The organism is Pseudobutyrivibrio ruminis AD2017 (assembly GCF_000424305.1).
Classification (GTDB): Bacteria; Bacillota; Clostridia; order Lachnospirales; family Lachnospiraceae; genus Pseudobutyrivibrio; species Pseudobutyrivibrio ruminis_B.
Map to the genome: position 1 here is coordinate 1 of NZ_AUJQ01000009.1, position 57,671 is coordinate 57,671.

The following is a 57,671-nucleotide window of genomic DNA, read 5'->3' on the forward strand; positions in this document are numbered from 1 at the left end:
AGCAGTCGTTTCCAACTGTTGTCCCCCTGTACAAGGCAGGTTACCCACGCGTTACTCACCCGTCCGCCACTCAGTCAACAAATCGTCACCCCGAAGGGATCGTGATAAGTTGCTTCGTTCGACTTGCATGTGTTAAGCACGCCGCCAGCGTTCATCCTGAGCCAGGATCAAACTCTCATGTTAAAAAGTTTAATTCCGAATCAGTATAAAACTGACTTGTTTACTATAAAGGTTTCGTTTCATTAAGAAACTAAATGAATTTCAAGGATACATGTTTTAAAAACTTGTATTAATTCAAGGTTTGTTTCACTGTTCAGTTATCAATCTTCTCTTTGTTGTTGCCCTTAGCAGCAACTCGTTTATAGTATCACGATTGAAGCTTTTTGTCAACAACTTTTTTGATTTATTTTTCAAATCTTTTCTGATGAATCATTTGATTTCATCAGGTGTTCTGCACTTGCGGAACGAATAGTATATTATCATCCCATCCCCACAAAGTCAACAGGTTTTTTTAAATTAATTAATGTCTTTATATTCCGATAATTCTTTCAATTATGTTGTTTTGATAAATAAAATACAACATCTGGTCATTTTCTATATTTCCTATAATAAATGTGCCAAAAGCAGATGCTGGGAAACAGTCTGCTATAAACATAATAAGCCATATAAATAGAATACCCTCGGCAAATCCTGCTAACATTCCAAGCAATCTATTAACATCTCTTACTCCAGGAACAAAGCCTATTAACTTAATAAGCTTATCTAATAGAAATATAACGATTACCCCTGCAGCAAAACAGGCTATAGTTGATATACCTTTTATAGCTGCACTAGTCAGCTCTTGCGAAATGACATTTATTGTGGCATCTATAGAGCTTTGAACTGATTCTTCTACTTTGTCTTTAATTGCTGGTGGCACTATGCCCATTATACTGTCTTCACCAGTTCCTGCTTCCTTCTCTTCTGATGCATTATACCTTTCATGTAGGTGAGTGTTTAAATTATCCTGAAATACTGTTGTTAATTCGGTATTAGTTGATAAGTACCCGGATAGGTATTCAGATCCAAAATTCACCATACAAATTAAGAATATCCATGCAAGCAAGCCAAACACTATTCGAAGCATTCCACGAGTAGCGCCTCTAATAATGCATATCAACATAAGTATTGCAAATGTAATGAGTAAATAATTAATTTCCATATGGCCTCTATTTCAAATATATTTCCTCTGTTTTATCTTTTTGTATAATGTAATATCTTTTAGCTGCTGTAGTTGGAATTACATCATATACAGTCTCGTCAAAAGTATAGCTAAACTTCTCTATTCCCTGAAGATTAAATAAGGCTACATCATTTTCGTTTCTTAATAAAACCATATCATTTTCTAACAAAGATACATCCTCGTAGCTATTATCAATTTCCCTTGATACACATTTAAATCCATAGAGATTATAGACGTTTAATACATTTATAACTTCCCCTGAATCCTGTGCCTTTTCACATATATATCCAAAATGGGTGTCATTATAGAATATACTTTTCATTTGATCACCCACTGATATGTCCTTTGCAACTGTCGCCTTAAAATTGTTATTGAATACTATAATTTTAGAATCTGCGAAGGCGATGGCCTTATCGTTTTTAACAAAATCTACTTTTGGTATAAAAGATCCTATGTATTGATAAGAAGCTGCTATATTATCCTGTTCTTTCTTTCCAGCACTTGTGAAATCATAAAATACCAGCTCTGAAGATATATCACCATCATCAACATTTATGATTGAAAGCAATAGTCTAGTAGCATCTGATGATAATGCCATTGAAACAGGAAAGCCCTTGTTTTCTGGATGAATTTCTCCTGATACTAGAAGTGAACCCTTTTTATCATACATCTGGATATAACTTACGGCATTTTCCTGTAGCAGAATGGCCACTGTTCCTTGTGATGCCACCTTTGCCTCTATTACAGGTGTTGTTGTTCCAATTGTTTTCACAAAACCCTTGGATGAGAAAATATCTACTTCAGTTCCCTTTTTATCGTATACGACTATATAATCCTTACATATATCGATACATGGGTTGGTCATATCGTATGTATAATTCCATATTAATGTCCCATCGAACTGAGTATAAAAGATGCCATCAGCGCTATATTTTATCAAGTTGTTGTTATAGCTTATATAGTGACTCTCTGCCGAATCTTTTCGTTCCCAAGTCTTTTCTACTTCATAATCATCAAAAGTAGAAATCGTCCTGATTACCATAATAGAAACAACTACTATCAAAAGAATCACAAGCAAAAATAAATACCTCTTTTTAGGTGGGGTATAGTCATCATCAATCTTTGCTGCAACCTTTGGAATCTCTTTTGATTCATTTTGGTCCGAATCTTCTTTTTTATTTTCAGGTAATTTTATGATTTTGAATTCTTCCATATTTTATTGCCTTATCTAAAAAATAATGGGCTGCATATACAGCCCATAAATTGTTTAATATACAAATACTGCTACCTGATATGGAGCTACAGGAAAAGCGATCGAGTATTCTCTTCCATCACATTCTTCCTTGATAGGTGTATAGGAATCTTTTATTTTGCCACCCTCACCACCAAACATCTCCTTCTCGCTATCTAATAGGAGCTTGCATTTTTTATTTTCTGGAACTCCTACCTTGTAATCATCATATCTCATAGGAGTCATATTGATAACAAACAAAAGACTGTTTTTTCCATTTTTAGCCTTACGTACAAAGCTAAAGATGCTTCTGTAATTATCATTAGCGTTAATCCACTCGAAGCCAGCCCAGGAAACATCCTGTTCATACATTGCTGGATAATTTCTGTAAATAGTAAGAAGCTCTTTGAACATCCTTGATACATGTCTATGGTTAGGATTATCTAAAACATACCAATCAAGTTCTCTAGCTTCGCTCCATTCTGTACCCTGTGCAAAGTCTTGGCCCATGAACAAAAGCTTCTTTCCAGGATGTCCCATCATGAAAGCATATCCTGCCATTAGATTCTTATATTTATCAATCTCTAATCCTGGCATTTTAGCTAACATAGAGCCTTTTAAATGAACTACTTCGTCGTGGCTAAGAACAAGTATATATCGTTCTGCTTCATTGTAGCTCATTGCAAATGTCATTCTATTGTGATTATCTTTTCTGAAGTATGGATCAAGCTTCATGTAATCTATGAAATCATGCATCCACCCCATATTCCATTTATATGAAAAATTTAGACCACCATTTTCAACATCACCTGTAATCTTTGGCCAAGCGGTTGATTCCTCGGCAATCATTATTGCACCAGGATTGCGGCCACGAATTAAGGTGTTAATGTGCTTGAAGAATTCGATTGCTTCAAGATTTTCATTTCCACCATGCTCATTTGGAATCCACTGTCCTGGCTTTTTCCCGTAGTCTAAATATAGCATAGATGCTACTGCATCTACTCTTAAACCGTCAATATGATATTGTTCAACCCATTGTAATGCGCTACCAATGAGGAAGTTTTTAACCTCTGGCTTGCCGTAGTTGAATATTTTTGTACCCCAATCAGGGTGCTCGCCTTTTCTAGGGTCAGCGTACTCATACAAAGCCTGACCATCAAAATCGGCTAAGCCATGCGCATCCTTTGGAAAATGAGCTGGCACCCAATCAAGGATAACGCCGATTCCGTTTTTATGAAGATAATTGATAAGGTACATGAAATCGTCTGGTGTACCGTATCTTGATGTTGGAGCATAATATCCTGTTACCTGATATCCCCATGAACCATCAAATGGATATTCTGCTATTCCCATAAGTTCAACGTGGGTATAACCCATATCAAGCACATATTCTGTTACACTATGCGCAAATTCTTTATAGCTGTAAAAACCATCATTTTCTGGTCTTGGATGGCGCTTCCAAGAACCAGGGTGTACTTCGTATATGGCAAGTGGCTGTTCCCAAAAATTCTTTGTAGCCCTTCTCTGCTTCATCCATGTTTGATCTGTCCACTTAAATTTAGTGTTGTCGTAAATACGTGATGCTGTGCCTGGACGAAGCTCTGCGTAAGTTGCATATGGGTCAGCCTTATAAAGCTTTCTTCCGTCATTGGTATAGATTAGATATTTGTAAAGCTGGCCTTCTTTTGCTTCAGGGATGAATGTTTCAAATACTCCCTGCTCGGCTGGCTCTACTCTGTGCATGAAATTATGATTTTCATCCCAATCATTGAACTCACCGATTACTGCAACACTGCTGGCATGAGGCGCCCAAACATCGAAATAATAACCGGTCTCTTTACCCTGCTTGCCTTTGTGAGCACCTAGCTTTTTATAAATATCGTAATGGGTTCCCTGTCCAAACAGGTACCCATCTAAATCTGTAAAATTGCTCATATACTACTATCCCCTTTATTATTTATTTATCAAAATCCTTCTCTTTTAGAATGATATTGCCGTTTTTATCATATTTTGGCTTATTAAAGAATCCACCCCTTGTAGATTTTTCAATTGCATCATCCATTATTTCTGCCACTTCTTTAATAGTTGTAATGTGATCATATCTACCAATCAAATTAATTCTATTGTAAAGTGCAAGGATTCCCATATCATCAATTGTGCAACCTGCTTCTAATGCATATGTCTTTGCAAATGAAACAAGTTCATCAATAGAAAATACTGGTATAACAATCTTCTCTGTAAATCTTCTAGCGAAAGAACCGTCCTTCATAAGAGCTTTGTCTACACCCTTTTTATTATCCTCGATAATAATAATAGTTCCTGTACTGTCTGATTCCATTAACAGAGACAATGTAACTGCTGTTTCCTTAGAAATGCCACCTGCTGATTCAATAATGAGGCAGCCTCCCTGAATTTTTGAATAAAGTCTTTGTATATCCTTCTCGTTAAGCTTCTCTCCGGAAATCTTTCCAATACCACCCTTTGGATTTCCTGTTTTATTTTGGAGAACCTTAATAATGCTAGTGGCCATCTGAGTTTTGCCAGAGCCCTGCTCACCAACAATAACAATGCTTCCACCGTTACCGTTTGGATTTGCTAAATGTTCTGCAGCACCCTCTATAGCCTTTTTGATGCTTGCTTTCATACCATTTATTGGTAAGAAATAAGAGAAAATTGCCAAATCTTCATCATCTATGCCAAGAGTTGATTCCTCCTCTGGCTGTTCAACAGGCTCTTCTGGCTGGATATCATCGATTTCTTCTACCACCTCAAGATTTTCCATGTTATTTGCCATAACTTCATCAAGAATATCTTGTGGTAGTTCAATTGGTGGTAACTCGATATCATCATAAACGTAGGTGTTTTCACCTTCCTCGGTAATTTCTACCTGCTCGAGAACTTCTTCAGCTTCTTCCTGTGGTTCTTCTATAGCTACAGGCTCAACTGGTTTTGGCTCATCAATTGTTAATCTATCGATTTCCTTTTGTAAAATGCTGTTAACGTCAGCAATCATCTGAGATGCTTCTGTAAAATCAACATCATCTTCCTTTTCAGGCTCTTGTGTATTAAGTGTTGGTGGTTCCCAACTTGGAGTAATGTTCTTTGCTTCTTCTGCGGCACGCATAACACTAGTAGCTGCAACAGCACCTGCAGCGGAAACGGCTGCTTCCTCAGCTGAAATCACTGGGATATCAATTAATCCTTCCTGCATTCCATCCATTGAAAGCTTAGGAATAGAAAAACCTGTATGCTCAGCTGGTTTTTCAACTACATCTTCCTGTACTTTCTCTTCAACCTGCTCTTGTACCACAGGTTCCTCAACTGTAGTTTCTGATGCTTCAACAGATAAGTACTCTTCCTTTAGCAATTCCTGAGATGTCATGCCTGCATCTAGCTTAGACATGGCGCCTTCTAATCTGTTAAGAACATTGTTAGCTTCTCGGAGAGCTCTTGCTCGTGCGCTTTCAAGCTCTTTAGTTTTAGCGTCTTCCATGGCTGCTTCTGCGGCACGCTTTGTCTTTTCCCACTCAGCTAAAACATCTTCTATTGTCATTTGGCCTTCAACCTGCTGCTCAGTTTCCTTGCTTTCATCTGCAAGCTTAAGACTAATCTGTCCATCATATTCCTCTTCAAGGTACTGCTGGAATGTATCATTAACGGAGAATGTATCCTTTTCGTCGGTATCTACATCTTCTTCATTTGTTACCTTGAGATATGGTATTTCCTCTACTAGATTCTTGATAGTATCCATGTTTTCAGAGACTTCTCCAGCATCTGTAGCCTTCATTATCTCATCTATACTCTTCTTAATTTCTGCCTGAAGATTAATTGTATCAAAACGCTCTGGTCCATCTGGAAGTGGTATAGCCTTCACATTAGGAACTAGGCTGCTAGAATCTGCAACTGTTGTTGGCGTGATTTCTGTAATACCGTCCTTTTTTTGGCGCAACGAACGATACTTATCCTCTTGAGATTTATCAAGAGGCTGATAGAGCATCTTTAGCTCAAGTGCTCTTTCTACAACTGGTCCATCACCAAACCATAGGATTATTTCGTCACAAAGAGCTATACATTTATCAGCTTGATTTGTCTTGTGATAAAGATAGGCAAGCTCATAAGCCCACTCCTCTATAAAGTCATTATCCTTAAGCTGTTCAAGGATTTTGATAAGAGTGGCTGTATCTGCTCCCTTTGCAACATTAATGTTGTATTTGAGAATGTATTTGAGACTGTCGTGAGGTGCTATTTGAACAAATTCGTTATAGTATTCCTGAGCCTCATCGATTTCCTTTAGTTTTATTGATATCATACATAGCTTGTATAATATCATTCTACCTATAGGTGAGCGCTCATGAGCAAGAAGAAGTAAATCTCTGGCTTCCTCAACTTTTCCAGCAGCTTCGTATGATTCACTTCCTGCTATTAGATCGTTTATATTATGTATTTTTCGCCAATTGATGCTGTCAGCTACGTTTAGGGCATCAGCGAATTTATTTTTTGATACGAGATTTTTCATCTCTTCGATTCTAGTACGATACTCCATTTTTTCCACAGAATTATTCTCCACAATTACATACTTATAGTCATAAAAATTCTAACATACGTTAGTTGTAAAATCAAAAAACCAGGAGAAAAAATCCTGGCTTTTTGAAAATTATTTTTTCGTTATATTCTTTTGAATTAAATGCTTCTTAGTTTTCTTTTTTTCTGCCTTTGGTTGATGTTTTACTAGAGTATTATTTTCCAAATCTATATAATCCATCAAAATATATTCAGATGTCGTGGTTGGTAAATTTCGTTTTTCTACCAAATAATCCGATAGTCGACTGATTATGTAGTAAATAATAGCAACTATAGGAACTGCCACAATCATTCCGCCAATTCCAAAGAATCCAGCACCTACAACTACTGCAAACACAACCCAAAATGATGATATACCCGTTGAATCTCCAAGAATCTTTGGACCAATCAGGTTTCCATCAATCTGCTGTAGGATAAGGATAAATATCAAGAAATATATACCCTTCATTGGTTCTGTTAAGAAAATAATTATTACAGTTGGAACCGCTCCGATATATGGGCCGAAAACTGGAATAATATTTGTTACGCCAACTATAACTGAAACAAGCACTGGATATGGCATTGTCATCATCAAACATCCTATGTAGCATATTGCTCCAATGATAATGGAGTCAATTATTTTCCCAATGATAAATCCGTAGAAGATTTCTCCTGATTTTCTACTGATTTCTAGGATTATGTTTGAATATTTAGGTTTGAATATACCGCATACAAGCTTTTTCGCCTGAGCCTTAAATGTTTCTTTTGATATCAAAACATATACGGATACAAACATACCAATGATGATATTAACGAAAAATTTGCCTACCGACAAAACGCTACTTGTAACCATGGACATCATATCAGACTGGTCGTAGTCGATGTATTTGTTAAGTAAATCAAGTCCTTGATTAACCATATCACCGATTTTATTGTCTTTTGCCTTCATGAGGACATCTTCATAATGTCCCTTTGTGATTACATTACACCAATCTAGAACCCCTGCTATTTGTTCTTCGATATGATTCGCCAGGTATATAATTGTGTTTATCAGATTTGGCACAATAGAACCTATAATAAAGGCCACTAATCCAACAAACACAATTAGTGCGAAGATTGATGATAAGGTTCTATTTCCTTTATTTGCCACTTCCTCAGATTTGCAAAATTTTAAAAACAGCCTTTTCAGTCTTTTTTCGATAAATCCCATTATAGGGTTCATCAAAAATGCCATTATAAAACCTATTAAGATTGGCTGAATGACCGCAATAACATGATTTAATGCCGCAGATACACTTCTGCCATTTCTAAGCAAAAAGTAAAACATAATAACTACACAGGCTGCTATAACGTAGCCCCACAGTTTTCTTCTAAAGGCTTTTTGCTCCATTTTTTCAGTTTCTTCTGGCATATTCTCCTCCTTGGGATTATCTTCTATTGTAGTTAATCAGACATCCCTTTAGTATAATCTCTCGCTCGTCATCTGTAAGCTCTCCAAGGGTCATGGTAAACTCCTGTAACCCTTCTTCTCTTACAACATACGCCTTTATTGTGTCAGCCTTGTTAACAACTGCATCCTTAATTCCAGGAATAAATAAATAATCCAGATTTTTGAAAGGAAGCTTTCCCTCAGGAATAACAAATGGGAGCATTCCCCAATTTATAAGGTTTGAACGATATCTCTTGGTTGCATATTCGTTAGCAATATTTGCCCAGCCACCTAATACTTTCTGGCATGATGCAGCCTGCTCTCTTGCAGAACCATCACCTGGCTTCACTGCAAAGATTGTGCTTCCAACACCAAAATTATCATGGTTTACATCTGGATATGTTTCCTTTACCTTATGAACAATCTTCTTAAGCTCAGGTACAGCATCACCTGCACATTCTCCTGCCTCTAAGGCTTTTTGCGCTTTCTGAATGTTCTTTGCGCGGCCTACGTATTCAGGGTCCTTACGAGATAATGTAAATTCTGCAAGGCCAAGTGGGTTAGAACGATATGATGATGTTTCCCCTGATGGGATTAACTCATCTGTTGTTGTTACTGGGTCGTGAATTTCAGATACTACCTGAAGGAATAAATTCTCTGGTAGTGGGCTCATCTTAGGCCAATCCTTGATGTTTGGACCAAAATGAATCTCTGTATCAGGCTCTGCAACTCCCTTAGAATCAAATACACGGTTTGCATAGATTCTGCCATCGAAATGATATTTAGGCTTGCTGAAATCAACGTCAATATCTGTTGCTGCCGTAAGATAGCCCTTATTTGCTGCTGTTGCTGCAATAGAACGAGCATCCATAAGTGCAACTGATGCAATCTGGCCATTCTGAAGCTTAGACCCCTCTCTGTTAGGGAAGTTTCTAGTAGAATGACGGATTGAAAATCCATTGTTTGATGGTGTGTCTCCTGCGCCAAAACATGGACCGCAAAATGCAGTTTTAACGATGGCACCTGTCTCCATAAGGTCTGCTACAGCGCCATTTTTAACTAATTCCATGTATATAGGTGTTGATGCTGGGTAAACTGATAATGTAAATTCGTCTGGGCCGATACTTGAGCCTCTTAGTATATCTGCAGCGTCGCAGATATTCTCAAATCCACCGCCTGCACAGCCTGCGATAATACCCTGATCTACGTATAATTTACCGTTTCTTACTTTATCCTTTAATGAGAATTCAACCTGTCCATCAAGAGAAACCTTGGCTCTCTTCTCACAATCATCAAGGATATCCATGAGATTTGCGTTTAATTCTTCGATTGTGTATGTATTGCTTGGGTGAAATGGCATTGCAATCATAGGCTTGATTTCATCAAGATTGATTTCAATCATTCCATCGTAATATGCTATTTCACCTGGCTCTAACTTTTTGTATTCTTCCTTGCGGCCGTGAATTTCATAGAATTCTTCAGTCTTGTTATCTGTTGTCCAGATTGAGCTTAAACATGTTGTTTCTGTAGTCATTACATCTACGCCAATTCTGAAATCCATAGATAGATTAGCTACACCTGGTCCAACAAATTCCATGACCTTATTCTTTACATAGCCCTTATCAAATACTTCGCCGATAATAGCAAGTGCAACGTCCTGAGGACCTACACCCTTTCTTGGTGTGCCAGTCATATAAACTGCGATAACACCTGGCATGCTGATATCATAAGTCTGATTTAAAAGCTGCTTAACAAGCTCTGGTCCACCTTCTCCCATGGCCATAGTACCAAGGGCACCGTATCTTGTGTGGGAATCAGAACCAAGAAGCATCTTGCCTGCGCCAGCCATCATTTCACGAGCAAACTGATGAATGACAGCCTGATGTGGTGGAACGTAAATTCCACCGTATTTCTTTGCACATGTAAGTCCAAACATGTGGTCATCTTCGTTAATTGTTCCACCAACTGCGCATAATGAGTTATGGCAATTAGTTAAACAGTAAGGAATAGGAAATTTTTCAAGGCCTGAAGCCCTTGCAGTCTGAATAATACCTACGTATGTGATATCATGACTAATCAACTTATCAAACTTAATCTGTAGGTGATCCATGCTACCGGAAACATTGTGATTAGCTAAAATACCATACGCCATCGTTTCCTTGTGTGCCAAATCTTTAGTTACATCTTTTCCTGTTGTAGCCTTAATTCGTGTGATTGCCTCTGGGCCATCCTCCACAATCTGACTACCGCCTACTAGGTACACTCCATTGTTGTAAAGCTTCATCCTTTATTCTCCTTTTAGTGTTTTAATCCAAAAAGTCCTGATAGACCTTTTTTTGCCGCCTTCTTTCCTTCTGAAGATTCCTCTTCCTCCTGCCATTTAAAGTATTCAGCATCTAAGTCCTCTGAGGATATAGTGCTTTCTTCATTTATTCCATCTGCTGGCTGTTCCAAATCATCATCAATTGCTATACCAGCCTTTGCAAAATAATCTTTGTCAATTCGGATTTCTGGTGCTGCATATTTAGGTGCATCATCAAATTCCTCTGTAGTTCCTTCTGCTTTTTCCTTACGGATTCGCATGTTTTCTTCGTCAATTAAGCGTAAATACTTCTGTGTATCTATCAAATCATTAAGATGACTCTTTAGCTCTAGCTGATTTGTTTTTACTAGCTTTGTCTCTTCTTTTATCTTTTTAGTAGCTTCTTCGTATATCTTTGTGATAGAATCCTGGGACTCTCTAATAATATCCTGTATTGAATCCAACGCATTATCAGTGTACATGAGGGATGCCGCATAGATATCCTCAGCCTTTCTTGTGGCCTCAAATACAATATCATCACCCTGCTTTTGCATCTCACGATTTGCCTTGTCACGGCTTTTAACTGTGAGTTCGTGTTCCTCCATCATGTCATACATGCACTCGTTTAATTCTTTTAAAAGGTCCATCATGGCATTTTTGTCCACGATAACATTTTTCGCACTACCTTCATAAGGCTGAGCCTTAGAAAATAATACATGCATATCTCTCAATACTCGTTCTGTTCTGTCTTGTGCTCCCATACTCTAATCCCTTTTTATTTATATATAAAAATACCGAGCTACACTTAGATATCATTTGGTAGCCGCTCTGTGGGACTCCCTCCAGGCGACCCCGCGTCAGATGAACGGTCCTACTTAGTGCTGCTGCATTCCTGCCCTGACACGATTCGTAGGTGTCCATTACGCAGGACCCAAAGATCAGCATCCTACAAAGCGACCGCCAAATGATATCATATATTGCTCGGAGTCCTTATTTTATGATAACAAGGACTCCTTTGTCAATAAGCTACTGTTATTACATTACCTGATTTTTCTGTTCTCTCAGCTCTTCGAAGAACTTTGTCATCATTTCTTTACATCTGTCTTCCATAATTCCTCGTTCAACCTCGCACTGATGATTGAACTGTTGCATCTGAAGAATGTTGATGATAGAGCCTGCGCATCCAGCCTTTGGATTCATTGCTCCTACAACAACCTTTGGAATTCTCGCTTGAACAATGGCACCTGCACACATTTGACATGGCTCAAGTGTTACATACAATGTACAATCCTCTAATCGCCAGTCACCTGTTTTCTTACATGCCTCGGAAATGGCTGCAATTTCTGCATGTGCTAATACGCTTTTATCAGTATTTCTACGATTATAACCTCTTGCAATGATTTTATCATCCTGAACAATTACACAACCGATAGGTACTTCATTTATATCATAGGCGCGTTTTGCTTCTTTTAAGGCCTGCTCCATGTATTTCTCATAAATCTTGAGATTGCGCTTTTCTTCTTTTTCGATAAGCTTAGCTTCTCGTTTCTCTTGGCGCTCCTCTTTAGATAACATAGATTTTCACCTCCTACTTTGCTATACTTTTATATGGAAATATGTATTATTTCCCATTTTTTTGCTATTTTATTTATATCACTTTTACATACAAAAGGAAAGAAAGGCTTATGCTTGTACTAGGTTTACAGAAAACAACTCTATTAGATTATCCTGGTAAGGTTGCCTCCACGATTTTTACAGGAGGATGCAACTTTAGATGCCCTTTTTGTCACAATAGAGACCTTGTTTTTCCACCAGCTGATGCTTTTTCTTTTAGCGAAGAAGAGATTCTCAATCATCTAATTGCCAAGAAAAAAGTCTTAGATGGGGTTTGCATTACTGGAGGAGAGCCTACTTTACATAAAGATTTGCCTGATTTTATTAAGCAAATCAAGGACCTAGGGTTATTGGTAAAGCTGGATTCTAACGGTACAAACCCTAAGATGCTTGAGTATCTCATTCAAAACAAGCTTGTTGACTATATTGCAATGGATATCAAGAATTGCCAAGAAAAATACAATGATATTGCCTGCATGATAAATTTTGATATCTCACCTATATTAGATTCTGTGAACCTATTGAAAGAGGGCATGGTATCCTATGAATTTCGTACTACAATCATGAAAGAATGCCATACCAAAGAAGACATGCTTTCAATAGCCAAATGGCTAGAAGGTGCAAGTGCATATTATCTTCAAAGCTATAAAGAAAGTGAACAGGTGATTAATCCTATATTTTCTAGTCACGACCTTGATACCTTGCAAGAATTTGTTAATATCATAAAACCGTACATCCCTAACACAAATATTAGAGGTGTTGATTAAAATCTATCTAAATTAGGGGAATATATGATGAAATTCGAAATTCAAACAGAGCGACTTATACTTAAAGTTCTTGGACCTGAAGCAGCACCAATGGTCTTAAGCTTTTACCAACGTAACAGAGATATTTTCGAGAAATATGAGCCCGTTATAGGAGATGACTTCTATACACTGGCACATCAAAAGAAAATCCTAGATTTTGAGCATAAGAATATTCTAAAGCTTATTATGATTCGTTACTGGATATTTGATAAAAATAATCCAACCGAAATCATCGGTACCGTAAGCTATAGAAATATCATACGCCCAATCTACCAAAGTTGTACGATAGGTTACAAAATGGATAGAAATCATATGAATATGGGATACTGCAGCGAGGCAATACGAACAACCATACCTGTTATAGCTAATGAGTTAGGTATTCATCGTTTCGAGGCATTGATTCTACCAGATAATGAACCATCTATTCATATGGTTGAAAAACTTGGCTTCAAATACGAAGGCATCCTCCGTGATAAAATTATAATCAACGGAAAACGCCTTGATCATTGCATGTATGCTTATTTAGCTGATAACTGATTATTTAATGATTTTACTGCCGTGTGGCTCTAATTCTATATCATAGTGTTCACCACGGTAGTCAAAGCTTAAATTCTTCTTATCAGCTGTATTATTTAATGCTACTATAACGTATTCATCATTATAGACTCTGGCAAAAACTAAGGTTTCATTTCTTACCTGAACCTCATCATAGAATCCCATCTTTAGCGGATTCGATGTTTTTCTTATTTCAGAAAGAGTTTTGATATGGTCAACTAAATCTGGATTTTCCATTTTGTTAACATCAATCTCTGGTCTTAAAGCATAATCACCATCTCCAGAATTTTTATTTCCCTCAATGGCAAACTCACTTCCGTAATAGATTGATGGGATTCCTGGCATTGTGAATAGAAGAGTGTAGGTTGGATAAATATTTTCCTTATCGTTTAACAATGTTGCAATCCTATTTACATCATGATTATCAACAAAGTTATATAAATATTTTCCACTGTAAATGCCACCTTGGCCCCATTGACGCTTCATGGCGTAATTTATTTCAAAGTAATTATGGTCGTTGTGACTTGAATAAATACCCTTCCAGCACTCGTAATTAGTAACTGCATCAAGCATTTCATCATTCACATAGATATTGTAATCTCCATGGATTATTTCGCCCATGAGCCAAAAGGTTGATTTTTTCTGCTCAGTATACGCTTTAAGTCTTTTGAAAAAGCCTCTTTCAATACAATCTGCAGCATCTAAGCGAAGACCATCTATATCAAATTCATCTATCCACATCCCAACAGCATTGAGTATGTGGTTATCAACATCTTCACACCAATGATTAACTTTTACCAACTCTTCAGCATTAGCCCAGCATTCATATGACAATCCATCATTATGCCAATTGTTTCCACCGAAATTTAATCCGGCAATCCAATCCTTATAAGGTGAATTCTCGCGATTCTTTAAAACATCCATGAAAGCTATATGGCCACGGCCTACATGGTTGAATACACCATCGCACACAACCTTTATATCATTGTCATGACAGGCTTTTACCACCTTTTTAAAATCATCATTATCTCCAAGGCGGCTATCTATTTTGTAGTAATCTACAGTGTCATAGCCATGGGTGCTTGACTCCATAATAGGCCCCAAATATAGCGCATTTACGCCTATTTTCTTTAGGTGAGGTATCATATCTATAAGCTTGAGTATTCTATGGCCTTTGGTTTTTTCTCCCTGATTTTCCCTTGGGCAGCCAAACGCACCAAGTGGATAGATGTGATAAAAAACTGATTCTTTAACCCATTCAATATTTCGCATAAAAACCTCCAATCCCATATACAACAAAAAGGCAGGTTTCCCTGCCTTTATTTTAAATGAGAATGCCAGAATTTTCCTTACTGTTCTCAATTTTTTCATTAATTAATTTAAATGGATAGTATAAAGCTACTCCCACAAATATAGCTATAAGTCCGTAAATTACTAGTGTTAGCATACAATTTCTGTATGTATCCTGATAGAATCCTGCTATACATTCTCTTAATGCATTCATCGAATACTTAAATGGCATAAACTTATATAAAACCTGGAATACCTTAGGTAAAACCTCTATAGGGAATGTTCCACCCGCACCAGCTACCTGGATAACCATAAGTATTACTGATAATGCTTCACCTATATTTCCAAAGGAATAGGTGAAAGAGTATAAGAGTAGTGAATATATCAGAGATGTCCATGCACAAGCCAACCAGAAGTAGAATGGATGCTCACACTGAATTCCAACAAACAAAAATGCACCCATTACAGTAATGATTGTCTGAATTTGGCCAATGACAAATGTCACGAAAAATCTACCAAAGAAACACTGCCAGTTCTTTAAATTTCTCATACCAGTAGTATCTTTTACAGGTGTTTTCAGGATAGTAGACATAATAAGTGCACCTACCCAAATTGAAAGCACTATATAAAATGGGGCAGTCATTGAACCGTTATTCTCTACAGGATAAATATATTCATCCGATACTTCCACTGGACTGCTTATAAATTCTGATAATAAATCAGGGTCTGTCTGTAGAAGAGTAACAAACTTTTGGTATGCCTCATTGTCTCCAATACCCTTAATATCTGCAATAAGAGCAGCAAGCTGGCGTTCCATGTCTATTGCTTCATTGCGTGATTTTACCAATGAATCCTTAGACTGGTCCATAAGTATTGAATAGTTATTTAAACTATCTACTACAAGGTTTATGCTAGTAGCATTGTAATTTAATAATTTTTCAATCTCAGCAACTGATTTAGATGCTGAATCCATTGTTTTTTGTTCTAATGGCACTACTGTATCAAAATAATTATCTCTTACATATTTTGTTTCGTTAATACATGAAGCAACATCATTTATAAGCTTTGTCTTAGCGTTGTTAAATAAATCATCACCCTGCTTTGATGCTTCTTCGACTATTTTGACATCATCATTGATTTCTTTAATCTTAACGTCTAAGTTATCTGCTAAAGTATGAATAGCATTGTTAATATCCTGATTTGGTACATTTACTTTATTAAGCATGTAATAGTAGGTACCAACAGTATCCTTTGTACCCCATTTAGCAGTAAAATCATTTACTGTTTTTACTAAATCATCTATGTTAGCTTGACTATCAATTGTAATACCACTTGCTTTAGCGTTGATTAGATTAAAAGCACCATCAACTGTATCAAGACTATTGCTAGCCTCTAAAAGCTTATCATCAGCTATATTTTTTATTTTTTGTAAATCCTGTTTTCCAGAAATTGCATCCTTTTGGGCAGTATTTGCCATTTCCTCAGCCAATTTAGTGATAGATTTAGCACTATCAGTAATAGCTCCGCCCGCCTCTGAAATACTTTCTGTTGAGTCCATAAGCGCAATATAGGAATCTAAAAGAGCAATAACTCCTTTCATATCGGAATCTAATCTTTCAAGCTTTGCAATTCCTTGTCCTGTTATGTTTCCCTCTTCATCAAGAGTTGCAAAATATTCGCCACCTTTTAGCAATGCCTCCGCAACCGTACTTACAAAAGCATGGTCAACCTCACGCTCAATTGTCGTTTTTACTTTAGCTGTAATCTTTGGAGCGATAGCATTTTTCTTTTCGTTTTCATAGTAGGTGATAACTGGGTTTTCTATATCTCCACTAAGAAAGCTTATCATGTTATCACTAAATTCTTCATCGATTACAAGGGCAGCGTAGTAATCACCAGAATAAACCCCTGCTACAGCCTCTTGGGCTGTATCAGTAAATACCCAGCCGATTGTAGTGTTTTCTTTGAGATTGCTGATGATTATGTCGCCAACATTTAATTCAATATTGCCAATTACAATTCCTTGGTCCGAAGATGCTACGGCAACCTGAAGATTTGTAGTTGCGCTAGCCCCATAAGGGTCCCAGTTGGAAAGAATATTAAACCATGCATACAATGATGGAATAACTGTTAAGCCTATAATTACCACCATTGCCACTACATTAGTTGATAATCTTTTTATATCTGAGGCAATTATTTTTATGATATTTTTCATTTCTTAAGCTTGCCTCCCATAGTACGTATATCAGTTTTTATTTCCTTTTTAAGTCCTTCACTAAAATCCTTGATGTCTTTTTTAACTTCTTTACGGGCATTATTGATTTCATTCATACCTTGAACTACTTCATTTCCAATCAATGCCTGTGCTTCAGCTTCTTTTTCCATAATTCCTAACTCCTGAAGCTGTTCTTGAAGCTTAAAATCCATATATTCAATGTATAACAAATAAAATGCTATACCAAACAGCGAAACTATCCATAAAACCAAGAATACCAGCTTAGAACGATCTGACACAAAGCTTATTATCAAGAAAACCAGTGGTAATAAAATATTAACCTTCAATCCAACTTTTATTTTCTTTTGGTTTTTCAGATGTACCTGCTGTTGCAATTCTAAGAATTTTTCGTAAACTATTTCCTTTTCTTTGCCCATATCACGGTCTCCTACATCATTTCAGTATCTTCCATTCTTTCTTCCATGTAGTGATTAATTGGCTCAAATGGAATTCTTATGAGAAGTCCAATTATTAATGAAACGACCATAAATACTACAAGTGTACCTAAATACTTAAGGTAATCAAGCTTATACATTCCACATAAGCATTCTCGAATAGCATTGATTGCATATGGGAATGGGAAGAAGATATATACTTTCTTAAAGAATTCTGGAAGTAACTCAATTGGATAGGTTCCAGAGCTTCCTGCAATTTGAATAACAACTAAAACTACTGCCAAAGCCTTTCCTGCGTCTCCCCAGGTTACTACAAGTGAATAAATCAATATAGTAAATGTAGTAGCTATAAATGATCCTGCCACAAAGAATAAAAGAGGATGAACGCACTGCACATGTAGGAGGTATATGTCTCCTGAGACAATGATTATTGACTGAAGCTGTCCTAATACCCAATAAAGCGCATATCTACCAAAATATAGCTGTCTTTCGGACGCATCAGGATATTTTGATTTATCTGGCTTTACCTTAATTATAGCTGTAAGAATTAAGGCTCCAACCCAAAATGCTAATGTTGAATAGAATGGAGCAACAGCAGAGCCATAATTTTCTATTGGATAAACTGCTTCAGTAACAACATTTACTGGTGTAGAGAAGAACTTTCCGTATACCTCAGGATCTCCTGATAAAGCATTTACCAGAACCTGAAGCTTTTCACTTTCACTGGCTTGTTCCACCTCATTTATTACATCTATCAATCTACCATTTACATAGACAATAGCTTCATTTGTCTTTTGAATACTTGTGTTTGCACAATCTACACTATTATCAATAGCGTTAAACATAACAACTAAATTGCCAAATGTTTCTCCCACATTGTTAAGAAGAGAATTAGTATTTCCAAGCATCCCTGTTAATGAGTTTAATCCGCTATTTATTTTATTATTCAAATCACCAGTTACGATGTTTTCAACCTTTATCGCACTGTCTTTGGAGTTTGAAATTTCTTGATTAACTTTGTCTTCACCCTGATTAACAAGGGCGGCTACATCTATCTGCTCTATAGCTTCTTTTTTCTTTTGAGCTTCAGCTACCTTGTTTTCACTATTTGCAATTGTTGAATCAATATTTTCAAGGTCTGATATTACTTTATCTAAGTCCTTGGTATCTCGGCCCACAAATTTTGAAAAGTTTTGTATCTGCTTAAGGGGCGGAAGAACAGAGTCTTTTATTTCGTCGATTTTATCTTTACCGATTTCATCTGGCAAACTATAAATCATTATCTCTATTTCTGACGCTGTAACTGCTGCCTTTTTAAGTGCATCTGCCTTTTGCTCTACGTTATCCGCTACGGCCGCAACATCTAAGTAGTTGTTCATTTGACCAGCCTTAGCGTTTATTATATCTATTACATCTTTAACATCTTTTGAATATGTATTAACTGTTGTCGCAGTCTGTGCTGAAACTGCCTGCGAATTTTTGACCGCATCTGCACTTACTTTAGCCTGATTTTCGATATTTTTTGCATCCTGCTTAGCTACTGCCAGTGCAGACTGAAGCTTAGCATCATTATCAAGAATAGTAGTAAAAGCATTCTGATATGTTGTTAAATCAGCACTAAGTGTTTTGAGCTTATCAATAACTCTATCAACGCCACCTTGCTCCTGTAATTCATCTGAAAAATTAGAAGCATTAGAAAAAACCTCACTTACAACTACCTCTGTAAATGCTACATTGATATTGTTTTGAAGGCTTTGTACTACTGTATCAGATATTTTTGTTGCAACTGGATTTTTCTTTTGATTCTCATAGAAATGTAGGATAGGACGATCCACTTCTTCTGTAAGAACGTTGTACATGTTGTATGTAAAATCTTCATCAATCACAACTGCTGCGTAATATTCACCACTATAAACGCCATCAGTGGCTTCTTTTTCTGAATCTACAAATTGCCAGTCTACAGCTGTATTCTCATGAAGATTTTCAATTATGGTATCACCCTGATTATGATATTCACCGTTTTCGTCTGTAAATCCCTTATCCAGTGATACAGCTGCAAACTTTAATGCACCTGTATTTCCATAGGGATCCCAGTTAGAATAAATATTAAACCACGCATATAATGCTGGCAAAAAACATATTCCTATTACAATTACTAAGGCAAAGAAATTCTTTGCTAATCCTACAACATCATCAACAAAAATCTTTTTAACAGTTTTCATTAAACTTCTTTCCTTTATTTTTTAGCCTCATCTGCATTGCAGATTTTTATTGCATTTCTACTTTCTTGCTTAACCTCATATAGCATTTTGTCCGCCTGTTGAAGATATGAAAACATTGTATCCCCACTAGTTGGCATACCATAACATATCCCCTGAGAAATAGTAACTCTATTGTCTGTCAAAGAGAATAGATGTTCAATCTTAGCTTCATAAACCAAGTCTCTCAATTCATTAGCTTTGGCTTCCACCATTTCATAGGTTAAACCTTCATAAATAATCACAAATTCGTCGCCACCATATCGTGCGGCAAAAATATTATCATCAGCTGAAAGCTTTAATAGTACGTTAGCAATGCATTTAATACAATCATCACCGGACTGATGGCCATAATTGTCATTAAACTGTTTAAAGAAATCTATGTCTAATATTTCAACAGCAATGCTGGTCTTTGTAGCCAAAGTCTTCTTAAAGACATCCTCACTATATTCATTAAGCTTCAGTCTATTATACATTCCTGTTAGCGGATCTGTCTCTGAACGTTTTTGCAAGAATGTATTCTTCTCCTCGACTTTTCGGTTGATTTGTGTAAGCTCCATATACGAATTACGCATAACGACCATGTTGCTAACCATCAGTCGATTCTCACGTTCCATAAATTCTGATAACTCAAAATATAAAACAGACGATATTTTATATTCCTCTATCTGTTTTACTTTACGATAATATCTGATTTTAAGAGTTAAAAGCTTACGTTCAAGATTTTTGATTGATGTATGCTTTGTCAAATCATCCAGTATAGTATATGCTGCAAAAAAATCATCATACTTTTCTATAGATAAAAGCATATGAAGATAGTCATAAAAATCATCAAATACATCCAATATAGGCATACTTGTACTGGCGTTTTTATTAACCATATCAATCCAATAATCCCTTGCCTCGTTTTCACCTATAGCCCTATGTACTCTGGCAAAGAAACAATAGATTACGATTTTATCCATTTCCTGTAAAAATGGTATACAGTCTAATCTTAATCGCTTTTCAACCTCAAGATAATTATCCTGCATATCTAATTTTAGATAAGCTCTACCCATTCCAAGTAGGGTAGCAGTCATGTTTTCTATATAATTATCAATATCCGTATGCTCCAACAAATAACGATGGGCAATCTCTGTATGTGAAATAGATTTTTGATATTCTTCGATATTTAGATATAAAGAGCCTAAATTCATGTGAATCATCCACTCAATATCAGGAAGTGAATAATCCTCACATATACTGATGGCTTTGATATAGTAATCAAGAGCAAATGGAGCATTTCCTCGGTTTAGAGAAACAATGCCAAGCATATTGTTAGCCATTGCAACGTATCCCCATTCCTTTACATGCTCCATTGGGCCCATGCAAGAAAGCATATGAGAATAAAAATTAGATGCATCATTTAATAGATAGTAGGTTTCACCCATAGAAAAATAGGCATAACCAATGAGCGCATCATCTTTTATGTTTTTTCCAATTTCGAGCAGTTTATCACATGCCTTTATAACTGCTCCTGGATTTTTTCCCCTATTTAGTTGAATGTCTCCAATCAATAATTGAATTTCTCTGTTATATCCTAGAACATTCATTTCCCATAAACTCCCCAATCACCTTTTTTAATACTCTTTTAAAATATTGGTTAAGGTTGCAAAATCTTGTAAAGATAATGCTTCTCCCCTGACAGTTGGACTAAAACCTGCCTTTTCAATAGCCTCAGCTATTTGTTCCTTTGAAAAATGTAAACCGTTGCTTAATCCATTTTGAAGAGTCTTTCTTCTTTGATTGAAGGATGCTCTAATAATCTGGAATAGTAGCTTTTCATCACATTTAACTGGTGGATTATTATGGCACTTAAGTGTAATTACCGTACTAGTAACCTTTGGCTGTGGCATAAAACAGCTTGGTGGTGCATCACAAACAATCTGTGGATTTGAATAGTACTGAACTGCAAGTGAGAGAGCACCGTACTCCTTTGAGCCTGGGCCTTCCTGCATTCTGTCAGCCACTTCCTTTTGAATCATTATTGTGATTGATTCAAGTGGAACATGACTTTCAAATAATCCCATAATAATTGGTGTTGTAATGTAATAAGGCAAATTAGCAACAACCTTTATTGGCTTTCCGCCATTTTTTTCTTCAGCTAGCTTCTTAATATCAACCTTTAAGATATCCTGATTGATTACTGACCAGTTCTTATATGATGAGAGAGTATCATCCAAAATTGGAATCAGTGTTTTATCGATTTCTACAGCAACAACTTCCCTTGCTTCCTCGCAAAGGCGCTGTGTCATTGTTCCTATTCCAGGACCTATTTCTAAAACAAAATCATCTTTAGTAATTCCTGCTGCGTCAATAATATTATCAAGAATATTTCCATCTATTAAGAAGTTTTGTCCATATTTCTTTTGAAATGAGAATCCATGAGCCTCTAAGACAGCTCTTGTATAGGTTGGATTGCTTAAATATGCCATTTTATATTCCTTATCTATTTGCTTTTTTATATATGTTTAACGCGTTTTGGTAGGTAACCTTTTCTACCTCTTCAACGCTGATATTCTTTATTTCTGCTATTTTTTCAGCAACATGACTTAAAAAGATAGAAGAGTTACGCTCACCTCTGTGAGGTACAGGCGCCATGTATGGACAGTCTGTCTCAAGAACAATGCTTTCAAGTGGAATAGCTTCAACTGTTTCCACCAGCTTTTTAGCATTTTTGAAGGTGACAACACCTCCTACACCTATATACCAGCCCATCTTTACATATTCCATTGCAATTTCTTTAGAATATGAATAACAATGGACAATACCTTTTACATGCCTATTATTATACTGCCTAATTGTGTTTAAAGTGTCTTCTGCCGCGTCTCTCGAATGGATTATAACAGGCATTTCTAATTCCTTTGCCAAATCCATTTGTTTATTAAACCATATACGCTGTTTTTTGCGCTGTTCTTCTTCCTTAACCCAATAGTAATCCAATCCTATTTCACCAATTGCTACCACCTTTTCATGGCTGGCATTTTGGCGAAGATATTCCATTACTTCATCGTTTATTTCATCGATCTCCTCTGGATGAATTCCTATTGCTGCATAAACATCATCATACTTTTCAGCTAAGGCTATACTTTCCTTACAACCTTTGAAAGTAGCTCCGACATTTACAACTTTTCCTATATTGTTTTCTCTTAATAAATGAGAAAGAAGTTCGACTCTATCAGCGTCGAACTTCTCATCATCATAATGAGCATGAGTCTCAAAAATCATACTAGCAAATCTCCGCACCTGATGGCATTGGCTTTTCAGGTGTCATAAGTGATAAATTACCTTCTGCATCCTCTGCGCAAAGAAGCATTCCTTCTGATAATACGCCTGCAAGCTTAGCTGGCTTAAGGTTAACAAGAACCATTACCTTCTTACCAACCATCTCCTCAGGAGAATAGTGCTTGATGATACCAGATACAATCTGCTTTGTCTGAGAACCTATCTTAACCTGTGAGCAAAGGAGCTTCTTAGAGCCCTTTACTGCCTCACATGAAACTACCTTACCAACCTGGAACTGAAGCTTCATAAAATCATCAAATGTAATCTCTGGCTTAGCCTCGATATCGATGCCTTCCTCATCATCCTCGTCCTTAGCTTCTGGCTGTGCTGGATGAAGCTCAGCAACCTTAGCCATAACCTCATCGAGATCAAGACGAGCGAAAAGAATCTCTGGCTTATCAGTAACCTTTCCACCATTTGTATAGTGACCAAATGTAGAAAGCTCATCATATGCGATTTCCTTAGCGCCAAGCTGTGCTAATACCTTTTCAGATGTCTCAGGCATGAAAGACTTGAGAAGAGTAGCACCGATTGAGATACCCTCTACTAAGTTGTAAAGAACAGTAGCAAGTCTATCCTGCTTAGCTTCATCCTTTGCAAGTGCCCAAGGCATTGTCTCGTCAATGTACTTATTACATCTCTTGAATAAGTTAAATACCTCTGTGATTGCATCAGCTACACGTAAATCTGCCATCTTTTTCTCAACAGCAGTAACAGTAGAAGTACATACAGCCTTAAGATCTGCATCTACATCCTCAGCAACACCCTTGTCCTCAACAACGCCACCGAAGTACTTGTTGCTCATAGAAACTGTTCTGTTAACAAGGTTACCAAGTGTGTTTGCAAGATCAGAGTTAACACGCTCAACCATAAGTGGCCATGAAATAGCACCATCATTTTCGAATGGCATTTCATGTAATACGAAATATCTAACAGCATCTACACCGAAGAAGTCAACGAGTTCATCAGCATAAATAACATTTCCCTTTGACTTTGACATCTTGTCATCGCCACCATCAGCAGACTTTGTAAGAAGCCATGGATGACCAAATACCTGCTTTGGAAGCGGAAGATCAAGTGCCATTAAGAAAATTGGCCAGTAAATTGTATGGAAACGAATAATATCTTTACCAATAAGGTGAAGATCCGCTGGCCATAAAGCCTTGAATCTATCAGAAGATTCTCCATCGCAATCATAACCAATACCAGTGATATAGTTTGTAAGGGCATCAAGCCATACATATACTACATGCTTTGGATCAAAATCTACTGGAATACCCCATGTAAATGATGTACGTGATACACAAAGATCCTGAAGTCCTGGTAGAAGGAAGTTGTTCATCATTTCGTTCTTACGTGATACAGGCTGAATAAATTCAGGATGTGTGTTGATGTAATCGATAAGCTTATCAGCGTATTTGCTCATCTTGAAGAAGTATGCTTCTTCCTTAGCTGGCTGAACCTCACGACCACAGTCTGGGCACTTGCCATCTACAAGCTGTGACTCTGTCCAGAATGACTCACATGGAGTACAGTAAAGTCCTTCGTATGAGCTCTTATAGATATCACCCTTATCATAAAGCTTTTTGAAAATCTTCTTAACCTGCTTCTCGTGATCTTCATCTGTTGTTCGGATGAATTTATCATAAGATGTGTTCATTAAATCCCAAATATTTCTAACCTGACCTGAAACATTATCAACAAATTCCTTTGGTGTAATGCCTGCTTCAGCGGCCTTAAGCTCTATTTTCTGACCATGTTCATCTGTACCTGTCTGGAAGAATACATCATATCCCTCTTGACGACGAAAACGTGCGATTGCATCTGCAAGAACGATTTCATAAGTATTTCCAATATGTGGCTTACCTGATGTGTAAGCGATTGCTGTAGTAATGTAATAATTGCCTTTGTTACCCATTTTTAACTCCTACTCTTCAAAAATATCATCTATTTTCTCTCCACAAGCACTGCAGTACCTAGAGCCATTCTTAACTAATGCACCGCACTTAGGACAAGCCTTTCCCCCTTTAAGTGCCATAATGTCATTGTTAATTTCTTGCAGACGAAGCTCGCAAGCCTTGATTTCTTTTATTTCTTCACGGTCCTCATCTTTTTGCTCTTCGTAATACTTTCTTCCAAGCTTTTCATATAGTTTGGTAAGTTCGTTTTCTTTGACCTTTTTATCGTACTGAAGCTTGGTCATATCACCAGCATTCTGTGCCATTTTTCCAAGGTCTTTCGTTGTATTTGCAATGCTATCTGAAAGTTCATCTAAAAGTCCCATAAATATCTACCTCCCTTTAGCCGAAAAATCCCCTCTAAACCTTTTGATTTTAACACAATAATAGCTTTTTTACCACTTTTTCCACAAAGAGGTTTCGTTTTCCACAATTATAATTACCTGATATATTGAAAGATTTTATACTCCATCTCTTAGTATGATATATCCTAAATAAACAGCATATAGTAAAAGCATGATAATACCGTTTGCTCTATTAAGATTTTTCTTTTTTAGGCACATAGCCCAAACAATTGCTGAAAAACCTACAAGAATAAGGGTATCAATAGCATTAACTGTAAGGTATGTCATTGGCGAAATGGCACCTGCTGTACCAAGTATTAATAGAATATTGAAAACGTTTGAACCTACTACATTTCCGATTGCCATATCAAGCTCGTTTTTCTTAGCTGCAACAATTGATGTAACAAGCTCTGGAAGTGATGTACCAAGTGCAACAATTGTAAGTCCTACTAAAGTTTCTGACATTCCAAACTTTAATGCTAAAGTAGTGCAGGAATCTACAACCCAGTCACCACCAAATTTAATAGCAACAGCTCCACCAACGATATATATGATGCAAAGCCATGTAGGAATATCAACTATTTCTTTTTCAACATCTTCTTCTGCTAGACTTGCAGCATCTTTTCTAGACTTTTTAGCAGCCTTAAGCATTGATGCTAAGAAAATGATAAATACAACAAGAAGAATTGCTCCATCAATGTGTCCAACTGAATTCCCAATAAGTCCCATTATCATAAGTGCAATGGCACATGCTACTGAAAATGGAAAATCCTTTTTTATAGTATCATCGCTAACCTCAAGAGCAGAGAAGAGTGCACAGCTACCAAGTACTACCATAAGGTTGAAAATGTTTGAACCTATTACATTTCCAATAGCAAGCTGATTACTTCCAGCAAGTGATGCAGTTACTGAAACTGAAAGCTCTGGAAGAGATGTTCCCATTGCAACAATTGTCATTCCGATAACAAGTGCTGGAACATGAAGCTTTTTAGCTACTGCTGAGGCACCTTCAACGAAGAAATCTGCGCCTTTAATAAGAAATACGAAGCCAACTACAAGAAGTAGCAGAGCTCCTGGAATTGTGCTAAAAAATATCATTTTATTCTCCTCCTTTAAAACCCAAATGATATTCCATATAAATGCTCAAGCAAGATTTTCACGCCCAGGAAAATTAGGATAATTCCGCCTAATAACTGGGCCTTTGCCTTGAACTTATTACCAAAAATATTTCCCACATAAACACCACCTGCTGAAATAGCAAATGTTGTTAAACCAATAATTAAGATTGCACGAAGTATGTTAAATCCTTCGTAGAATGAGAAAGTAACACCACAGGCTAATGCATCAATACTTGTGGCAATTGCAAGAAGTGTAAGCTCCTTTAAATCAAGTGGTGGATCCATGATTTCCACCTTATCCTCATTCTTCCATTCTTTGATTGCCTCAATAGCCATTTTGCCACCTATATACAACAGAAGTACAAAGGCTATCCAATGGTCATAGGCTGAAATCATATCAGCAAATGCGCTTCCCAAAATGAAACCAATCAGTGGCATCAATGCCTGAAAACCACCGAAGAATAGTGCTATCATAAACATTTGCTTTTTATTTACCTGCTTCATTGCCAGTCCTTTGCAGATAGCGACAGCAAATGCATCCATAGATAGACCTACACCGAATAAAAATACGTCTACTACACTCATATTAAACTCCTTTTTTTTGTGAGGGCTGATATAGCAAAAAAGACCCACGTGTAACCAAATCTATGGCTACACGTGAGTCTCACTATTTAATGTTTGCCAGGGTCAATCCCGAGTCTGTTGACAAACAACGCATTCGTTTAATAGCGCTAGCTACTCCCTCACGAGATGTATACAATATACTAAAATTTGCTAGATTTTTCAACCTTTAGCTTCTTTTAAGTTTTTTGTAAATAAAATTCACTATAAAGTAGCTTATGATGCCGCCACATATACCTGTTAATGTGCCAACTAATACATCTGTTGGCCAATGAACAAAAACATATAATCTGCTTATAGCAATAGCAGCCGCAAGGATAAGTGCTGGTATGCCAAGCTTTTTATTTCTAGTGAAAATTGCCGTTGCTACAGCAAAGCTTGCATTTGAATGACCTGATGGAAATGAATAGTCATGAGGTACTTTAACAAGCAATTGAACCTCTGGTTCCAACCAGCATGGTCTGCATCTCATGATACTAGGCTTTAATATAATATTACATAATATCACTGTAAGAATTAGAGAAATTGCTGCCTGAAAGCCCATTTTTCTATTGAATGGTAAAAGTAACAGTAGAAGAGTTACGGCTATCCAAAACCAACCTGCATTTCCTAACATGGTAATCTTTGGAACCAGCCAATCTAACGCGGTATTATGAATACTCTGAAACCAATGAAGTAAATCTAATTCCCAATCAAAATAGAAGACTCTTGACTGTTCAATTATTGCTTCCATAAATTCCTCCTTAAAAGAAAATAGTGTCAAGGGCTAACACCTTGGCACTATTGTATATTTTTATTGTGAAAATACTATTAAGCTTCAATCTTGCAGAAAGATTTCTTGCCCTTCTTAAGAAGGAATTCCTCTGCAAATGCATCCTTTTCGTATGATGTAAATGGATCAGCAACCTTGTCTCCGTTAACTGAAACACCACCCTGCTGAACAGCACGACGAGCCTCAGCACGGCTAGCTGTAAGACCTGAAGATACAAGAATCTGAAGGATATCTACCTTGCCATCACGGAAATCTTCATCTGAAAGCTTGTGACATGGAATATTCTCAGAATTAGCTCCACCTGAGAAAAGTGCCTTTGAAGCCTCGCGAGCCTTATCTGCTTCCTCTGTACCGTGAACCATCTGAGTAAGCTCATAAGCTAATATATCCTTAGCTTCGTTAAGCTGAGCACCTTCCCAGCTGTCCATCTTTTCGATTTCTTCCATTGGAAGGAATGTAAGCATACGGATGCACTTAAGAACATCAGCATCACCAACATTTCTCCAGTACTGATAAAAATCAAATGGAGATGTTTTGTTAGCATCAAGCCATACTGCATTACCAGCTGTCTTACCCATCTTCTTACCCTGTGAATCTGTAAGAAGAGTGATAGTCATGGCATGAGCATCCTTACCAAGCTTACGTCTGATAAGCTCTGTACCACCAAGCATGTTAGACCACTGATCATCACCACCGAACTCAAGATTACAATTGTATTCCTGGAACATGTGATAGAAGTCATAAGACTGCATAATCATGTAGTTGAATTCAAGGAATGAAAGACCCTTTTCCATACGCTGCTTGTAGCACTCTGCACGAAGCATGTTGTTAACTGAAAAGCAAGCTCCAACCTCTCTTAAAAGGTCTACGTAGTTAAGGTCAAGTAACCAATCAGCATTGTTTACCATAAGAGCCTTACCATCGCTGAAATCAATGAAACGCTCCATCTGCTTCTTAAAGCATTCAGCATTATGATTGATGTCTTCTCTAGTAAGCATCTTTCTCATATCAGTACGACCTGATGGATCACCAATCATAGTTGTACCACCGCCTATAAGGGCAATTGGCTTATTGCCAGCCATCTGTAATCTCTTCATTAATGTGAGGGCCATAAAGTGACCAGCAGTAAGGCTATCTGCAGTACAATCAAAGCCGATATAGAAAGTTGCCTTGCCCTCATTAATTAATTTTTTAATTTCTTCCTCGTTTGTCACCTGGGCAATCAGGCCACGCGCTACTAACTCGTCATAAATTGTCATTGCAAAATTCTCCTTTCTCACATTTTTGAACAGTTAGTTTTTATGTAAACAAAAATCCCTCGCCCCCATTTACTAGGGTCGAGGGATTTAAATTAGAGGTGCCAACCAGATTTGAACTGGTGATAGAGGTGTTGCAGACCTTTGCCTTACCACTTGGCTATGGCACCATATATATAAGTAAAACGGAGAAGGAGGGATTTGAACCCTCGCGCCGGTTGCCCGACCTACACCCTTAGCAGGGGCGCCTCTTCGGCCTCTTGAGTACTTCTCCAAAGTTGTAGGTATTACTTCTTTTGTTCGACGCAAGTGTTATTCTACTAGAGTATTCCTATAAAGTCAACAAAAAAATAGGGAAATCTTAAAGATTTCCCAAATTTTTTTTTATAATGTTTTTAACACTAATTTTCGCCTACATTTTCATCGTCATTTTCCAGAATTGTCTCACTTTTTCTAACTTTTGCGATGCTAATTAGCTTAGTATTTTCCTTCAAATCGATAAGCTTTACACCTGATGTAATTCGACTGAGAAGAGCAGTACCAGCTACCTCAATTCTGATAATAGTTCCAGCTGTATTAATAAGCATTACTTCGTCATCTTTTTCAACTGCCTTTGCACCAATAAGATTTCCTGTCTTTTCTGTAATCTTATAGCACTTAACACCCTTACCACCACGATGGATTGTGTTAAATTCTGTCATTAAAGTACACTTACCTAAACCATTTTCAGATACAGTCATCAGAGACTCTCCCTGAGAAATCATCTGCATTCCGATAATCATATCATCAGCTGCAAGGTTCATACCTATAACACCCATGGTTGCACGGCCTGTAGGTCTAACCTCAGTTTCACTAAAACGAATAGCCTGGCCATATTTTGTAACCATAATTACATCTTCCTTACCGTCTGTAAGCTTAACCTCGATAAGCTTATCGTCATCACGAAGAGTGATAGCAGTAAGACCGTTCTTTCTGATGTTATCGTATTCTGTAATCTTTGTTTTCTTAACGAAACCATCAGCTGTAGCCATGAATAGATACTTATCCTCGTGGTAATCCTCGATAGGAATCATAGCTGTAACCTTTTCATCAGGCTGAAGCTGAAGAATGTTAACTATAGCTATACCACGGCTAGTACGGCTACTTTCTGGGATTTCGTATGCCTTTATACGATATACTCGTCCTTTGTTAGTGAAGAAGAGTAGATAATCGTGAGATGACATCATAAGCATTTCTACTACATAATCGTCATCTATTGTATCCATACCCTTAATTCCCTTACCACCACGGTGCTGAGCCTTAAAGTTGTCCTCATTCATACGCTTGATGTAACCAAGCTTTGTAAATGTAACAACTGTGTTAGTAACTGGAATCATATCTTCCATGCTGATATCGTATTCATCATATCCGATAGATGTACGTCTATCATCACCATACTTTTCAGCAATTTCTGTAATTTCAGTTTTGATAACTGAAAGAAGTACCTTTTCGTCTGAAAGAATAGCCTTCAATTTTCCAATAAGAACCTGCAATTCATTGTATTCCTGCTGAATCTTATCGCGCTCCAAACCTGTAAGAGCACGAAGACGCATATCTACAATAGCCTGAGCCTGAGCATCAGAAAGACCGAAGCGCTCCATCAATGTAAGCTTTGCAGTGCTTACATCAGCTGAACTTCTGATAATTTGGATAACTTCATCAATGTTATCAAGAGCAATAAGTAATCCCTCTAAGATATGTGCTCTTTCTTCTGCCTTGTTAAGCTCGTACTTTGTACGACGAGTTACAACATCCTTCTGGTGATTTAAGTAATGTGTAAGCATTTCCTTAAGGTTGAGAATCTTTGGCTGATTATCAACAAGGGCAAGCATGATTACACCGAAGGTATCCTGTAACTGAGTATGCTTATAAAGCTGATTAAGGATGATGTTAGGATTAACATCACGTCTAAGCTCAATACAAATACGCATACCTTCACGTGATGATTCATCACGAAGGTCTGTAATTCCGTCGATTTTTTTATCCTTATGAAGCTCTGCAATTTTTTCAATTAAACGAGCTTTGTTAACGTTGTATGGGATTTCAGTAACAACAATTCTGTTTTTACCATTATCCATTGGCTCGATTTCTGAAACGGCACGAACTCTGATTTTAGCTTTACCAGTACGGTAAGCTTCTTCAATTCCTGCTTTTCCAAGAATTACGCCACCTGTAGGAAAGTCTGGTCCCTTAACGATATTAAGAATTTCTTCGATATCTGTATCTCTATCTTCTTCAATCTGGTTATCAATGATTTTGTTAACTGCACCAATGATTTCACGAAGATTATGAGGTGGAATATTTGTAGCCATACCTACAGCGATACCTGTTGTACCGTTAACAAGTAGGTTAGGGTAGCGGGCTGGAAGAACAGTAGGCTCTTTTTCAGTCTCATCAAAGTTTGGCATGAAATCTACGCCATCCATGTCGATATCTTTACCAAGAGTGAATTTATCATCCTTGTAGTTGATACCAAACATTGTCATAGAAATCTTTGAGAGACGTGCTTCTGTGTATCGCATGGCAGCGGCGCCATCACCATCAACAGAACCAAAGTTACCATGTCCGTCTACTAGTGGATAACGTGTGTTCCATTCCTGTGCCATGTTGACAAGTGCACCATAAATAGAACTATCACCATGAGGGTGATATTTACCCATTGTATCACCGACAATACGAGCACATTTTCTGTGTGGCTTGTCAGGACCATTGTTAAGTTCAATCATAGAGAATAATACTCTACGCTGAACTGGTTTAAGACCATCTCTTACATCTGGAAGTGCACGTGAAGCGATAACGCTCATCGCATAATCGATATAAGAGTTTTCCATAGTTTCTTTTAGGTCAACATCATGAATATTATCAAAAATTTTGTCGTCCATATTTTTCCTTTTTTGCTCCTATCGGGCGAAGCCCGAATTTTTAATAGGTTTTTATATATCTAAGTTCTGTACGTACTTTGCGTTAGCCTCGATGAATTCACGTCTTGGCTCAACATTGTCGCCCATAAGAGTTGAGAATGTAACGTTGATTTCTGATACATCTTCATCATCAATAACAACACGCTTAAGTATTCTCTTTTCAGGATCCATTGTTGTTTCCCAAAGCTGCTCAGCATCCATCTCACCAAGTCCCTTGTATCGCTGAATCTTATTGCTTGAATCACGACCAACTTCAGTAAGAATCTGATTTAATTCTTCATCAGAATATGCATACCAAACCTTTTTGTTTTTCTCCAACTTATAAAGTGGAGGAGTAGCAAGATATACATAACCCTGCTTAATAAGCTCTGGCATAAATCTATACAAGAATGTAAGCATAAGTGTTGCAATATGAGCACCATCAACATCGGCATCAGTCATGATAATGATTTTGTGGTAACGAAGCTTTGAAATATCAAAGTTTTCATGAATACCAGTACCGAATGCTGTAATCATAGCTTGAATTTCTGCATTTCCGTAGATTCTATCTTCTCTAGCTTTTTCTACGTTAAGAATCTTACCACGAAGTGGAAGAATAGCCTGAGTTGCACGGCTTCTAGCAGTCTTTGCAGAACCACCAGCGGAATCTCCCTCTACGATAAAGATTTCGCAGTTCTTAGGATCCTTATCTGAACAATCAGCAAGCTTTCCTGGAAGTGACATTCCTTCAAGTGGAGTCTTACGTCTGCTTAAATCTCTAGCCTTTCTTGCAGCTTCTCTAGCTCTTTGAGCCTGAAGAGATTTTTCGCAGATAAGCTTTGCTGTAGCTGGATTCTGTTCAAGGAACCATGTTAACTGTTCTGTAACGATTGAATCTACAGCACCTCTAGCTTCTGAATTTCCAAGCTTTTGCTTAGTCTGACCTTCAAACTGAGGCTCTTCAATCTTGATAGAAATGATTGCTGCCAATCCTTCTCTAATATCATCTCCCTCTAATTGTGGGTCGTTATCTTTTAAAATCTTGTTATCTCTTGCGTATTTATTAAATACCTTTGTAAGCGCACCTCTAAAACCTGTAAGATGTGTACCACCTTCAGGTGTAACGATGTTATTTACATAGCTGTATGCCTGATCTTGATATCCATCGTTGTGCTGCATAGCAACCTCAACATAAATGTTATCCTTAGTACCTTCGCAATAAATAACATCATCGTAAAGAGGCTTATTTCCGCGGTTTATATACTGAACAAATTCTTTAATACCGCCTTCATAATGGAAGCTTTCTTCCTTAGGCTCTTCACCTCTTGTATCAGTAAGTGTAATTCTAAGACCCTTTGTAAGGAATGCAGTTTCTCTAAGTCTTACTTTAAGTGTCTTGTAATCAAAAATAGTAGTCTCAAAAATAGTATTATCAGGAAGGAATGTTACCTTTGTACCTGTTTCTTCTGCAGGACATGTGCCAATTTTTTTAAGAGGATACATTGTTTTACCACGCTCATATCTCTGTTTAAAGATTTTTCCTTCACGTTTTATTTCAACTTCAACCCAGTTTGAGAGAGCATTAACAACAGATGCACCTACACCGTGAAGTCCACCTGAAACCTTGTAACCGCCACCGCCGAATTTTCCTCCAGCATGAAGTACAGTAAATACAACCTCTACTGCAGGTATACCAGCTTTGTGATTGATACCAGTAGGAATTCCTCTACCATCATCTATAACAGTTATTGAATTGTCTGGATTAATTGTTACCTGAATATGAGTACAAAATCCTGCTAAGGCCTCATCAACAGCATTATCAACTATCTCATAAACCAAATGATGAAGACCTCTTTCAGAGGTTGAACCAATATACATACCAGGTCTTTTTCTAACTGCTTCAAGACCTTCTAGAATCTGTATTTGGTCTGCACCGTATTCCTGATTAATTTCTGCTGACATTTAGCTCCTCCGTTTTTAATTCTATAGAACCATCAGTTACTTTATAAACTGTATTTAACATAAATCGATTTTTAACAAATTCATCGATTCCAGTACAAGTAATAATGGTTTGTGTATCAAGTAAATTATCTAATAAATCACTTTGACGATTTTTATCAAGCTCTGATAAAACATCATCTAAAAGTAATATTGGTTTATCATTTATTGTATTTTCAACAAGCTTTATTTCAGAAAGCTTTAAAGATAGGGCACAGGTACGCTGTTGTCCTTGACTTCCAAACTTTCTAATATCAATTCCATCAACAGTTATTTTAATATCATCCCTATGGGGACCAACTGAAGTTTGACAAAATCTCATATCTTTTTCTTTGTTTTTGACCAGTTCATCTAAAAAGAAAATATCCTCAATGTTAGGATCATAGCTAACATCTATGTTTTCTTTACCAGATGTAATTTTTGAATGAATATCCTTAACAATAATATTTATATCGTTAATGAACTGCTGACGTCTGTTAATAATTTTTTTGCCATAATTTATAAGCTGCTCATCCCAAATTGGTAGAGTTTCTTTTAACTCAGGCCTATAAATCATCTCTTTTAACAAAGCATTTCTTTGATTTAGAGCTTTATTGTAATTTGTAAGATCAGAAAGATAGATTTTATCTATCTGACAAAGCTCTGCATCCATAAATTTTCTTCTTTCTGAAGGACCATTTTTTATGATATTTAAGTCCTCAGGTGAGAAGAAAATTATATTTATAAGACCAAATAAATCTGCTGCTTTTTTTATTGGAACTCTATTAATAGCAATTCCTTTTGATTTATTTTTTTTGAGATGAATATCTATTTGATAGTCTCTATTGTTCTTTGTAACAATAGTTTTTATATGACTTTCATCTTTACCAAATTTAATAATTTCTTTATCACGACTGCCTTTATGGGATTTTGTTGTCCCTGACATATAGGCAGACTCCAAAATATTTGTCTTTCCTTGGGCATTGTCACCGAAAAGAATAGTAGTATGCTCATCAAAATTAATACTAAGTGAGTCATAGTTTCTAAAATTTTCCAGCTCAATGGATTTAATTATCATTAGTAACTGTTACACTTTCTCCATTAAATTCAACAATATCACCTGGATAGATTTTCTTACCACGACGAGTTTCAACCTCGCCATTATATTTTACTAATCCTTCTTCAATGACTTCCTTAGCCATTGCTCCAGATTCAACTAAGTTAGCCAGTTTAAGTAACTGGCCTAACTTTATAAATTCATCACGTATATATATTTTTTCCATTAGTTTGCTCCTGGATTATTAAAGTTAACAGGAAGAACGATGTAAATGAATGAACCATTATCATCCTTAATGAAGCAAGGACTCTTTGCATTAAGCATGAAAAGATTAATTTCTTCATCATCAATAACCTTAAGCGCATCTAATACAAACTTAGGGTTAAAGCCAATCATAATATCCTTACCCTCTTTAACAATATCAATATCTTCATTCATTGTTCCAATGAAAGATGAGATAGTAAGAGACATTGTATTTCCTACTGCATTTACAATAATAGGCTTCTTATCACCTTCGTTAACAAGAATTGTAGCTCTGTCGATACAATCAAAGAATTCTTTCTTGTTAATCTTAATCTTTGTTTCATAATCAGCTGAAAGCATCTGTTCAATCTTGAAGAATTCACCTTCAATAATACGAGATACAACTGTAGTCTGATCAAATTCAAAAATAATATGATTATCAGTAACGTAAATATTTACTTCATCATCAATACCACCATCAATAATCTTGATGATTTCATTTAATGTTTTCTTTGGAACTACAACCTTAACATCATTAGCTGGATTCTTTAATTCTACATTTCTGATTGAAACTCTGTGTCCATCAAGAGCTACAACCTTAAGTTTGTTATCTTTGATTTCAATAAGCTCACCAGTCATTAACTTATTGTTTTCATTATCAGCAACTGAGAATATTGTCTGTCTAATAATATCTCTAAGTGTTAACTGAGAAATAACGATTGGCTGATTTCTTTGGATTACTGGAATATAAGAGAAGTCTTCTCCAGATTTTCCTATAATATCAAATTTAGCTTTTTCACATGTAATAGATGTTTTGAATGATGTATCTGTTTCTATAGTAACTTCGTTTTCAGGAAGCTTTCTTACAATCTCAGAAAATTTCTTTGCATCTAAAGCAATAATTCCTCTTTCATGTATTGTTCCACTAACGATAGTTTCAATTCCAATTTCCATATCATTAGCAGTAAGTTTTATTTCTCCAGAAGATGCATCAATTAGGATACATTCAAGTATTGCCATTGTTGTTCTGGTTGGTACCGCCTTTGATACAATATTAACTCCTTTAACAAGGTCAGCTTTTTGACAAGATATTTTCATTTTGTGTGCTCCCTTTCTTAAACATAAAAAATATAATTTATTTTCTAAGTATTATTATTATAGGTTGTTGATTTGTATATAACTGTGAAACCCCAGTATTTATACGTAAAACATGACTTAATAACTTTTGAAAATCTGTGAATTTAGTATTGATAATATATGGATAATTTGTGAATAAAAAATGTTTAAATTTTTAAACAAAAATTTGTCTACAAACAATTCACATTTAAATCACAACTTATCTTCATAGTTATCAACAAGTTATTAACATTAATTAGGATTAATCTTTTTCTTAATTGTTTCTACAAGATTCTTTGTGTTTTCATCCTTAACTATTTCATCCTCGATTTTGTTAGCTCCGTGGATGATTGTTGAATGGTCTCGTCCGCCAAGTAGAAGACCAATAGCTTGTAATGAAGAATCAGTCATTGTGTTACATAAATACATGGCTATCTGTCTTGGTCTAACTACGGAACTTGATCTATTTTTAGAAGCCATCTGATCAACTGTAATATTAAAGTGTTCAGCAACTACTTCTATAATTAACTGAGGAGTTATTTCTCTTGAAATGTTAGGAGAAATAAAGTTTTGTAATTCTCGCTCAGCTATTTCCATTGTAATATCAATCTTTTCAAGTCTTGAGAAAGCTATTAATTTATTAAGAGCGCCTTCGATTTCTCGGATGTTTGACTGAATATTTTCAGCTATGTATTTTCTAATTGATTCATCCAAATTGAAATTTTTTTCTTCAATCTTTCTATTAAGGATAGCCATACGAGTTTCGTAATCTGGATATCCAATATCAGCCATAAGACCCATATCGAATCTTGATTTAAAACGATCATCTAATGTTTCCATATCCTTTGGAGGTTTATCAGATGAAATAACTATTTGTTTTCCCATTGCATGTAATGCATTAAATGTATGGAAAAACTCTTCCTGAGTTGCTTCCTTACCTATAATAAATTGAATATCATCAACCATGAGAACATCAACAGTTCTGTACTTATCTCTGAAGCGCTGCATTGCTGTAGCATTATTGTTTGTTCTCATGTTTTCAATTACTTCATTAGTAAATTCTTCTGAAGTTACATATAATATATGAGTGTTTGGATTTTGATTTTCAATGTAATTTCCAATAGCTTGCATTAAGTGAGTTTTGCCAAGACCAGGTCCTCCATATATATATAGAGGATTATAAAATTCTCCTGGAGATTCTGCTACTGCAAGTGCTGCAGTTTGAGCAAATCTGTTATTTCTACCAACGACAAAATTTTCAAATGTAAACTTAGGATTAATGGTAGTGTTAACCATTCGTTTTTCTTCGAATGGAGCACTTTCTTCTATTTTAATTAAATCAACATTCTTTTCTTTTTTTATTTGATTTGCATTTTCTTGGGTGATGAATATGATTTCATCGAATTGCATTCCTGTTATTTCTGCAATTGTTACTTTAATTGGTGTAGCATACTTTCTTGTAATGTAACCAATTGTCATTTGATTTTGATCACCGTTGTAGGTAATGTAAAGTTTATTATCTTCTATTTGAAATAATTCGAGAGGTTTTAACCAAGAATTATAAGAAACATCTGAGATACTATACTCAGTTTTAAGATAATCTAGGATTTCGTCCCATTTTTTAACAAGTTCTTCCATAAAATTTCCCTTTTATCCACATTTTAAACTATTCTATATTCTACCCTATATATGGCTTTTTATCAATATTTACTACAAATTGGTGTAGGGGATTGTGTAAATTTTAAAATGCCTTATTTCGCAAATTTGGGCCTCTAATATTAGAATTATAGTTATCCACATATGGAAAATTTGATTTATCCACATTTACAATCCCTATTTTACATTATTTTTGATAGTTAGTGTGGATAAAATTGATTTTTTTCCAGCTTATCCACATAGTTTTCCACACATTGTAGATAAGATTAAAAATATTTTTGCCAGTTTTATACAACATTTTGTATTCCATTTTTAGGTTTAGTAGAGATATTGTGTTTTTGAGTTATCCACACCTACTTAAAATATTAAATAATGCATTTTTTATTGACTTTATAGGCTTTTGCAGTTATAATTTCAACTGATGTTTTCTCATAAGAGGAGGTGGATATATTATGAAGATGACATATCAACCAAAAAAGAGACAGAGATCCAAAGTACATGGATTTAGATCAAGAATGAGCACAGCTGGTGGACGTAAGGTTCTTGCAGCTAGACGTGCAAAAGGAAGAAAGAAATTATCAGCTTAGGCCACAGACCATGTGGTCTTTCTTCTTATTTAAAAGGAAAATATTGTTATGGAATTTAGTGAATCTCTAAAAAAGAATAAAGACTTCACGCTCGTGTACAGAAGAGGTGTGTCAAAAGCTAATAGACAGCTTGTAATGTATATCTACCATAATAATACAGATCGAAATCGTATTGGAATTTCTGTTAGTAAAAAGGTTGGAAATTCAGTAGTTAGGCATCATTTGACGAGACTGATAAGAGAAAGTTATAGACTAAATGAAGAGATGTTCAATAGTGGTTTGGACATTGTAGTCGTTGTAAGAGAAGCCGCAGCTTCCGCTACTTTTGATGAAATACAAAAATCCTTGCTTCATCTTGCAAATCTTCACAAAGTAACTCGTAAATAATTGGAATCATCTTTTCTATCATGTTGAAGAAGTTATTTATATTTTTAATTAAGTTTTATAGAAAATATTTGTCACCAATGAAAACCACCAAATGTCCTTATTGTCCTACATGTTCTGCTTATGGACTTGAAGCAGTTGAAAAATATGGGGCTATTAAAGGCGGCGGTTTAGCTCTTTGGAGAATTATTAGATGTAATCCTTTTTCTCATGGTGGATTTGATCCGGTTCCTTAATTAACTGGAGGTTTTACGTTGAGCGATTTATTACTTACCGCTTATGGTGGTTCTATCCTTGGACCTATCGCAGTATTATTAGGATGGATTATGGATAAGATTTATGTTTTACTTGCTAGCATTGGCATTGAAAACATAGCTCTTACAATTTTTATTTTCACTTTTGTTATCTATCTTTGCATGTTCCCACTTACTTACAAGCAGCAGAAGTTTGCTGTTTTAACTCGTAAGATGCAGCCTGAAATGAAAGCTATTCAAGATAAGTATAAGGGTGCAAAAGACCAGGATAGTATGCAAAAGCAGCAGATGGAAACTCAGGCACTTTATGATAAATACGGTATTTCACCAACTGGTAGCTGTGTTTACATGTTAATCCAGATGCCTATTCTTTTTGCTCTTTATAGAGTATTCTATAATGTTCCTGCTTATATTACTTCTGTAAAAAATGTATTTACAGAGCTTGTTAACGGAATTATGGCTACAGATGGATTTGCAAAGACTATGACTAATATTGCAGATTCAGCTAATCTTAGAAATGTCAACTATGATTTTACAGTTAGCGATAAGACTGTAGTTTCTAATTATTTAGTAGATGTTCTTTATAAGCTTCCTTCATCAGGTTGGGATGCACTTACAAATGCTTTTCCTGATTTAACATCATCTATTGATACTGTTGTAGCTAAGCTTGAAAAGATTAACTACTTATTTGTACTTAACATTAGTGATACTCCACTTAATCTTATTAAGTTTGGATGGGCTTCAGAAAAGAAAGATTTCCTTTTAATTTTCTGTGCTTTACTTATTCCAGTAATATCTTATTTAACACAGATGTTAAACATTAAGCTTACTCCACAGTCTACTGAAGGACAGTCAGAGCAGATGGCAGCACAGATGAAGACAATGAATCTTATGATGCCACTTATGTCACTTTTTATCTGCTTTACAGTTCCTGTAGGTCTTGGTTTATATTGGATTGCTGGTGCTTTAGTTCGTGTAGTTCAGCAGTACTTCTTAAATAAGCATTTTGAAAAGATTGATCTTGAAAGTATCATTGAGAAGAACAAGGATAAAGCAGCTGCTAAGGCTGAAAAGCGTGGCATTCGTCAGGCTCAAATTTATGAAGCAGCTCGTATGTCTACAAAGTCTTCAAGCACTTCAATGACTGACAGGGCAAATCTTGTTAAGGATAATTCTGAAGCTTTAAAAAATGCAGAGGAATTTAGATCAAAGGCAAGTTCAAATTCTCTTGCCGCAAAGGCTAATCTTGTAAAAGAATTTAACGAAAAAAATAATAAATAGGGGGAAATAAAATGGAATTCAAAGAGTTTACAGGTAAGACTGTTGCAGATGCTCTTACTAATGCAACTGTTTCATTAGGTATTACTTCAGACCAGGTTAAATACGAAGTTCTTGAAGAAGGAAGTAATGGTTTTCTTGGAATTGGTTCTAAGGATGCAGTTATCAAAGTTGTTATTTCTTCTGAGGAAGATTCTAAGGAAGTTGCTTTAGAATTTTTAAATGGTGTTTTCGAAGCTATGCAGCTTGAAGTTAACATTTCAATGGATTATGACGAGTCTGATAAGACACTTTCAATTGATTTAGCTGGTCCAGAGATGGGTGTTCTTATTGGTAAGCGTGGTCAGACACTAGATTCATTACAGTATCTTACAAATCTTGCAGTTAATCGTTCATCTGAGAACTATACTAGAGTTAAGATTGATACTGAAGATTATAGACGTCGTAGAAAAGAGACACTCGAAAATCTTGCAAAGAATATGGCAAGCAAGGTTAAGAGAACAAAGAAGGCAGTTACTCTTGAGGCTATGAATCCTTACGAAAGACGTATTATTCATTCAGCACTTCAGAATGATAATAATGTTACAACTCATTCAGAGGGTGAAGAGCCATACCGCTACGTTGTTATTACTCTTAAGAAATAATTGATTTCAAGGGTTAGTCTTTATAATTAGGCTAACCCTTTGACTTTGTTTATTAATAAATTAAAGAATTCTTCTTTTATTTATTAATTGACAAATATGGAGGAGACTATGTATCAAAGTGATACAATATGCGCAATCGCTACATCATTAAATAGTTCTGGCATTGGTATTATTCGTGTCAGTGGAGAAGAATCAATTTCTATAGTTGATTCTATTTTTCGTGGAAAAAATAAATTAGCAGATTGCGACACTCATACCATTCAATATGGACATATTGTTGCTAATTCAGAAGTAGTAGATGAAGTTTTAGTCATGATAATGAAAGGACCAAGAAGCTACACTACTGAAGATACAATTGAAATTGACTGTCATGGTGGAATTTTAGTTCTTAAAAAGGTACTTAGTCTTTTAATAAATGCGGGAGCAAGAATAGCAGAGCCAGGAGAATTTACAAAAAGAGCATTTTTGAATGGACGTATAGATTTATCAGAAGCCGAATCTATCATGGATTTAATTTCTTCTAATTCAGAACTTGCTATGAAGAATTCTATAAAGCAGTTATCTGGTTCATTAAATAAAATTATTGTTGATTTAAGAGATAAGATTTTATATGAAACTGCATTTATAGAATCTGCTTTAGATGATCCAGAGCATTACGATTTAACTGGATACCCAGAGCAGTTGAGAGAAAAGGTTAATTCATTAATTACTACAGTTGATAATTTAATTAATTCTTTTAATTCAGGACATATTTTAAAAGAAGGTATTAATACACTTATTTTAGGAAAGCCTAATGCAGGTAAATCTTCTTTGCTTAATACTTTATCTCGAAGAGAGAGGGCAATTGTTACAGATATTCCTGGAACTACAAGAGATACATTAGAAGAGCAGATTACTATTAATGGAGTTTCTCTTAATATCATTGATACTGCAGGTATCAGACAAACCGATGATGTAGTTGAAAAGATTGGTGTAGATAAAGCAATCGATTCTATAGAAGATGCAGATTTAATTTTATTTGTTTTAGATTCATCAAGACCAATGGATTCGAATGATGAATTTATTATCAATAAAATTTTAGATAAAAAAGTAATTATATTACTTAATAAATCTGACCTCGATACAGTAATTAGCGAGGAAGATATATGCAATAAATATAATAAACCTGTTATTTCTTTTTCATCTGTAAGTATGGATGGCTTAGATACGCTTGAGTCAAAAATTACTGATATGTTTTTTGCAGGTGAAGTTAAATCTGACGACACTTTATATATTACAAACTCTCGTCAGGCTGGTTGTCTTTCAAATGCAAAGAATAGTTTATTGAATGTTATTACAAGTATAGATAATATGATGCCAGAAGATTTTTTCTCAATAGATTTAATGGATGCCTATAATTTCCTTGGTGAGATTACTGGTGAGACTATAGAAGATGATTTGGCAAATAAGATTTTTAGTACATTTTGTATGGGTAAATAATTGAGGTTAATTAAGGAGTTATTATGTCATACGTAGAAGAGTCCTATGATGTTGTTGTTATTGGAGCTGGTCATGCTGGATGTGAAGCAGCTTTAGCTTCAGCTAGAATGGGATTAAATACAATTTGTTTTACTGTTAGTATGGATTCAGTTGCATTAATGCCATGTAATCCTAATATTGGTGGAAGTTCTAAAGGACATCTTGTTAGAGAGTTAGATGCTCTTGGTGGACAGATGGGTATAAATATCGATCATACTTTCATTCAGTCCAAGATGCTTAATTCATCTAAGGGTCCTGCTGTACATTCACTTAGAGCTCAGGCTGACAAATCTGCATATTCTCTGAGAATGAGAAAAACTATGCAGGATACAGATAATCTTACTTTAAGACAAGCTGAGGTTACTGAATTAATAGTAAATAATGGAAAAGTTGAAGGTGTTAAAACTTTATCTGGTGCAACTTATCATGCTAAGGCAGTTGTTATTTGTACTGGTACTTACCTTAGAGCTAGATGTTTATACGGAGATGTTATTGAACACACTGGTCCTAATGGTTTGAAAGCAGCTAATCATTTAACTCAATCATTAACTGATAATAATGTAGAAATGAACCGCTTTAAAACTGGTACTCCGGCAAGAGTTGATAGTCGTTCAATCGATTATTCAAAGATGGAAATACAGTTAGGTGATAACCCTGTTGTTCCTTTTTCATTTAGTACAAATCCAGATGATGTTCAGATTGAGCAGGTTCCATGTTATTTAACATATACTAATGAAAAGACTCATGAGATTATTAGAGCTAATCTTGATAGATCACCAATGTATTCTGGAGTAATTGAAGGAACAGGTCCTAGATATTGCCCAAGTATTGAAGATAAGGTTGTTCGTTTTGCTGATAAAAATCGTCATCAGCTTTTTGTTGAACCAGAAGGCTTAAATACAAATGAAATGTATATTGGTGGAATGAGTTCATCAATGCCTGAAGATGTTCAGTATGCAATGTACCATACTGTTCCTGGTTTGGAAAATTGTAAAATTGTTCGTAACGCATATGCGATTGAATATGATTGTATTAATGCTACTCAGTTAAAAGCCAGTCTTGAATTTAAAAATATTGATGGCTTATTTGCTGCAGGTCAGTTTAACGGTAGTAGTGGATATGAAGAAGCAGCAGCACAGGGATTGGTAGCTGGAATTAATGCTGCATTAAAATTACTTGGTAAGGAACCAATGATTTTAGATAGATCTAATTCATATATTGGTGTTTTAATCGATGACCTTGTTACTAAGGAAACAAAAGAGCCATATCGTATGATGACATCTAGAGCTGAGTATAGACTTCTACTTAGACAAGATAATGCAGATATTCGCCTCTCTAAAATCGGTTACGAGGTTGGTTTACTTCCTAAAGAACGCTATGAACATGTAGTTGAAAAGGAACGTTTAATCAATGAAGAGGTAGCTCGAGTAAAAGAAATTAATATTGGAGCAAGAAAAGAAGTTCAAGAGCTTCTTGAATCTTATGGAAGTATTCCGCTTTCTAACGGAATCAAACTTGTAGATTTAATTAGAAGACCTGAGCTTGATTATGATAAGTTAGCACCTATTGATCCTGATAGACCTAATTTATCAAAAGAAGTTAGAGAAGAAGTTAATATTTATATTAAGTACGAAGGCTATTTGTCTAGACAGGAAAAACAGGTAAAACAATTTAAAAAACTTGAACAAAAATTAATTCCTACTGATATTGATTATGATGATGTATCAAGTTTAAGAATTGAAGCTAGACAGAAGCTTACAAAATTAAGACCAGCGAATATTGGTCAGGCTTCAAGAATATCAGGTGTAAGCCCAGCTGATATCTCAGTACTTTTAGTTTATCTTGAGACATATAAAAGCAAAAATGCATCAGTTTAAGGGTATATAAATGTACCCTTAAAACCATTCGATTTTTTAGGAGATTTATGAGTAGAGATTATTCTTATTTAATTAATACTTTGGGTAACTGGAATTTTGAGTTATCAGAGCATCAGATTGAACAGCTTGATAAGTATTATGAATTATTAATTGAAAAAAACAAGGTAATGAATCTTACTGCTATTACTGAGTTTGATGAAGTTATAGTTAAGCATTTTGCTGATAGCTTATCAATCTGTACTGTATTACCAGAAGATGTTAATACTGTTTGTGATTTAGGAACCGGTGCAGGTTTTCCTGGTATACCTATGGCTATTGCTTACCCAAATTTACAGTTTACATTAATTGATTCTCTTAATAAACGTATTAAGTTTTTACAGGAAGTAGTAGATGCCATCGGTCTTACTAATGTTACATTAGTTCATGCAAGAGCAGAGGAGGCCGGTAGAGATAAAAAGTTTAGAGAACAGTTTGATTTAGTTGTTTCGCGTGCTGTTGCTAACATTGCTACTTTATCGGAATATTGTTTACCTTTAGTTAAAGTTAATGGGTATTTTATTAGCTTTAAGTCAGGTGATATTGATAATGAAATTAATGAATCAGGTAAAGCTATTAATAAACTTGGTGGAAACTTAAATAAACCAATATTGTTTAGTTTACCTGATACAGATATTAGTCGTAGTTTTCTTGTTATTAATAAAGAAAAGAATACACCAAAGGCATATCCTAGAAAAGCTGGTACTCCTAGCAAGGAACCACTTAAATAGGATATTGTTTCACGTGAAAATAATTTATTATAAGGGGAATATGTATGATTAATGATTTTCTTAGAAAATATCAAGAAGAACTTATCTCTGATAAAATCCAATTAAAGGAAGATATGGATTTATTGGAAACTAAGATAAATGAAGAAAATAAATTTCTTATTCTTTTAGAAGAATCTAATGAATCTTATTTTAAGGAATTTACTCCTAGAGATATTAACGCTAAAAATAATGAAAAAGCTGCAGAAGTAAGGCTTACATTACAGGATTTAAATTCTAAGATGGATATATTAAATCAGAAAATGAAGTTTTACGATGGAAGATTAGTAGAAATTAATGCGCTTTTAAACAATACTGCAGTAGTTAATAGACCAGCAATCGAAAATAAAAACTCTAATTCTTCTGTTGATGATGTGACTAGTGATTTAGATAACATAAAAGTTTCTTTAGAAAACATCAAAAATTACGTAGTTCTTGATCCATATCGTGCAAAAATAGAATTAGAAAAGATTATTTCTACTATATAATATTGTACAAACCTAAATATTGTATGTTTCACGTGAAACATTTTTACTAAATATTGGGGCTAAAACACAAAATATTGTATTTGGAAATTTGAATCAACTTCTATATATTGCTATTTTTAATAAAAGATGTTTCACGTGAAACATCTTTTAAATACCCAAAATATAACTATATATAGTAAAAATAAGCACAACTACTGGATATAATTGTCAATTTCTTTAGTAGAATTGAAAAATATAGAATGATATAATGTAAACTATTCAGAGTTAAATATTAAAAAAGAGGGAGACAATAAATGAAACGAGTAATCGCAATTGCCAACCAGAAGGGTGGAGTTGGTAAGACAACAACAAGTATTAATTTATCAGCATGTCTAGCTGAAGCAGGTAAGAAGGTATTAGTTATTGATACCGATCCACAGGGAAATGCAACAAGTGGACTTGGCCTTGATAAAGATGAATGCGAGAATACTGTTTATGATTTAGTTCTTGATCAATGTAGTATTAAGGAATGTATGTATAAGGTTGAAAACATTCCTAACCTTACAATTATTCCATCAAACGTTGATTTAGCAGGTGCTGAAATCGAACTTTTAGGAATCAATGAGAAGGAATATATTCTTAGAAATTCAGTAGATTATGTAAAGGACGATTTCGATTATGTTATTATTGATTGTCCTCCTTCACTAAATATGTTAACTATCAATGCTATGACAACAGCTGATTCCGTGTTAGTACCAATCCAATGTGAGTACTATGCCCTTGAAGGAATTAGCCAGTTGATTCATACAATTGATCTTGTACAGCAGCGACTCAATCCAAAGCTTAAGATTGATGGTGTAGTCTTTACTATGTATGACAAGAGAACAAATCTTTCTTCTGATGTTGTAGATACTGTAAAGAATAATCTTAATGCAACAGTATATCAGACAATCATTCCTAGAAATGTTAGATTAGCAGAAGCTCCATCACATGGACTTCCTATTAATCTTTATGATGAAAAGTCTGCTGGAGCAGAGAGCTATCGTAACCTTGCAAAAGAAATTATTGGGAGAAAGGATATATAATATATGGCAACTAGAAAGGGAGGACTCGGTAAGGGATTAGATTCTCTTATTGTAAATAAAAATGAAGGTGTAGTTGCTGTCAATCCAGAACAGCACGGTTCACCAGTTGAAGTTGATATTGATAAGGTTGAGCCTAATAAGCTTCAGCCTAGAAAGAACTTTGATGAAGATAAGCTGCAGGATTTAGCAGAGAATATCAAGATACATGGAATCATTAATCCACTCTTAGTACAGGACAGAGGAAAGTACTACGAGTTAATTGGTGGTGAGCGTCGTTGGAGAGCAGCACGTATTGCTGGACTTAAAAAGGTACCAGTTATCATTATGAATCTTAGCGAGCAGGAGTTCGTAGAGATTTCTCTTATTGATAACATTCAGCGTGAACAGTTAAATCCAATCGAAGAGGCTATGGCATTTGCCAGACTTATTGATGAGTTTAAGTTAAAGCAGGATGAAGTTGCTGAGAGAGTATCAAAGAGTCGTACTACAATTACAAATGCTCTTAGACTTTTAAAGTTAGACAAGCGTGTTCAGGATATGATTGTAGACGATAAGTTAACTACCGGTCATGCCAGAGCAATGCTTTCAATTACAGATTTAGATAAGCAGTACGAGTTCGCTGAGAAGGCTTTTGATGAAAAAATGTCTGTACGTGATGTTGAGCGTGAGGTAAAGAAGCTTCTTAGTGAAAAGAATTCTGATAAGAAGAGTAAGGGTATTGATCCTCAGCTTCAGGCCATCTATCATGATACACAGGAAAAGCTTAAGGGCGTTCTTGGTACTAAGGTTTATATCAATGCAAAGGATAACAAAACTGGAAAGGTTGAGATTGAGTACTATTCTCAGGATGAGCTTAACAGAATTGTAGAATTGCTTGAATCAATAAAATAGAATATATGTTCGAATGGAGAAACAATAATGATTGAACAGTATTTAGGAATAAACACTGATTATGTTGTAATAGGACTTGCTACATTAGTATTAATAATGATGATTATGTTGGTTATCTTTATAGTACAAATGCATAAGTTAAAAAAGAGATATAAGATTTTTATGCAGGGTAATGATGCAAAATCTTTGGAAGATACATTAGTTTATAGATTAGAGCAGGTTGATGAGTTGATCGAAGCTAATGCTAGCAATGAGAGAAACATTGATACAATATTTAAGAATATGAAAGATTGTTTTCAAAAAATCGGTCTTGTTAAGTATGATGCATTTAACGAAATGGGTGGAAAGCTTAGCTTTTCTCTTTGTCTTTTAAATGAAAAAAATTCTGGATTTATAATTAATGCTATGCATTCTAGAGAAGGATGTTATACTTATGTTAAGGAGATTATAGATGGCAATTCTATAATCCAGCTTGCTGAAGAAGAAGAGCAGGCATTAAAACAAGCATTGGGCGGTATGTAATTAATGCATAAATATTTACCAGCTATTGGTTTTAGCAAATTAAATAATGATACTTTAAACGATTTGCTTCAAGAGATAAAGCTGAGACCTGATTATCAGGAATCAGCTATTGATTTTGAGGGAAATCAGTTTGTTGAGCTTAGATACTTAGTAACTGATAATGTTGGATTAGTGCTTAGAGGAATCTACAATGATGATGATGAATTTATTTTAGATTACTACTATCCAACATTTTTCGGAAACACAGTTTCTCTTGTAAATGATGTAGAAATAATTAAACAATCAGACAAGGATAATTACCAGGTTATGGTTGATGAAATCAGACTTGGCGTAAATTTAATCTTCCAATTACAAAATATGGGAGAGTATCTTAGAAACAACATTTCAGATGAAAAGATTGCGGATAAAAATGTTAGTTTAGCAGCTCTTTCCCTGGATGGAAAAATTATTCTTCCATTGTACGAGAATGAAAAAAGTCGTATAAAGGAAAAGATGAACAATCAAAAGCGTATCGATTTGGTTACACAGGCAAGAGAGGGAAATGAAGAAGCTCTCGAAAATCTTACCATGGATGAAATAGATTTGTACCAACGCATATCTAGAAGAGTTGCTAGAGAAGACATCTTAAGTGTGGTAACAAGTTATTTTATGCCTTACGGAATTGAAAATGATAAGTATGAAATTCTTGGAGACATTTTAGATGTTAAAGAAGAGATTAATCATCTTACAATGGAAGAACTATATTTGCTTGAGGTTGAAAGCAATGATGTAGTTCTTGAAGTATGCATTAATAAGAACAATTTATTAGGTGAACCACTGGTAGGTAGACGTTTTAAAGGAACTATTTGGCTACAGGGGACAATTGCGTTCTAGTTAGGATATAAGCATTGATTTTTCTCTTATAGTAGATTAAAATCAAATAGTTGCTTGTTTGAGTAGCTCAGCTGGATAGAGCGTCCGCCTCCTAAGCGGAAGGTCGTGGGTTCGAATCCCATCTCGAACATGATTTAAAGAAGTCGATTTTATCGGCTTCTTTTTTTGTTATTTACTGTGAATAATAACAATTTGTCCACAGATATTTCGCAATAATGAGTTACAATACTTTTAGTGTGAAAAGTAGTCTAAAAATTGCAAATATTGTATAATCAAATTAGTAATTATTTGACAATGATTAATGCGGTTTAGAAGCACTTCTTTAGATTATTTCAAAAGGGGAGAAAACAATCAAAAGGAGGAAAAGCTAATGGCAGATTTATCACTCACTAAAGAACAGCAAGATACACTTGGAGAAATTGCGAATATAAGTATGGGTTCGTCAGCAACTTCTTTAAGTGCTCTTTTAAATAATTTAAAAGTGGATATTACGACACCTAAAATTGAGTTAATCAGAAAAAGTGAATCTTTGGATGATTATCACAATGTATGTGTGTTAGTTCATATTAATTATGTCAAAGGATTGTCAGGAAGTAACGTATTAATTCTTAAGGAAAATGATGTAAAAATTATTGCAGATTTAATGATGGGTGGATCTGGCGTAGCAGGTCCTGATGAAATTGGAGAAATTCAGTTATCAGCAGTTTCAGAGGCTATGAACCAGATGATGGGAAGCGCGGCATCATCAATGTCACAGCTGCTTGATAGAGTAGTTGATATTTCTCCACCAAAGACTGACAACATTGATGTTGAAAGTGTAAAAATTTTTGAGCGATTATTTGAATCACCAGAAGTGGATTTTGTAAAAATCACATTCAATTTAAAGATAGGTGAAGTAGTAGATTCAGTTATGGTACAGCTGTATCCTATTTCCTTTGCACAGGATATGGTATCTCTATTTGAAAAAAAGGATAATTAGGGGGCACAATGGACGAGAACGCTAAGAAAATTCAAAGAGAAATAGCCAGGGACAAAATTCAGGTAATCTTATCAAGTATTGCGGTTGCGGTATTAATCATAATGGAGTTTTACATTATGATTAATTTCAAAAGTAACTTTATGGCAATGGCGGTGGGAATACTACTGATGATTGTTGCGCTATTTTTCTTGATTAGTGCGCTTATGGATATGTCCTTAAAACAAAAGGATATAGAACAGGAAAAATACGAAGAAATTTACAACGCACAGAAAGCTTCTTATCTCGTCATCAAGAAGAGCTTTGATGAAATGGAACAAAGACTTCGTGCGATAGAAGAAAACAGTTCTTTGCCAGCTGAAGATATTATAAATGCACAAAAGGCTGTGGCAAAGGTGACCATTTCGCGAAGCAAAGAAAACACTGATGCTCTTATGAATTCGAATGATGAGCTGATTAATCAGCTTGTTAGTATTCAGGAAAAGCTTGAAAGTAATAATTCACAGATGATTGAAAAACAGCAGTCAATCATCAAAGAATCAAATTTTGATATACAAGAAAAGATTGCAGCTTTAACAAATCAGCTTACATCTATTGAAGGCAAGATTCAAAATCAGATTCCAGTAATGGCGGTACAGCCAATGCAACAGATGGCTATGCCACAGTCAATGCCAGCTACTGAACCAATGCCAGTAGCAGAAGAAATTCCAATGCCGGAAGCAGCTGCAGTTCCTGAAGAAGTTCCAATGGCAGAAGAAATTTCGATGCCAGAAGAAACAATGGAAGAAACACCAGCTGAGGAGCCAATGGCAGAAATGCCAATGGAGGAAGAACCTGTAGTTGATGACTTAGGTTTGGATTTAGATGCTGTGGTTGAAGAAGAACCACAAGCTGATGATTTAGGATTAGATTTAGATTCATTAACGGAGGAAGCTCCAACTGAGGAAGTAGCAGAAGAGATTGTTGATGATTTAGGATTAGACTTAGATACTCAGGTAGAAGAGGAGCCAGCGGAAGAATTAATTCTTGAAGAACCAGTGGCGGAGGAGGCTCCAGTAGAAGAAGCACCTGCTGAAGAGGAGGCTCCAGTAGAGGAAGCCCCTGCTGAAGAAATAATAGCAGAGGAGCCAGTAGCAGAAGAAATTCCAGCTGAGGAAGCTCCTATGGAAGAGGCCACAGCAGAGGAAGTTCCAGTAGAGGAAGCTCCGGCAGAAGAAATAGTAGCTGAGGAACCAGCCGCAGAAGAGATTCCAGCAGCAGATCCTGGAGCTGACTTAGATGCTCTGCTTGAAGAAATAGGTGAAACTGTTGAAGAGCAGGAGCCTGAACCAGAACCAGTAGCTGAACCTGAGCCAGAGCCAGAGCCTAAGGAAGATGCGATAGTTATCCCGGACGTAGGAGTTGATCTTACAGATCCAAACAGGGTAATGAGCCCAGATGAAATAGAAAAGCTATTTGCTAATATTTAAATAGTGCACCTGTCTAATAGCAATAGGCAGGTGCTATTTTTAGGAATGTAAGAAAAAAATTTAAAAAATGAAAAAAAAGACTTGCAAAATAATCCGTAAGGCCTTATACTAATATACGTTGCTGAGGCAATAGAAATTTAACATGCGCGATTAGCTCAGCTGGCAGAGCACCTGACTCTTAATCAGGGTGTCCAGGGTTCGAACCCCTGATCGCGCACTTAACCGTCGATAATAATCGACGGTATTTTTTTATCCTAAAATATGAAAAAATAATAACTCCACTATAGAAGTGGAGTTATTTTACTATCTGCTAGCTATTAACTTAAAAATAGGATTTCCCATACTAGAAAATTTTTCTTCATATTCTGTCATTACATTTCCTTCATTCATAGCTTCATCGGAATGTAAATCATAAGTAACAGCATCCAACTTCCAAAGAGGATGATTGTTAATCTCATCAACAGAAAAATCAAATAAATCCTTGTTATCAGTCTTAAATTCAATATATCCGTCTAAAGCCAAGATAGAATTATATCGATTTAAGAAAGTAGAAGATGTAAGACGACGTTTAGCGTGTCTATCCTTTGGCCAAGGATCGCTAAAGTTAAGGTAGATTCTATCTACTTCTCTACAAGCAAAGATATCTAAGATATCAGCAGCATCAAAACAAATAAATTTAAGATTAGGAATCTCTTCTTCCTCTACCTTTTGGACGGCACGAAGCAATACGCTTGTGTAACGTTCAATACCGATGTAATTAATGTTAGGATTTTGCTTTGCAAGTGTAGTGATAAACTGACCCTTTCCCATACCTATTTCAATGTAAAGGGGATTGTCGTTACCAAATAATTCCGATTTATATTTGCCCTTAAGCTTAGAAGGCTGAGCAATACAGTAAGGACTGTTTGCAACAACTTCATCAGCGCCTGGGATATTTCTTAATCTCATAATAACCTCCAAAAATAGAATCAAATAGAAGTATATCATAAATTATCTAAGATTTGTATTGCAAGTGTATAAAGTAAGAGTTTATACTAGAAAAGCGTAAAGGAATAAGATTATGATAATTAGAAAACATATTGCAAAGGCATTAGCCTTAATTACTTTAATTTCGAGCTTTTCTGTGGGAAATACCATGGAGGCAAAGGCGGCAGATTATTGGCCAAACAGCGTTGGCGTTACAGCTGAATCCGCTATTGTAATGGAGCAGGAAACAGGAACAATCCTATATTCTAAGAATATGGATGATGAGCATTTTCCAGCTAGTATAACAAAAATAATGACAGCGTTAATCGTCTTGGAAAATTGTGATTTGGACGAGACAGTAACATTTTCTGCAGATGCTGTTTATGGGACTGAGCTTGGTTCATCAAGTATAGCCAGAGATGTTAATGAGGAGATGACTGTAGAACAGACCTTATATGGAATGATGTTGGAGTCAGCTAATGAATGTGCCTATGCATTGGGAGAACATGTTGCAGGCGATATTCCATCATTTGTAAAAATGATGAATGATAAGGCAAAGGAATTGGGATGTACACATACTCATTTCAATAACACAAATGGACTGCCTGATGATACACATTATACAAGCGCTCACGATATGGCATTGATAGCTAGAGCAGCATATTCTATACCAAAGTTTGCAGAAATAGTAGGAACAAAGAATTATTCTATTCCACCAACAAATAAGCATCCTGATCCTACCCCACTTAATAATCATCATCAAATGCTACATTATTATAAGACTAACAAGTATTTATATGATTATTGTTTAGGTGGAAAGACTGGATATACAGTAGTAGCAGGAGCTACACTTGTAACCTATGCCAAAAAAGACGGAATGACATTAATCTGTGTTGTTATGAAGGATTCAACAACAGATCAATATTACGATACAACAAATCTATTTGAATATTGCTTTGATAATTTCAGTACGGTCCATGTTGCTGATTTTGCATCTATATCAGAGGATAATACAGATATAACTGGTATTTTAAGCGAAAATAGCGAATTGATTCAGGTAGACAAGAATGGTCTTATTGTGATTCCAAAAACAGCCAGTGTCTTGGATGTTACGGCAGAGGTTGTTCCTTATTCTGATAAAGATAATAAGTCTGTAATAGGTCAATTAAGATATACCTATGCCGATAGAAGTGTTGGATATGCAAATCTTTTATTCACCAGTGCTGAAACGGGAAGCTACCCATTTGATAATTTGCCTGTAGAAAATGGTGGTAGTGGTAAAAAATATATTCAGGTTAACTACCCAAAGATTGCACTTATTATACTTATTATTGCTGCAGCATTTATGTTGCTACTTTATATTAAGAGCAAATCTAGCGAGATACTTTTGTTTAAACATAGATATGAAAGTAGACATACTAAGCCTTCTAAAAAGGGTATGATTATTATTAGAGATAATGGAAGAAAGCGTAGAAGACGCAGATAAAGACAAGTAAGGTCTTAGTTTTAATTAAAAAAGACAAAAATTAACAAAAAAGACAGTCAAAAATCGATAGGCTGTCTTTTTTAGTAATGACGGACTAAAAGAAAAATGTTTTAACAAAGTAAACAATTCATCTATTTATCAAACTATTTATCATAATTTCAAGTTGTTGTTTATTATTTGTAAACAATATCAATCCGTTTGATGAGTTTATTATAGTGATTATTTTATCTGCAAAGGTCTCTGATTCTGAAAGCAATTGATAAAGATAATCCTTGTATGAGCCATCGCATTTAAGGAATAAGGTTTGATAATTCTCAAATGGAGTAAGAACACAATTGCATTTATTCATCAAAAAGGCAATTTCTTTATCCTGGTTCATTTGAGCTTCTGTTTTATTAATTATGAAATATCCACGCTCATCCTTTGGCATGTGTAGATTCTTAACTGCTCGTTGAACTTGCTTGGTTAAGCTGTCACTGGCAGGATATAGTGATTTAAAATATCCCATAAAATCAGAAGCACTTTTAAAGTGTTCATTTGTACCTCGTTCTAAAACCTCTGTCATTAAAATTTTCTTAATGATTTTCTCACATTCCTTACGAGAAGGATTTTTTCTAAGCCCCATTGTTTCTTCAGACATATTTTACCCCCAAAAAGACATCAATTTATGTACTAAGTTAATTATAGGACAGATATAGGCTAAATAGAAGACAACAACTGTTACAAAAAAGAATGTGAAGAATTGGTTAAATAATTGACATCATTTTATTTCAATGGGATAATGAAGAAAATAACCTCGTGGAGCAATTAGGAGTGGAAAAAATGGATAACTTATTTTCAAGGGATGAAAAAAAGCAATACCAGCTAGAACAAATCAATGATTTGGTGGAAAACAATGGTGGCCTAATTAAAACAAGCGAGATAGAAGCTCTTGGGGTAGATTACCGAAGAGTGCTTAAGTTTGTGGAGGAAGGTTATCTAATCAGAGTAAAAAGTGGTTATTACACTACTAAATATTTCGAATGCTCGGAAGAAGAATGGATATATAAGCTATTCGGCGAGGATGGCATTCTTACAATAGAATCTGCTTTATATGTCTATGGTTATCTTAACGATAGGCCTTATAAATGGAGCATTGCTATCAATAAAAACACGTCTAAATCGAGATTCCATATAGATTATCCAATAGTAGAGCCTTATTATACAGAGCCAGAAGTGCTAGAGCTTGGGGTGACCGAGACTGATTTTGCCGGCGGCAAAATGAAAATCTACACAAAAGAAAGATTAATTTGTGATGTTTTAAAATACCAGGAAAAGATAGATAGAGAAATTTTCAAGCAGGGTGTATGGGCATACATCATGGATGAAAACAAGGATGTTGCCAAGCTGATGGAATATGCCAAGGAACGAAAAGTGCTTAAAAAGGTACAAACGATGGTAGGCGTGTGGCTATGATTAATCGATTGGGAATAAAGGAAAAAGCAGAAAAACTGAATATTCCATTTAAAAATCTTTTGTCGGCAGCCGTATCTGAACTGATTATTGAGCAGCTGGCTAATGGCAGATATTGTAACGAACTATATCTGTGCAACTACAACGAATTTAATTCTGATGTATATAAGGATTTGTGTATCACAAATATATATTATGAGTATGTGAAGGATTTAGATGAGAAAATGGCTATCCTTTACATGCGCGATATATTAAAAGAAATCATATCAAAGGCTGCAACAGAGGGCTTTGCAGTTACCGGTTCAGTAGATGAAAACAAGATTGTTTTGAAAATCACCGTGGATGAAATGTATGTACCACTATATCTACATTTTAGAAAACACGGCGCCAGCCAGGAACCAGAAAAGATAACCCTTCATTTGATTGCCTACGAAAACAGAACTGTAGACGTATTAATCAATTCAAAGGAAGAAGAGCTGTCAAAGCATTTGCTTGAGATTATAGAAAAGCTGGAATTGATAAATGATATGGACCATTACATGACAGCTTACGAAATCCTTATATCAAATCCAGTGAATGGCAGAAAAGTAAAGGATAGATTATATTCACTTCTTCAGGAGAAAAATATAGTTATAGATGATACTAGAATTAAGATGCTAGAAAGCTATGGTGATTATACCTACATGAAGAAGAAGTGGAAAGTGGAATTACGACAAAAAAAGAAGTCTGACCCTCAGTGGTCAGACGTAAATAAATGTCTTATGAACTTTTTAACACCAATCTGGGATGCTATGGAAAAGAACATGGTATTCCTTGGAGATTGGATGCCACAGCTAAAACGCTTTTTAGATTAGCAAACAAAATTGTGCTTAAGGATGGAAAAAACAGCATAGTAGTAAGACTGTCTGTCACTAACCTTATAAAATTGCTGTTCCATAGATACCTTTGAAATATTGGCAATTTCCTCGGTATCAATAAGATTGGTATTACATCTTTCATGAATATATTTTTTAGTAGTGTTTTTGAAGAAGATGCTTTTGAAAAGAGGACCAATACAGCGCTTGCTATAAACTCCGCAAACGGAATCTTCAAAATCATCTTTGAAATTAAATGTTGTAATATCATAATTATAGGACTGCTCGTATAAAAGCACAGCTGTACGAGGGTCCATAAATGGAGTATCAACAGACATAATAAATGCACGGTCCCCAGTAATCATAGTTAAGCATGAAAGAATTGCGCAGTAAGGGCCACCGTTTCGAGAAATGTCTGGTATCTCCTGAGCATCAAGGCCAAGATGAGCAAGGTCGCCCCTTTCGTTAACAGAAAGATAAACCTTATCAAAATAAGGGCTGAACTTATCATAGATATATTCAACCATAGTTTTATCTTCAAAAGGTAATAGAGCTTTTTTTGTACCCATGCGTGAGCTATCTCCGCCGCAAAGGATTACAAGAGTCTTGTTCATATGTGCCTCCGCTATTAAGAATAAATACATTATATTGATTATTAATTAAAAATAAAAGTAAGAAATATGAGTTTAAGCAAAAGATTAGAAAATTACGCAAAATCGAATATGTACCCGTTCCACATGCCTGGTCATAAACGCAGGCTTGAGGGGTGTTACGGGATAGACATGACAGAGGTAGAGGGAGTGGATGATTTGCACGACCCATCTGATGTAATAGCAGAAGATGAAAAGAGACTAGCAAAGCTATATGGAGCTGATGAAGCTTTTATGCTAGTGGGCGGATCAACTGTTGGAAATCTATCAGCTGTTTACGCAAGTGTAAATGAAGGGGATTTAATACTGATACAAAG

General features: G+C 35.6%; 51 protein-coding genes, 4 tRNA genes, 1 rRNA gene and 1 other RNA gene (1 of these 57 running past the window's edge). 23 read left to right on the forward strand and 34 right to left on the reverse strand.

Annotated elements, in window-relative coordinates:
- The 10 genes from G611_RS0107580 to tadA all read right to left on the reverse strand — a co-directional run.
- Positions 1–183 (reverse strand): 16S ribosomal RNA (locus G611_RS0107580); the annotation flags it as partial.
- Between the two features lie 346 nt (positions 184–529).
- Positions 530–1,201 carry a CvpA family protein gene (locus G611_RS0107585; RefSeq protein ID WP_028243108.1) on the reverse strand — a complete coding sequence of 224 codons (672 nt, stop codon included), beginning with the start codon at positions 1,199–1,201 and terminating at the stop codon, positions 530–532.
- 7 nt (positions 1,202–1,208) lie between these two features.
- The gene (locus G611_RS0107590) at positions 1,209–2,435 is read right to left on the reverse strand and encodes a DUF5711 family protein (protein ID WP_028243109.1); all 1,227 of its coding nucleotides are present in this window, start codon (positions 2,433–2,435) and stop codon (positions 1,209–1,211) included.
- Between the two features lie 54 nt (positions 2,436–2,489).
- Complete coding sequence (glgB, locus tag G611_RS0107595; RefSeq protein WP_028243110.1) at positions 2,490–4,388, reverse strand: 1,4-alpha-glucan branching protein GlgB; 1,899 nt, start codon at positions 4,386–4,388, stop codon at positions 2,490–2,492.
- 22 nt (positions 4,389–4,410) lie between these two features.
- Complete coding sequence (locus G611_RS0107600) at positions 4,411–7,005, reverse strand: tetratricopeptide repeat protein (protein WP_028243111.1); 2,595 nt, start codon at positions 7,003–7,005, stop codon at positions 4,411–4,413.
- Between the two features lie 102 nt (positions 7,006–7,107).
- Positions 7,108–8,424, reverse strand: a complete 1,317-nt coding sequence (locus G611_RS14300; RefSeq protein WP_051195156.1) for an AI-2E family transporter — start codon at positions 8,422–8,424, stop codon at positions 7,108–7,110.
- A 16-nt stretch (positions 8,425–8,440) separates the two neighbouring features.
- A complete protein-coding gene (locus G611_RS0107610; RefSeq protein ID WP_028243112.1) occupies positions 8,441–10,726 on the reverse strand; it encodes a hydratase in 2,286 nt (761 codons plus the stop codon).
- A gap of 14 nt (positions 10,727–10,740) precedes the next feature.
- The gene (locus G611_RS0107615) at positions 10,741–11,505 is read right to left on the reverse strand and encodes a hypothetical protein (protein WP_028243113.1); all 765 of its coding nucleotides are present in this window, start codon (positions 11,503–11,505) and stop codon (positions 10,741–10,743) included.
- A 26-nt stretch (positions 11,506–11,531) separates the two neighbouring features.
- Positions 11,532–11,763: signal recognition particle sRNA large type (gene ffs / locus G611_RS15610), an RNA gene on the reverse strand.
- Between the two features lie 16 nt (positions 11,764–11,779).
- Entirely contained in the window at positions 11,780–12,229 is a 450-nt protein-coding gene (gene tadA, locus G611_RS0107620) for a tRNA adenosine(34) deaminase TadA (protein WP_036948705.1), read from the reverse strand.
- Positions 12,230–12,429: 200 nt separating this feature from the next.
- Here tadA and G611_RS0107625 point away from each other — a divergent pair, with 200 nt between their 5' ends.
- Both G611_RS0107625 and G611_RS0107630 read left to right on the forward strand, forming a co-directional pair.
- Complete coding sequence (locus G611_RS0107625) at positions 12,430–13,125, forward strand: anaerobic ribonucleoside-triphosphate reductase activating protein (RefSeq protein ID WP_028243115.1); 696 nt, start codon at positions 12,430–12,432, stop codon at positions 13,123–13,125.
- Between the two features lie 24 nt (positions 13,126–13,149).
- Positions 13,150–13,701 carry a GNAT family N-acetyltransferase gene (locus tag G611_RS0107630; protein WP_028243116.1) on the forward strand — a complete coding sequence of 184 codons (552 nt, stop codon included), beginning with the start codon at positions 13,150–13,152 and terminating at the stop codon, positions 13,699–13,701.
- On the opposite strand, the gene G611_RS14305 is transcribed toward G611_RS0107630, so the two are convergent.
- From G611_RS14305 to dnaA, 21 genes are all read right to left on the reverse strand, one after another.
- The gene (locus G611_RS14305) at positions 13,702–14,991 is read right to left on the reverse strand and encodes an alpha-amylase family glycosyl hydrolase (protein WP_051195158.1); all 1,290 of its coding nucleotides are present in this window, start codon (positions 14,989–14,991) and stop codon (positions 13,702–13,704) included.
- Between the two features lie 52 nt (positions 14,992–15,043).
- Positions 15,044–17,224: a YhgE/Pip domain-containing protein gene (locus tag G611_RS0107640; protein ID WP_028243117.1), complete on the reverse strand. Its 2,181-nt coding sequence runs from the start codon at positions 17,222–17,224 to the stop codon at positions 15,044–15,046.
- Entirely contained in the window at positions 17,221–17,661 is a 441-nt protein-coding gene (locus tag G611_RS0107645; protein WP_028243118.1) for a hypothetical protein, read from the reverse strand. Before G611_RS0107645 ends, G611_RS0107640 begins: the two co-directional genes overlap by 4 nt.
- Positions 17,662–17,672: 11 nt before the next feature.
- Positions 17,673–19,901 (reverse strand): YhgE/Pip domain-containing protein, encoded by a 2,229-nt coding sequence (locus G611_RS0107650; RefSeq protein WP_028243119.1) that lies wholly within the window; start codon positions 19,899–19,901, stop codon positions 17,673–17,675.
- A gap of 14 nt (positions 19,902–19,915) precedes the next feature.
- Positions 19,916–21,529, reverse strand: coding sequence for a tetratricopeptide repeat-containing diguanylate cyclase (locus G611_RS0107655; protein WP_028243120.1), 1,614 nt, complete (start codon positions 21,527–21,529; stop codon positions 19,916–19,918).
- A 27-nt stretch (positions 21,530–21,556) separates the two neighbouring features.
- Positions 21,557–22,411, reverse strand: a complete 855-nt coding sequence (gene rsmA / locus G611_RS0107660) for a 16S rRNA (adenine(1518)-N(6)/adenine(1519)-N(6))-dimethyltransferase RsmA (protein ID WP_028243121.1) — start codon at positions 22,409–22,411, stop codon at positions 21,557–21,559.
- 10 nt (positions 22,412–22,421) lie between these two features.
- Positions 22,422–23,204 carry a TatD family hydrolase gene (locus tag G611_RS0107665; RefSeq protein ID WP_028243122.1) on the reverse strand — a complete coding sequence of 261 codons (783 nt, stop codon included), beginning with the start codon at positions 23,202–23,204 and terminating at the stop codon, positions 22,422–22,424.
- 1 nt (position 23,205) lies between these two features.
- Positions 23,206–25,179, reverse strand: coding sequence for a methionine--tRNA ligase (gene metG, locus G611_RS0107670; protein WP_028243123.1), 1,974 nt, complete (start codon positions 25,177–25,179; stop codon positions 23,206–23,208).
- Positions 25,180–25,188: 9 nt separating this feature from the next.
- Entirely contained in the window at positions 25,189–25,545 is a 357-nt protein-coding gene (locus tag G611_RS0107675; protein ID WP_028243124.1) for a zinc ribbon domain-containing protein, read from the reverse strand.
- A 135-nt stretch (positions 25,546–25,680) separates the two neighbouring features.
- Positions 25,681–26,661 (reverse strand): calcium/sodium antiporter, encoded by a 981-nt coding sequence (locus tag G611_RS0107680; protein WP_028243125.1) that lies wholly within the window; start codon positions 26,659–26,661, stop codon positions 25,681–25,683.
- A 14-nt stretch (positions 26,662–26,675) separates the two neighbouring features.
- Positions 26,676–27,266 (reverse strand): manganese efflux pump MntP family protein, encoded by a 591-nt coding sequence (locus tag G611_RS0107685; protein WP_028243126.1) that lies wholly within the window; start codon positions 27,264–27,266, stop codon positions 26,676–26,678.
- A gap of 205 nt (positions 27,267–27,471) precedes the next feature.
- Positions 27,472–28,035, reverse strand: a complete 564-nt coding sequence (locus tag G611_RS0107690) for a phosphatase PAP2 family protein (protein ID WP_051195159.1) — start codon at positions 28,033–28,035, stop codon at positions 27,472–27,474.
- Between the two features lie 77 nt (positions 28,036–28,112).
- Positions 28,113–29,333, reverse strand: coding sequence for a tyrosine--tRNA ligase (gene tyrS / locus G611_RS0107695; RefSeq protein WP_028243128.1), 1,221 nt, complete (start codon positions 29,331–29,333; stop codon positions 28,113–28,115).
- A gap of 96 nt (positions 29,334–29,429) precedes the next feature.
- Positions 29,430–29,500: transfer RNA gene (locus G611_RS0107700), tRNA-Cys, on the reverse strand.
- Between the two features lie 16 nt (positions 29,501–29,516).
- Positions 29,517–29,604 (reverse strand) — tRNA-Ser (locus G611_RS0107705).
- A 127-nt stretch (positions 29,605–29,731) separates the two neighbouring features.
- Complete coding sequence (gyrA, locus tag G611_RS0107710; protein WP_028243129.1) at positions 29,732–32,251, reverse strand: DNA gyrase subunit A; 2,520 nt, start codon at positions 32,249–32,251, stop codon at positions 29,732–29,734.
- Positions 32,252–32,302: 51 nt separating this feature from the next.
- A complete protein-coding gene (gene gyrB / locus G611_RS0107715; RefSeq protein WP_036948664.1) occupies positions 32,303–34,231 on the reverse strand; it encodes a DNA topoisomerase (ATP-hydrolyzing) subunit B in 1,929 nt (642 codons plus the stop codon).
- Complete coding sequence (gene recF, locus G611_RS0107720) at positions 34,215–35,324, reverse strand: DNA replication/repair protein RecF (protein ID WP_028243131.1); 1,110 nt, start codon at positions 35,322–35,324, stop codon at positions 34,215–34,217. The genes gyrB and recF overlap by 17 nt, the downstream gene beginning before the upstream one ends.
- Positions 35,314–35,529 (reverse strand): S4 domain-containing protein YaaA, encoded by a 216-nt coding sequence (gene yaaA / locus G611_RS0107725; protein ID WP_028243132.1) that lies wholly within the window; start codon positions 35,527–35,529, stop codon positions 35,314–35,316. The genes recF and yaaA overlap by 11 nt, the downstream gene beginning before the upstream one ends.
- On the reverse strand, positions 35,529–36,644 hold the full coding sequence (gene dnaN, locus G611_RS0107730; protein WP_028243133.1) for a DNA polymerase III subunit beta: 1,116 nt from the start codon (positions 36,642–36,644) through the stop codon (positions 35,529–35,531). The genes yaaA and dnaN overlap by 1 nt, the downstream gene beginning before the upstream one ends.
- Positions 36,645–36,914: 270 nt before the next feature.
- Positions 36,915–38,300 carry a chromosomal replication initiator protein DnaA gene (gene dnaA, locus G611_RS0107735; protein WP_028243134.1) on the reverse strand — a complete coding sequence of 462 codons (1,386 nt, stop codon included), beginning with the start codon at positions 38,298–38,300 and terminating at the stop codon, positions 36,915–36,917.
- 470 nt (positions 38,301–38,770) lie between these two features.
- On the opposite strand from dnaA, the gene rpmH reads away from it, so the two are divergent.
- The 17 genes from rpmH to G611_RS0107815 all read left to right on the forward strand — a co-directional run bounded on the left by rpmH (position 38,771) and on the right by G611_RS0107815 (position 52,163).
- The gene (gene rpmH, locus G611_RS0107740) at positions 38,771–38,905 is read left to right on the forward strand and encodes a 50S ribosomal protein L34 (RefSeq protein WP_015550658.1); all 135 of its coding nucleotides are present in this window, start codon (positions 38,771–38,773) and stop codon (positions 38,903–38,905) included.
- A gap of 48 nt (positions 38,906–38,953) precedes the next feature.
- Positions 38,954–39,292: a ribonuclease P protein component gene (gene rnpA / locus G611_RS0107745; RefSeq protein WP_028243135.1), complete on the forward strand. Its 339-nt coding sequence runs from the start codon at positions 38,954–38,956 to the stop codon at positions 39,290–39,292.
- Positions 39,293–39,312: 20 nt separating this feature from the next.
- A complete protein-coding gene (yidD, locus tag G611_RS15615) occupies positions 39,313–39,525 on the forward strand; it encodes a membrane protein insertion efficiency factor YidD (protein ID WP_196801551.1) in 213 nt (70 codons plus the stop codon).
- An 18-nt stretch (positions 39,526–39,543) separates the two neighbouring features.
- The gene (locus G611_RS0107750) at positions 39,544–40,824 is read left to right on the forward strand and encodes a YidC/Oxa1 family membrane protein insertase (RefSeq protein WP_028243136.1); all 1,281 of its coding nucleotides are present in this window, start codon (positions 39,544–39,546) and stop codon (positions 40,822–40,824) included.
- 11 nt (positions 40,825–40,835) lie between these two features.
- Positions 40,836–41,465, forward strand: coding sequence for an RNA-binding cell elongation regulator Jag/EloR (jag, locus tag G611_RS0107755; protein WP_028243137.1), 630 nt, complete (start codon positions 40,836–40,838; stop codon positions 41,463–41,465).
- Positions 41,466–41,573: 108 nt separating this feature from the next.
- Complete coding sequence (mnmE, locus tag G611_RS0107760) at positions 41,574–42,944, forward strand: tRNA uridine-5-carboxymethylaminomethyl(34) synthesis GTPase MnmE (protein ID WP_028243138.1); 1,371 nt, start codon at positions 41,574–41,576, stop codon at positions 42,942–42,944.
- 23 nt (positions 42,945–42,967) lie between these two features.
- Entirely contained in the window at positions 42,968–44,860 is a 1,893-nt protein-coding gene (gene mnmG / locus G611_RS0107765) for a tRNA uridine-5-carboxymethylaminomethyl(34) synthesis enzyme MnmG (RefSeq protein WP_028243139.1), read from the forward strand.
- A 47-nt stretch (positions 44,861–44,907) separates the two neighbouring features.
- Entirely contained in the window at positions 44,908–45,627 is a 720-nt protein-coding gene (rsmG, locus tag G611_RS0107770) for a 16S rRNA (guanine(527)-N(7))-methyltransferase RsmG (RefSeq protein WP_051195160.1), read from the forward strand.
- Between the two features lie 44 nt (positions 45,628–45,671).
- On the forward strand, positions 45,672–46,151 hold the full coding sequence (locus G611_RS0107775) for a hypothetical protein (RefSeq protein WP_028243141.1): 480 nt from the start codon (positions 45,672–45,674) through the stop codon (positions 46,149–46,151).
- Between the two features lie 293 nt (positions 46,152–46,444).
- Positions 46,445–47,215: a ParA family protein gene (locus G611_RS0107780; protein WP_028243142.1), complete on the forward strand. Its 771-nt coding sequence runs from the start codon at positions 46,445–46,447 to the stop codon at positions 47,213–47,215.
- 3 nt (positions 47,216–47,218) lie between these two features.
- Complete coding sequence (locus tag G611_RS0107785) at positions 47,219–48,106, forward strand: ParB/RepB/Spo0J family partition protein (RefSeq protein WP_028243143.1); 888 nt, start codon at positions 47,219–47,221, stop codon at positions 48,104–48,106.
- Positions 48,107–48,133: 27 nt separating this feature from the next.
- A complete protein-coding gene (locus tag G611_RS0107790) occupies positions 48,134–48,628 on the forward strand; it encodes a DUF4446 family protein (RefSeq protein WP_028243144.1) in 495 nt (164 codons plus the stop codon).
- A gap of 3 nt (positions 48,629–48,631) precedes the next feature.
- Positions 48,632–49,501 (forward strand): DUF3881 family protein, encoded by an 870-nt coding sequence (locus G611_RS0107795; RefSeq protein ID WP_028243145.1) that lies wholly within the window; start codon positions 48,632–48,634, stop codon positions 49,499–49,501.
- 56 nt (positions 49,502–49,557) lie between these two features.
- Positions 49,558–49,631 (forward strand) — tRNA-Arg (locus G611_RS0107800).
- Positions 49,632–49,802: 171 nt separating this feature from the next.
- Positions 49,803–50,480 (forward strand): flagellar motor switch phosphatase FliY, encoded by a 678-nt coding sequence (gene fliY, locus G611_RS14310; protein WP_278244506.1) that lies wholly within the window; start codon positions 49,803–49,805, stop codon positions 50,478–50,480.
- Between the two features lie 8 nt (positions 50,481–50,488).
- A complete protein-coding gene (locus tag G611_RS15340; RefSeq protein WP_051195161.1) occupies positions 50,489–51,946 on the forward strand; it encodes an ABC transporter permease in 1,458 nt (485 codons plus the stop codon).
- A 144-nt stretch (positions 51,947–52,090) separates the two neighbouring features.
- Positions 52,091–52,163, forward strand: a tRNA-Lys gene (locus G611_RS0107815).
- Positions 52,164–52,249: 86 nt separating this feature from the next.
- Here the strand turns inward: G611_RS0107815 and trmB are convergent.
- Positions 52,250–52,894, reverse strand: a complete 645-nt coding sequence (gene trmB, locus G611_RS0107820) for a tRNA (guanosine(46)-N7)-methyltransferase TrmB (RefSeq protein WP_028243146.1) — start codon at positions 52,892–52,894, stop codon at positions 52,250–52,252.
- Between the two features lie 112 nt (positions 52,895–53,006).
- On the opposite strand from trmB, the gene G611_RS14320 reads away from it, so the two are divergent.
- The gene (locus G611_RS14320; protein ID WP_051195162.1) at positions 53,007–54,398 is read left to right on the forward strand and encodes a D-alanyl-D-alanine carboxypeptidase family protein; all 1,392 of its coding nucleotides are present in this window, start codon (positions 53,007–53,009) and stop codon (positions 54,396–54,398) included.
- A 127-nt stretch (positions 54,399–54,525) separates the two neighbouring features.
- Here the strand turns inward: G611_RS14320 and G611_RS0107830 are convergent, their stop codons facing one another.
- A complete protein-coding gene (locus G611_RS0107830; RefSeq protein ID WP_028243147.1) occupies positions 54,526–55,038 on the reverse strand; it encodes a hypothetical protein in 513 nt (170 codons plus the stop codon).
- Between the two features lie 182 nt (positions 55,039–55,220).
- On the opposite strand from G611_RS0107830, the gene G611_RS0107835 reads away from it, so the two are divergent.
- Both G611_RS0107835 and G611_RS0107840 read left to right on the forward strand, forming a co-directional pair.
- Entirely contained in the window at positions 55,221–55,853 is a 633-nt protein-coding gene (locus G611_RS0107835; protein ID WP_028243148.1) for a type IV toxin-antitoxin system AbiEi family antitoxin domain-containing protein, read from the forward strand.
- Positions 55,850–56,704 carry a hypothetical protein gene (locus G611_RS0107840; RefSeq protein WP_028243149.1) on the forward strand — a complete coding sequence of 285 codons (855 nt, stop codon included), beginning with the start codon at positions 55,850–55,852 and terminating at the stop codon, positions 56,702–56,704. The genes G611_RS0107835 and G611_RS0107840 overlap by 4 nt, the downstream gene beginning before the upstream one ends.
- Here G611_RS0107840 and mobA read toward each other — a convergent pair.
- Positions 56,701–57,318, reverse strand: coding sequence for a molybdenum cofactor guanylyltransferase (gene mobA, locus G611_RS0107845; protein ID WP_028243150.1), 618 nt, complete (start codon positions 57,316–57,318; stop codon positions 56,701–56,703). The two genes, G611_RS0107840 and mobA, sit on opposite strands and share 4 nt — an antisense overlap.
- 66 nt (positions 57,319–57,384) lie before the next feature.
- On the opposite strand from mobA, the gene G611_RS0107850 reads away from it, so the two are divergent.
- Positions 57,385–57,671, forward strand: the 5' portion of a protein-coding gene (locus G611_RS0107850; RefSeq protein ID WP_028243151.1) for an aminotransferase class I/II-fold pyridoxal phosphate-dependent enzyme. The gene runs 1,078 nt beyond the window's last position; the window shows 287 of its 1,365 coding nt (coding positions 1–287); the start codon lies at positions 57,385–57,387; its stop codon lies beyond the right edge, outside the window.

What these genes read in the sequence shown, in the direction of transcription:
- G611_RS0107585 (WP_028243108.1), bottom strand. Translation starts at nt 1,201, where the DNA reads ATGGAAATTAATTATTTACTCATTACATTTGCAATACTTATGTTGATA.
- G611_RS0107590 (WP_028243109.1), bottom strand. Translation starts at nt 2,435, where the DNA reads ATGGAAGAATTCAAAATCATAAAATTACCTGAAAATAAAAAAGAAGAT.
- glgB (WP_028243110.1), bottom strand. Translation starts at nt 4,388, where the DNA reads ATGAGCAATTTTACAGATTTAGATGGGTACCTGTTTGGACAGGGAACC.
- G611_RS14300 (WP_051195156.1), bottom strand. Translation starts at nt 8,424, where the DNA reads ATGCCAGAAGAAACTGAAAAAATGGAGCAAAAAGCCTTTAGAAGAAAA.
- G611_RS0107610 (WP_028243112.1), bottom strand. Translation starts at nt 10,726, where the DNA reads ATGAAGCTTTACAACAATGGAGTGTACCTAGTAGGCGGTAGTCAGATT.
- G611_RS0107615 (WP_028243113.1), bottom strand. Translation starts at nt 11,505, where the DNA reads ATGGGAGCACAAGACAGAACAGAACGAGTATTGAGAGATATGCATGTA.
- tadA (WP_036948705.1), bottom strand. Translation starts at nt 12,229, where the DNA reads ATGGAGCAGGCCTTAAAAGAAGCAAAACGCGCCTATGATATAAATGAA.
- G611_RS0107625 (WP_028243115.1), top strand. Translation starts at nt 12,430, where the DNA reads ATGCTTGTACTAGGTTTACAGAAAACAACTCTATTAGATTATCCTGGT.
- G611_RS0107630 (WP_028243116.1), top strand. Translation starts at nt 13,150, where the DNA reads ATGATGAAATTCGAAATTCAAACAGAGCGACTTATACTTAAAGTTCTT.
- G611_RS14305 (WP_051195158.1), bottom strand. Translation starts at nt 14,991, where the DNA reads ATGCGAAATATTGAATGGGTTAAAGAATCAGTTTTTTATCACATCTAT.
- G611_RS0107640 (WP_028243117.1), bottom strand. Translation starts at nt 17,224, where the DNA reads ATGAAAAATATCATAAAAATAATTGCCTCAGATATAAAAAGATTATCA.
- G611_RS0107645 (WP_028243118.1), bottom strand. Translation starts at nt 17,661, where the DNA reads ATGGGCAAAGAAAAGGAAATAGTTTACGAAAAATTCTTAGAATTGCAA.
- G611_RS0107650 (WP_028243119.1), bottom strand. Translation starts at nt 19,901, where the DNA reads ATGAAAACTGTTAAAAAGATTTTTGTTGATGATGTTGTAGGATTAGCA.
- G611_RS0107655 (WP_028243120.1), bottom strand. Translation starts at nt 21,529, where the DNA reads ATGAATGTTCTAGGATATAACAGAGAAATTCAATTATTGATTGGAGAC.
- rsmA (WP_028243121.1), bottom strand. Translation starts at nt 22,411, where the DNA reads ATGGCATATTTAAGCAATCCAACCTATACAAGAGCTGTCTTAGAGGCT.
- G611_RS0107665 (WP_028243122.1), bottom strand. Translation starts at nt 23,204, where the DNA reads ATGATTTTTGAGACTCATGCTCATTATGATGATGAGAAGTTCGACGCT.
- metG (WP_028243123.1), bottom strand. Translation starts at nt 25,179, where the DNA reads ATGGGTAACAAAGGCAATTATTACATTACTACAGCAATCGCTTACACA.
- G611_RS0107675 (WP_028243124.1), bottom strand. Translation starts at nt 25,545, where the DNA reads ATGGGACTTTTAGATGAACTTTCAGATAGCATTGCAAATACAACGAAA.
- G611_RS0107680 (WP_028243125.1), bottom strand. Translation starts at nt 26,661, where the DNA reads ATGATATTTTTTAGCACAATTCCAGGAGCTCTGCTACTTCTTGTAGTT.
- G611_RS0107685 (WP_028243126.1), bottom strand. Translation starts at nt 27,266, where the DNA reads ATGAGTGTAGTAGACGTATTTTTATTCGGTGTAGGTCTATCTATGGAT.
- G611_RS0107690 (WP_051195159.1), bottom strand. Translation starts at nt 28,035, where the DNA reads ATGGAAGCAATAATTGAACAGTCAAGAGTCTTCTATTTTGATTGGGAA.
- tyrS (WP_028243128.1), bottom strand. Translation starts at nt 29,333, where the DNA reads ATGACAATTTATGACGAGTTAGTAGCGCGTGGCCTGATTGCCCAGGTG.
- gyrA (WP_028243129.1), bottom strand. Translation starts at nt 32,251, where the DNA reads ATGGACGACAAAATTTTTGATAATATTCATGATGTTGACCTAAAAGAA.
- gyrB (WP_036948664.1), bottom strand. Translation starts at nt 34,231, where the DNA reads ATGTCAGCAGAAATTAATCAGGAATACGGTGCAGACCAAATACAGATT.
- recF (WP_028243131.1), bottom strand. Translation starts at nt 35,324, where the DNA reads ATGATAATTAAATCCATTGAGCTGGAAAATTTTAGAAACTATGACTCA.
- yaaA (WP_028243132.1), bottom strand. Translation starts at nt 35,529, where the DNA reads ATGGAAAAAATATATATACGTGATGAATTTATAAAGTTAGGCCAGTTA.
- dnaN (WP_028243133.1), bottom strand. Translation starts at nt 36,644, where the DNA reads ATGAAAATATCTTGTCAAAAAGCTGACCTTGTTAAAGGAGTTAATATT.
- dnaA (WP_028243134.1), bottom strand. Translation starts at nt 38,300, where the DNA reads ATGGAAGAACTTGTTAAAAAATGGGACGAAATCCTAGATTATCTTAAA.
- rpmH (WP_015550658.1), top strand. Translation starts at nt 38,771, where the DNA reads ATGAAGATGACATATCAACCAAAAAAGAGACAGAGATCCAAAGTACAT.
- rnpA (WP_028243135.1), top strand. Translation starts at nt 38,954, where the DNA reads ATGGAATTTAGTGAATCTCTAAAAAAGAATAAAGACTTCACGCTCGTG.
- yidD (WP_196801551.1), top strand. Translation starts at nt 39,313, where the DNA reads ATGTTGAAGAAGTTATTTATATTTTTAATTAAGTTTTATAGAAAATAT.
- jag (WP_028243137.1), top strand. Translation starts at nt 40,836, where the DNA reads ATGGAATTCAAAGAGTTTACAGGTAAGACTGTTGCAGATGCTCTTACT.
- mnmE (WP_028243138.1), top strand. Translation starts at nt 41,574, where the DNA reads ATGTATCAAAGTGATACAATATGCGCAATCGCTACATCATTAAATAGT.
- mnmG (WP_028243139.1), top strand. Translation starts at nt 42,968, where the DNA reads ATGTCATACGTAGAAGAGTCCTATGATGTTGTTGTTATTGGAGCTGGT.
- rsmG (WP_051195160.1), top strand. Translation starts at nt 44,908, where the DNA reads ATGAGTAGAGATTATTCTTATTTAATTAATACTTTGGGTAACTGGAAT.
- G611_RS0107775 (WP_028243141.1), top strand. Translation starts at nt 45,672, where the DNA reads ATGATTAATGATTTTCTTAGAAAATATCAAGAAGAACTTATCTCTGAT.
- G611_RS0107780 (WP_028243142.1), top strand. Translation starts at nt 46,445, where the DNA reads ATGAAACGAGTAATCGCAATTGCCAACCAGAAGGGTGGAGTTGGTAAG.
- G611_RS0107785 (WP_028243143.1), top strand. Translation starts at nt 47,219, where the DNA reads ATGGCAACTAGAAAGGGAGGACTCGGTAAGGGATTAGATTCTCTTATT.
- G611_RS0107790 (WP_028243144.1), top strand. Translation starts at nt 48,134, where the DNA reads ATGATTGAACAGTATTTAGGAATAAACACTGATTATGTTGTAATAGGA.
- G611_RS0107795 (WP_028243145.1), top strand. Translation starts at nt 48,632, where the DNA reads ATGCATAAATATTTACCAGCTATTGGTTTTAGCAAATTAAATAATGAT.
- fliY (WP_278244506.1), top strand. Translation starts at nt 49,803, where the DNA reads ATGCGGTTTAGAAGCACTTCTTTAGATTATTTCAAAAGGGGAGAAAAC.
- G611_RS15340 (WP_051195161.1), top strand. Translation starts at nt 50,489, where the DNA reads ATGGACGAGAACGCTAAGAAAATTCAAAGAGAAATAGCCAGGGACAAA.
- trmB (WP_028243146.1), bottom strand. Translation starts at nt 52,894, where the DNA reads ATGAGATTAAGAAATATCCCAGGCGCTGATGAAGTTGTTGCAAACAGT.
- G611_RS14320 (WP_051195162.1), top strand. Translation starts at nt 53,007, where the DNA reads ATGATAATTAGAAAACATATTGCAAAGGCATTAGCCTTAATTACTTTA.
- G611_RS0107830 (WP_028243147.1), bottom strand. Translation starts at nt 55,038, where the DNA reads ATGTCTGAAGAAACAATGGGGCTTAGAAAAAATCCTTCTCGTAAGGAA.
- G611_RS0107835 (WP_028243148.1), top strand. Translation starts at nt 55,221, where the DNA reads ATGGATAACTTATTTTCAAGGGATGAAAAAAAGCAATACCAGCTAGAA.
- G611_RS0107840 (WP_028243149.1), top strand. Translation starts at nt 55,850, where the DNA reads ATGATTAATCGATTGGGAATAAAGGAAAAAGCAGAAAAACTGAATATT.
- mobA (WP_028243150.1), bottom strand. Translation starts at nt 57,318, where the DNA reads ATGAACAAGACTCTTGTAATCCTTTGCGGCGGAGATAGCTCACGCATG.